This is a genomic window from Polaribacter reichenbachii, from assembly GCF_001975665.1.
In the GTDB taxonomy this organism is placed as follows: Bacteria; Bacteroidota; Bacteroidia; order Flavobacteriales; family Flavobacteriaceae; genus Polaribacter; species Polaribacter reichenbachii.
Genome location: NZ_CP019419.1, coordinates 922,300 through 979,970 on the forward strand (window position 1 = coordinate 922,300; position 57,671 = coordinate 979,970).

37 protein-coding genes and 1 pseudogene (2 of these 38 only partly in view) are annotated in these 57,671 nt (G+C 31.1%); 16 read left to right on the plus strand and 22 right to left on the minus strand.

The window, feature by feature from the left end; translation table 11 throughout:
• From BW723_RS03895 to BW723_RS03910, 4 genes are all read right to left on the minus strand, one after another.
• A protein-coding gene (locus tag BW723_RS03895; protein ID WP_226789256.1) for a VCBS repeat-containing protein crosses the window boundary here: on the minus strand, window positions 1-189 show its beginning. The gene continues 3,144 nt to the left of window position 1, outside the view; 189 of the gene's 3,333 nt are visible here — the first part of the coding sequence; its start codon is at window positions 187-189; the stop codon falls past the left edge of the window.
• A gap of 109 nt (window positions 190-298) precedes the next feature.
• Complete coding sequence (locus BW723_RS03900) at window positions 299-1,726, minus strand: SwmB domain-containing protein (protein ID WP_068362014.1); 1,428 nt, start codon at window positions 1,724-1,726, stop codon at window positions 299-301.
• A 21-nt stretch (window positions 1,727-1,747) separates the two neighbouring features.
• Window positions 1,748-3,304 (minus strand): RagB/SusD family nutrient uptake outer membrane protein, encoded by a 1,557-nt coding sequence (locus BW723_RS03905; RefSeq protein ID WP_068362011.1) that lies wholly within the window; start codon window positions 3,302-3,304, stop codon window positions 1,748-1,750.
• Between the two features lie 19 nt (window positions 3,305-3,323).
• Complete coding sequence (locus tag BW723_RS03910; protein WP_083139789.1) at window positions 3,324-6,590, minus strand: SusC/RagA family TonB-linked outer membrane protein; 3,267 nt, start codon at window positions 6,588-6,590, stop codon at window positions 3,324-3,326.
• A 287-nt stretch (window positions 6,591-6,877) separates the two neighbouring features.
• On the opposite strand from BW723_RS03910, the gene BW723_RS03915 reads away from it, so the two are divergent.
• From BW723_RS03915 to BW723_RS03935, 5 genes and pseudogenes are all read left to right on the plus strand, one after another.
• Window positions 6,878-7,318: a TonB-dependent receptor plug domain-containing protein gene (locus BW723_RS03915; RefSeq protein ID WP_068362005.1), complete on the plus strand. Its 441-nt coding sequence runs from the start codon at window positions 6,878-6,880 to the stop codon at window positions 7,316-7,318.
• Window positions 7,319-7,853: 535 nt separating this feature from the next.
• Complete coding sequence (locus BW723_RS03920) at window positions 7,854-8,156, plus strand: hypothetical protein (RefSeq protein ID WP_068362002.1); 303 nt, start codon at window positions 7,854-7,856, stop codon at window positions 8,154-8,156.
• Window positions 8,157-8,243: 87 nt separating this feature from the next.
• Window positions 8,244-8,696: pseudogene (locus tag BW723_RS18135) on the plus strand (Ig-like domain-containing protein); the annotation flags it as partial.
• Between the two features lie 54 nt (window positions 8,697-8,750).
• A complete protein-coding gene (locus BW723_RS03930; RefSeq protein ID WP_068361996.1) occupies window positions 8,751-9,134 on the plus strand; it encodes a hypothetical protein in 384 nt (127 codons plus the stop codon).
• 155 nt (window positions 9,135-9,289) lie between these two features.
• The gene (locus BW723_RS03935) at window positions 9,290-10,936 is read left to right on the plus strand and encodes a tetratricopeptide repeat protein (protein ID WP_068361993.1); all 1,647 of its coding nucleotides are present in this window, start codon (window positions 9,290-9,292) and stop codon (window positions 10,934-10,936) included.
• Between the two features lie 20 nt (window positions 10,937-10,956).
• Here BW723_RS03935 and BW723_RS03940 read toward each other — a convergent pair whose 3' ends face one another.
• The 4 genes from BW723_RS03940 to BW723_RS03955 form a co-directional block, all read right to left on the minus strand.
• Window positions 10,957-12,081: a glycerate kinase gene (locus BW723_RS03940; protein ID WP_068361990.1), complete on the minus strand. Its 1,125-nt coding sequence runs from the start codon at window positions 12,079-12,081 to the stop codon at window positions 10,957-10,959.
• 11 nt (window positions 12,082-12,092) lie between these two features.
• Window positions 12,093-13,700: a sodium:solute symporter family protein gene (locus tag BW723_RS03945; protein ID WP_068361987.1), complete on the minus strand. Its 1,608-nt coding sequence runs from the start codon at window positions 13,698-13,700 to the stop codon at window positions 12,093-12,095.
• A gap of 34 nt (window positions 13,701-13,734) precedes the next feature.
• Window positions 13,735-15,039: an MGH1-like glycoside hydrolase domain-containing protein gene (locus BW723_RS03950; RefSeq protein WP_068361984.1), complete on the minus strand. Its 1,305-nt coding sequence runs from the start codon at window positions 15,037-15,039 to the stop codon at window positions 13,735-13,737.
• 247 nt (window positions 15,040-15,286) lie between these two features.
• On the minus strand, window positions 15,287-17,959 hold the full coding sequence (locus BW723_RS03955) for a TonB-dependent receptor (protein WP_068361981.1): 2,673 nt from the start codon (window positions 17,957-17,959) through the stop codon (window positions 15,287-15,289).
• 138 nt (window positions 17,960-18,097) lie between these two features.
• Between BW723_RS03955 and BW723_RS03960 the strand changes: the two genes are divergently transcribed.
• The 4 genes from BW723_RS03960 to BW723_RS03980 all read left to right on the plus strand — a co-directional run bounded on the left by BW723_RS03960 (window position 18,098) and on the right by BW723_RS03980 (window position 24,729).
• Window positions 18,098-19,123 carry a LacI family DNA-binding transcriptional regulator gene (locus tag BW723_RS03960; RefSeq protein ID WP_068363532.1) on the plus strand — a complete coding sequence of 342 codons (1,026 nt, stop codon included), beginning with the start codon at window positions 18,098-18,100 and terminating at the stop codon, window positions 19,121-19,123.
• A gap of 160 nt (window positions 19,124-19,283) precedes the next feature.
• Window positions 19,284-21,485 (plus strand): glycoside hydrolase family 3 C-terminal domain-containing protein, encoded by a 2,202-nt coding sequence (locus tag BW723_RS03965; protein WP_068361978.1) that lies wholly within the window; start codon window positions 19,284-19,286, stop codon window positions 21,483-21,485.
• 19 nt (window positions 21,486-21,504) lie between these two features.
• Complete coding sequence (locus BW723_RS17935; protein ID WP_226789257.1) at window positions 21,505-23,073, plus strand: ThuA domain-containing protein; 1,569 nt, start codon at window positions 21,505-21,507, stop codon at window positions 23,071-23,073.
• A gap of 93 nt (window positions 23,074-23,166) precedes the next feature.
• The gene (locus tag BW723_RS03980) at window positions 23,167-24,729 is read left to right on the plus strand and encodes an alpha-L-fucosidase (RefSeq protein ID WP_068361975.1); all 1,563 of its coding nucleotides are present in this window, start codon (window positions 23,167-23,169) and stop codon (window positions 24,727-24,729) included.
• A 361-nt stretch (window positions 24,730-25,090) separates the two neighbouring features.
• On the opposite strand, the gene BW723_RS03985 is transcribed toward BW723_RS03980, so the two are convergent.
• The 12 genes from BW723_RS03985 to BW723_RS04040 form a co-directional block, all read right to left on the minus strand.
• A complete protein-coding gene (locus BW723_RS03985) occupies window positions 25,091-26,671 on the minus strand; it encodes a hypothetical protein (protein ID WP_068361972.1) in 1,581 nt (526 codons plus the stop codon).
• 38 nt (window positions 26,672-26,709) lie between these two features.
• Window positions 26,710-28,533 (minus strand): RagB/SusD family nutrient uptake outer membrane protein, encoded by a 1,824-nt coding sequence (locus tag BW723_RS03990; protein ID WP_068363528.1) that lies wholly within the window; start codon window positions 28,531-28,533, stop codon window positions 26,710-26,712.
• Between the two features lie 70 nt (window positions 28,534-28,603).
• On the minus strand, window positions 28,604-31,753 hold the full coding sequence (locus BW723_RS03995; protein WP_068361969.1) for a SusC/RagA family TonB-linked outer membrane protein: 3,150 nt from the start codon (window positions 31,751-31,753) through the stop codon (window positions 28,604-28,606).
• Between the two features lie 391 nt (window positions 31,754-32,144).
• Entirely contained in the window at window positions 32,145-33,368 is a 1,224-nt protein-coding gene (locus BW723_RS04000) for a glycoside hydrolase family 117 protein (RefSeq protein WP_068361966.1), read from the minus strand.
• A gap of 6 nt (window positions 33,369-33,374) precedes the next feature.
• Window positions 33,375-34,388, minus strand: coding sequence for an L-rhamnose/proton symporter RhaT (locus BW723_RS04005; protein WP_068361963.1), 1,014 nt, complete (start codon window positions 34,386-34,388; stop codon window positions 33,375-33,377).
• A gap of 35 nt (window positions 34,389-34,423) precedes the next feature.
• The gene (locus BW723_RS04010; protein WP_068361960.1) at window positions 34,424-35,458 is read right to left on the minus strand and encodes an aldose epimerase family protein; all 1,035 of its coding nucleotides are present in this window, start codon (window positions 35,456-35,458) and stop codon (window positions 34,424-34,426) included.
• A 29-nt stretch (window positions 35,459-35,487) separates the two neighbouring features.
• Complete coding sequence (locus tag BW723_RS04015) at window positions 35,488-36,582, minus strand: mandelate racemase/muconate lactonizing enzyme family protein (protein ID WP_068361957.1); 1,095 nt, start codon at window positions 36,580-36,582, stop codon at window positions 35,488-35,490.
• 4 nt (window positions 36,583-36,586) lie between these two features.
• Complete coding sequence (aldA, locus tag BW723_RS04020) at window positions 36,587-38,041, minus strand: aldehyde dehydrogenase (RefSeq protein WP_068361954.1); 1,455 nt, start codon at window positions 38,039-38,041, stop codon at window positions 36,587-36,589.
• Between the two features lie 27 nt (window positions 38,042-38,068).
• Window positions 38,069-38,833 (minus strand): SDR family oxidoreductase, encoded by a 765-nt coding sequence (locus BW723_RS04025; RefSeq protein WP_175335422.1) that lies wholly within the window; start codon window positions 38,831-38,833, stop codon window positions 38,069-38,071.
• Window positions 38,834-38,911: 78 nt separating this feature from the next.
• The gene (locus BW723_RS04030; RefSeq protein ID WP_068361948.1) at window positions 38,912-39,928 is read right to left on the minus strand and encodes a zinc-dependent alcohol dehydrogenase; all 1,017 of its coding nucleotides are present in this window, start codon (window positions 39,926-39,928) and stop codon (window positions 38,912-38,914) included.
• A 212-nt stretch (window positions 39,929-40,140) separates the two neighbouring features.
• Entirely contained in the window at window positions 40,141-41,004 is an 864-nt protein-coding gene (locus BW723_RS04035; protein WP_068361945.1) for a helix-turn-helix domain-containing protein, read from the minus strand.
• A 3-nt stretch (window positions 41,005-41,007) separates the two neighbouring features.
• Window positions 41,008-41,871 (minus strand): AraC family transcriptional regulator, encoded by an 864-nt coding sequence (locus tag BW723_RS04040; RefSeq protein ID WP_068361941.1) that lies wholly within the window; start codon window positions 41,869-41,871, stop codon window positions 41,008-41,010.
• A gap of 158 nt (window positions 41,872-42,029) precedes the next feature.
• On the opposite strand from BW723_RS04040, the gene BW723_RS04045 reads away from it, so the two are divergent.
• From BW723_RS04045 to BW723_RS04075, 7 genes are all read left to right on the plus strand, one after another.
• Window positions 42,030-45,269 carry a DUF1553 domain-containing protein gene (locus BW723_RS04045; RefSeq protein WP_068361938.1) on the plus strand — a complete coding sequence of 1,080 codons (3,240 nt, stop codon included), beginning with the start codon at window positions 42,030-42,032 and terminating at the stop codon, window positions 45,267-45,269.
• Window positions 45,270-45,291: 22 nt separating this feature from the next.
• A complete protein-coding gene (locus BW723_RS04050; RefSeq protein ID WP_068361935.1) occupies window positions 45,292-46,806 on the plus strand; it encodes a DUF1501 domain-containing protein in 1,515 nt (504 codons plus the stop codon).
• A 10-nt stretch (window positions 46,807-46,816) separates the two neighbouring features.
• The gene (locus BW723_RS04055; protein ID WP_068361932.1) at window positions 46,817-47,947 is read left to right on the plus strand and encodes a twin-arginine translocation signal domain-containing protein; all 1,131 of its coding nucleotides are present in this window, start codon (window positions 46,817-46,819) and stop codon (window positions 47,945-47,947) included.
• A 14-nt stretch (window positions 47,948-47,961) separates the two neighbouring features.
• Window positions 47,962-49,335, plus strand: coding sequence for a DUF2231 domain-containing protein (locus tag BW723_RS04060; RefSeq protein WP_068361929.1), 1,374 nt, complete (start codon window positions 47,962-47,964; stop codon window positions 49,333-49,335).
• 370 nt (window positions 49,336-49,705) lie between these two features.
• Entirely contained in the window at window positions 49,706-50,866 is a 1,161-nt protein-coding gene (locus BW723_RS04065; protein ID WP_083139770.1) for an HYR domain-containing protein, read from the plus strand.
• A gap of 11 nt (window positions 50,867-50,877) precedes the next feature.
• A complete protein-coding gene (locus BW723_RS04070; protein ID WP_068361926.1) occupies window positions 50,878-52,077 on the plus strand; it encodes an HYR domain-containing protein in 1,200 nt (399 codons plus the stop codon).
• A 7-nt stretch (window positions 52,078-52,084) separates the two neighbouring features.
• The gene (locus BW723_RS04075) at window positions 52,085-54,787 is read left to right on the plus strand and encodes a T9SS type A sorting domain-containing protein (RefSeq protein ID WP_068361923.1); all 2,703 of its coding nucleotides are present in this window, start codon (window positions 52,085-52,087) and stop codon (window positions 54,785-54,787) included.
• 122 nt (window positions 54,788-54,909) lie between these two features.
• Here BW723_RS04075 and BW723_RS04080 read toward each other — a convergent pair whose 3' ends face one another.
• Together BW723_RS04080 and BW723_RS04085 are read right to left on the minus strand one after the other, a co-directional pair.
• On the minus strand, window positions 54,910-56,010 hold the full coding sequence (locus BW723_RS04080) for a T9SS type A sorting domain-containing protein (RefSeq protein WP_068361920.1): 1,101 nt from the start codon (window positions 56,008-56,010) through the stop codon (window positions 54,910-54,912).
• Between the two features lie 122 nt (window positions 56,011-56,132).
• Window positions 56,133-57,671: the 3' portion of a glycoside hydrolase family 3 C-terminal domain-containing protein gene (locus BW723_RS04085; protein WP_139059120.1), read on the minus strand. The gene runs 657 nt beyond the window's last position; the window shows 1,539 of its 2,196 coding nt (coding positions 658-2,196); its start codon lies off the right edge, out of view; the stop codon is at window positions 56,133-56,135.

Genomic DNA, 57,671 nt, shown 5'->3' on the forward strand with positions numbered 1-57,671 from the left:
ATTATTAAAGTTTTCGTTGATATTATTCTTAAAATTGATATTACTCTCAGAGGATTCTATCAATGAAAATATTTGGGTGTTTTCTGTATTTTTTATTGGTGAGATTGATTTTTCTTCACTTCTATCATCATTTTTACACCCCATTAAAAGAAGCATTATACAGCATATTTTTAGAGAAATTTTCATCATAATTGATAAGGTTAATTTAAAAATTTAGGAAACAAAGCTTTTAATTTTAATCAAAAAAAAGCCTACTAGATATTCTAAGTAGGCTTTAATATTTAACAAAATAAACAAATTAATCAACTCTATATAAAGATACATCATCCATAAGAACAACTGTACCTGCAGCCTCTTCTAAGGGTCTTAAAACTTGCCAATAATTTCTTTCTAATGCAGTATCGCCTACTGTAGAAAAATCAAAAGAAAACTTAGTCCAAGTAGTTGTTATAACACCAGTACCTAAACTTGCATGTGCCCAACCAGCAGCAATAGATCTAAAATCTAAATTAATATCATCTACTGAACCTTTCATCCAAACACTTAATCTATAAGTACCTTCTTCTACAGGCACATAACCTCCAGTATTTAAGATGTAACCATCTTTTACACCATCTAAAGTAATTTGTAAACTATGAGCACCACTATGTTTATCTGTATCGATTACAGCATAATCTTCTGGATTGTTACCAAAACTATTTGCCCAGTTACCCCAACCAACAGCAGGGAAACCTCCAGGACCATCATCTTCGAAACCTGGGTTTTGAGAAGCCAATAAATTAACAACAGTATTTGTAATTGGAAACCCCACTAATGGGCCCAATAACTCGCCACTTGGTGCAAAGAAAGTTCCATCATAAGACAAAGTTACTACTTGATCATCTACAACTGGTGTAGCTAAATTTAAGATTAACGTATTTGCATCTGTTGCATCGATTTCTACGGATGAAACTGCAGTATCTGTACCATCTATTGAAACAGAATAACTACTTGCATCTGGTGTACTTACAGGTACCTCATAAGTTACTCTAATATTAGATCCTAAACCTGCTAGCCTTGTTGATGTTGGCGAAATTACTTGTGCATCTACAATAGTAATAAAATCATTTTTTACAGTTACAGCATCATTTGATGGAGATTCTCTGTGTACAGTTAATTTTACACTATAAGAACCCGTATTTGGATAAGCTACCACAGGATTTTCTGCTGTACTTGTTGCAGGAACTCCGCCTTCAAACTCCCACATAAAAGTATCAGAAGATTGTGCATCTTCCCATTTTGAAGCAGTATTTAGAGAAAGGTTTGTAAACTCAATTTCACTACCTAGAAGAGCAGCATTACTACTTGCACTAAATTCTGATGTTACTAAAGGATAAACCTCTACATTAAAATTATGGTCATTAACCTCACCATCTGTACTTACAACTTCTAAAAAAGTATTAAAAATACCTGCTGATGCATAATTAACATCTACTACTTCTTGATCTGAAGATGTAATATCTCCACCTTCAAATGTCCATTGTCTAGAAGAAACATATTTAGACGAATCTGTATAGGTTATTAATTGCCCTTCGTTTATTAACAAAGTACTTGCTGTTGGCTTTAAAGTAATTTCTTTAAGCCCATCTCTTAAATTTGAATCTTCTTCACAACTGTATGCAAACATCAATGCAACAATCGCTATAAAAGGAAAACTTAATTTTATTTTATTTTTATATTTTTTCATAATTTATATTGATTTATTGATTTAATAACCCGGATTTTGAACTAAATTAGGGTTCAATTGCATTTCAGAATCTGGAATAGGCCATCTAATTTCGTGATCTTCATAATTAACACCAGGGTTACCTGCATTCCACCAGCCAGCTTCGTTTATGTTAAGAATAGTTTCTTTATATTTACCATATCTTACTAAATCGAAACGTCTCCATCCTTCAAAACAAAGTTCTCTTCTTCTTTCTGCTAATAACTCATCAGCATTTTCTTGTTGTGATCCTAAAACCATATCTGCAACAGCACCATCTACAGCTCTTGCTCTTCCTCTTAATCTATTTACAGTCATATCTAAAACAGATTGTGTAAGTTTACCTTGCCCATTTAAAGCCTCTGCGTATAACAATAATACATCTGCATATCTAATATATGGGTTATCGAAAGGTGTATCGTTTGCATAAGAATTTGGTTTTTCTGCATGCCATTTCCAAGCTCTCCATGCACCTTCTGTTGCTGGCCAAGTACTTGGGTCTATTTCTACTGCTTCTTCAGGAGAAACATCATTTGCATTATGAACTGCTATATTGTTTCGTAATCTTAAATCATCAGTTTCGTAATCTTTTCTAAATTCGTGATTAATATAGCAAGTTCCCCAGCCTCCACCTTCGTTTACACTTCCATTTGGCCCGTAAAAAGTACTTAAGTTTCCTCCTTCACTTAATCCTGGTCCTTCCATAGAGAAAGATATAATCATTTCTACACTTTGCTCGTGTTCTAAATCGAACACTTCTGCATAATTTGGTAATAAATCATAAACGCCACTTGTAATTACTTTGTTTAAAGCTTTTTCAGCTAATGAAAACTTATCTGTTTGGTTTAAAGGAAAACCTGTCATTTGTAAATATACTTTACCTAACAAAGCATTTGCTGCACCTTTTGTTACTCTACCTCCACCTTGTTCGCTTGGTAAATGTGCTTCTGCTTCAATTAAATTTTGCACTATAAAATCGTACACTTCTGCAGGACTAGCTTGACTTACTTCTAAATTATTTAAATCTATTGTTTCGTTTGTAATTAAAGGCACATTTTCGAATGCATTTACTAAAGCAAAATACGTTGCAGCTCTTATCCATTTTGCTTGAGCAACAATGTATTCTTTATCTTCTGTTTCTATTTGATCTGGCGTCATTGCACCTACTCTATCTACTACACTATTTGCAATATTTACAGCTTTATACAACTGCCTCCACATACTAGAAATTGACCCCATTGAAGGAGAAACTTGCTGTAGATACATTTCTTTTCTACCTGCACCACCCCAACCAGGCACTACAACTTCATCTGTAGCAATTGTACCCCAATGAATTGCAAATGGCTCAACACCACTACCTCCAGAACCTAAAAGGTTATGAATAGCATCGTAAGCACCAACTAAATAAATTTCTGCACCAGCTTTATCTACCAAAAGAGCATCTGGATCTACGAATGTAGATGGGTTCTCTTTTAAGATAACATCACTACAGGAAGTAACAAGCGAAAATGTTACCAACAATAGGAAAATTGTTTTAAAATTTGTTTTTATTTTTATCATGTCTTTTTATTTTTATTTATTAAAACCCAACATTTAAACCTAACCTAAACGTTCTTGCTCTTGGATAAGAATCAGAATCTAAACCTGGCGTTAATTGATTGTTACCTACACTAACATCTGGATCGAAACCTGTATATTTTGTAAATAAGAAAGCGTTATCTACAGCTCCATAAAATCTGATTGATTTTATGCCCATTTTCTCTGTAGTCTTTTTAGGAAGATTGTAACCCAAAGTAATGTTTGCAATTCTTAAATAAGAACCATCTTCTATAAAGTGAGAATATGTATTACCACCAATACCTGCGTCTCCATAACCCCAAATACCAGCTACATCTGTGTCTGGATTTTCTGGTGTCCAACGATCTGCTTGTGTACCATATTTATTAAAGTAAGGAATTGCAGTAGCTTCTCCTTTATCTCTATTTTTGTTATAAACATCATTACCATAAGACCATTGTGCAATTACTGTTAAATCGAACTGCTTATATTTAAAGTTATTTGTTAAACCACCAAAGTGTTTTGGTGCAGTTCTACCAATAATTGTTCTGTCTTCTGCATCTACGTTTCCATCTCCATTTTGATCTACAAATTTTGGCATTCCTGGACGATAATTATCTAAATTACCAACACCAGAAGAAGTCACTGTACCATCTTTAAGTGTATACGTTAAATCGTAATAAGGTAAATTTTGATCTGCAGCATCTTGTCTCATTTTAGCAGCAGCTTCTGCATTACTTAAACCATCAAAAGCAGCAAAATCTGAATAATTATAAACTCCATCTACCTCAATACCAAATATAGATCCTAAAGATTCACCAACTCTTACTACGTAATCATTAGTGATTTGGTTAGAACCAGTTGCTGTTACAAAAAACTCATCTGCATCACCTAAATTAGTAATCTCGTTTTTATTAAAACTGATGTTAAAATTAGATGTCCAAGAGAAGTCTTCTGTTTCTATATTTACAGTGTTTAAAGAAAATTCAAAACCTTTATTAGTCATAGAACCAATATTTTGAAAAGAAGTCTCGAAACCAGAAGTTGTTGGTAATGGTCTTGCTAATAATAAATCTGTAGTTTCTTTTTCGTAATAATCGATTTCCATAGCTATTTTACTATCAAATAAACCTAAAGAAATACCTGCATCTAATTGAGAAGTAGTTTCCCAAGTTAAATCTGGATTTGATAATTGATTAATAGCAACCCCAGTTGTTAAAGAACTACCATTAAAAATTGCACTTGCTAAACTTGCTCTTGCTAAAGATCTGTAAGAACCAATTGAAGCATTACCTGTTTCACCATAACTTGCTTTTAATTTTAAGTTACTAATTACATTGTTTCCTTTTAAGAAATCTTCGTTAGATGTTTTCCAAGCAATACCTGCAGACGGAAAGAAACCCCATCTACCACCTTCTGCAAAACGAGAAGAACCATCATAACGTCCACTAACATTTAATGTCCATTTATCAGAAAAATCATATTGAATTCTTGCTAAATAAGATTTTAAAACACTGTCTGAATAATCAGATCGAGAAGGTAAAGTTACTTCTGCTGTTCCTAGATTATCAATATTAATATTTGGTAAATTAAATCCTGTTGATGCAGTTATAAGATTTTCATAAGAACCTTGCTGTTGTTCGTAAACTGCTGTAACATTAAACGTGTGTACACCAAAAGATTTTCGCCAATTTAAATTTTGCTCTACAGTTATACCTTTACCTAAACCTGTACCTACAAAAGCTCTACCATTTGCAGATTGACCCCAACCAAATTTTTCTGAAAAGTATCTTTTACCTTTATTACCAAACATATTTAATCTTATAGAAGATTTAAAAATTAAATCGTCTGTAAGCTTATATTGTATGTATGCATTACTATAGATGTTGTAACCTATTCTTTTGTTGATATCGTTCTCTAAAATTAAATTTGGGTTAGAAACATCTCCATTTCTTAAAGAAACAATTCTTCCATTTTCATCATAAACAGCATCATCATATTGTGTTAAACCTTGTGCAGGGCTAAATAAAACTGCTTGTGTAATAACACCAGATCTACCATTACCATTTTCTGTTGCAGCAGAAACAATACCTCCACTTTGGTTATAACCTACATTTAAACTGATACCTGTTTTTAGTTTATCAGAAATATTTTGATCTACTCTAAAATTTGCTGAATATCTTTCATAATCTGTAGTTTTAATAATACCTTCTTGATTTAAATAAGAGAAAGAAGCAGAATATGAAGTTTTATCTGTACCCCCACTTAAACCAATTTTATAGTTCGTAGTAATTGCAGTACGTGTAATTTCGTCTTGCCAATCTGTTAAAATTACTCTTGGATCGTTTAAATCTATTGGATTACCATATTGATCTCTATAAGCTCCCATAAATTGGTTACCTTCTACATTAGGATCCCAAGGAGTATACTCTAATCTATAATCTACAAATTCTTGAGCTGTTAATAAATCTAACTTATTAGAAATAGTTGAAAAACTAGTAAACGTTTCAAAACTTAAATTTGCTCTACCTTTTTTACCTCTTTTAGTGGTAATTAAAATTACACCGTTTGCTCCTCTAGAACCATAAATAGCTGTTGCAGATGCATCTTTTAAAATTTCTATAGACTGAATGTTACTAGGATCTATGTTTGCTAACGGACTTGTACTACTGTTACCGATACCAAGACCTGTACCTTGTGCTGTACCTTCTATTGCAAAACCATCAATTACATATAAAGGATCGCTACTTGCATTAATAGAAGTACCTCCACGAATACGAATTTTAGACCCAGCTCCTGGTCCACCTTCAGAAGATACAACTTGTACACCAGATGCTTTTGCAGCTAAAGTACCCTCAAAAGAAACAGGCTTTACTTTGTCTAAATCTTCTGTTTTAAGAGATACAACTGCACCCGTTAAATCTTTTCTTCTAACACTACCATAACCGATTACTACAATCTCATCTAATTTTGCAACGTCTTCAGAAAGCGAAACGTTCATTTTTTTAGATGTACCAACTGTAACTTCTTTTTTTACAAAACCGATATAAGTAAACACTAAAATATCTCCTGGTTTAGCAACAATGGTGTAGTTACCATCAAAATCTGCAGTAACTCCCACTTTGGTTCCTTTAACCACTACACTAGCCCCAGGGAGTGGTTCTCCTCCAGAAGAAACAGTACCCGTAATATTTTGTAATTGAGCATGGGCAACTCCAAATGTCATAAGGCAAATTAAACAAGAAAAGATTGTTTTTAACCGCCAGTAAGCACGTAAATTAAGCTTCATATTATTTTTATTTAAATTAGTAAAACAAAATTTCAAATTTGTTAACAAAATGCTAATGACATATGGATAATTTATTATGACATATGATTTTGATAAAAAAATCAACCTTTTTTTAGGATTTTTAACCAATTACTAGGAGAGTTTTGAGGTAATTGTAAAAAAAACTATAATTAAGAGCTCACTGTTATTGAGCTGTTTTGCATAACAGTCTACATATGTTTTAGTATAATAATCATTTGTATTATACTAAAACACATTAAGATTTTATCTTTGAGAAAAGCCAAAATTTGATACAATCTATCTCTTCTCACAAAAAAAAGCTGTATATTTTAACTTTATTTGTATGCTTAGGTTTACTATATAATTGCAGTTCTGTAAACAAGACAACAGCATCAAAAACTACACAAAAGATTGATAAAAAAACCGAAAATGAATCTTTAAACATAGATTTATCATTGGCAAATCAATTAAGAAAAGTGGCCGGTGTATCTGTTCAAGGAAATGGAATGGGTGCAATTATTTTTATCCGAGGAAAATCATCTATAAATATGAAATCTGATCCATTATTTTTGATTAACGATCAGATTATTAATGGTGGGTATTCTGCTGTATACAATATGCTAGACCCAAGAGATATTATAGAAATAGAAGTTTTAAAAAATGCAAATGAAACATCTCCTTTTGGTGTAAGAGGAGCAAATGGTGTAATAAAAATAACAACCAAATAAAACTTAAAATAACACAACTGTTTATTTAAACGAAGCTTGTATTATTCTAAAACAGATTACAGCAAAATAGCTAAACAGATGCTAAAAAACCTAAAAGCAAATCTTCTTAAATATCCTTCTAAGTATAGCAATTGGTTAAATTTAATAACCAATTATACCAAACCCTAATATGAGATTGTTATTACTGGTGATAAAAGTTTAGAATATCAAAAAGAATTATTCAATTATTACATTCTTAATACTATTTTTGCAGGATCTACTGTTTCTAAAACTAAATTACCATTTTTAGAAAATAAATTTATTGAAGGTAATTCTTACATTATACATCTGCAATTTCGGAAGCTGTAAATTGCCTCAAAAATAGATTGAAAATGCTTTAGCATTAATTGATAAACAAACTACTTTCTGTTACATCTAAATTAAAAGTTAAACGGCTCATATGAATTCATAATTAGAACATATGTCTTTCTTAAATACTTATTTTAAAGATATCTTTGATTATCTATTTAATAATTAATTAATAACAGTAAACAAAATGAAGAAATTAGTATTATTTATTTTCGCGTTAATACTTTCGATTTCTATCTCTGCACAAGAGAAAAAAACTTTTGAAGGTGCAATTGCTCAAGCTGGTTTAACAAAAGCTGAAACTGTAAAAGCTATGGAAATTCAGAAAGAAAAAATAGCTAAATTAAAGGTGATTAGAAAAAAAGACTTAACCAAAGAGGAAAAGAAAGAAAAGATAAAAGAAGTTAGAATAGCTTCTTCTGCAAAACTTAGAAAACTTCTTGGAAAAGAAAAAATGAAAGCGATAAATCAATACTGGAAAAAGAACTAAAACTAGAAATTCCAACGGCAAAATCTGCGTTCATTTTCAACCATTATGTTACAATTAATGGAAAAACCAGATGTAATGCTTAAAACGATGCCTTTTAAATTACTAAAAGCAAATTGGTGGAAAAGTAAGGAGTTTCCAAATGCAAAATACCCATATCGTTTATTTAGACAAAAAAAGGAATTAGAAGGTGAAACTGGTAATGAATGGGTTTTTACAGAATTGGTGAAATTTTATCAGCTTTGGAGCGATGTAAAAGGGACAAGAATTGATACCAAAACTACAGATATAGACATACAAGCTGATGCTTATGTAGATGGTAAAAAAATGTATTTGATTTTAAATAATATGGAAACTTCAGCACAAACACTAAATCTAAATATTTTAAATCTAGATAAAAACAATATTAAATCGATTACAGCCAAACATTTATATGAGGTGAATGAATTGCCTATTCTTGATTAAAGCAAGCTTGATAAAAACCTTAAAGAAATAAAAATAGGTAAAGAAGCAACTATCATTTTAACTTACGAATTTAAAAACAAGGTTAAGATTGATGAAATATCAAAAGAAACAAAAATTTATGCAGATACTTATTTGCAAAAAATAGAAGCTGACAAAGTAAATTCTTTTCAATTTAAAACTTCTGAACTTAAAAGAGGAAAATATGGTGAGTTAGTAATACGTTTAGGAATTGGGCGAGAGCATCCAAAAAATAATAGTGATTTTGTATACCCAGAAATATATTTTAATGGTACTAAAATTAATGTTCCAAAAGACTGGAGAGGTTATGACCAAAATACAAGAAAACGTTTCTTTGGTGTTTTAGAAATACCTGTTCCTTATCATTTAATCGATAACAATAAAACTTACAATAAAGTTGATATTACTTTCTCTAATAATGGTGGTTTTATAAGTAGTGTTGTTTTACAAAAGTTCGATTTTACAATAGATTTAAAAAGAACCAAAACTCCATTTTAGAATCTTAGTCATAAATAAAGTTACAAACAGACTGTATAAAATCTAAACATTTCTAATTATTTAAGCAATTGTAAAATCTAATTCTAAATTCGAACTTACCTTTTAGATTATTTTTAATAATTTGCTTTTTATTAAGATGATAACTAAAAAAATGTATGAAATTTAATGATATTAATAATAATCATTACTTAACAAATAAATACTTTCTTGGTTTTTTATTGCTTTTTCTGGGCTGTACTTTTAAACATTACAGTCAAGATAAAAAGGTGAAAGACCCTTTATATAATAAGGCATTATCATTAAAATTTAGCAATCAAGACAGTGCAATTTATTATTTTAAAAAAGGTTACAATCTAAGAATTGCTCAAAAAGACACTGTTGGTGCCATACAACAATTAATGGGCCTTTCTGATTTATATTCGCACAAACTCAATTACGAAAAGTCTTATGATGGCTATTGGAAAGCACTTTTATTAGCAGAAAAATCTAATGATTCTATCTCTAAATCTAAAATTTATATTGGTTTAGGTTGGTTATACAGCTTTTATAAAAGAGATAAAAAGGCGATTGAATATTTTAATAAATCATCTGCTATTAGAAAAGGGTTACATCAACTGAAAAAAATCCATAGAAGTTATTTATCTCAAAACTATTTTGCTTTTGTTTGTCATTATAGAACCAACAACAACTTTTCTAAAGCACGTTTGTACTTAGATAGTTTAAAGCAGGTAAAAGACTCTTACTTAAAATCTAGCAAGAGTTTTTATTATGAATCAGAATTTGGGTATTTGGCTTCTCTTGATGGCAATCATAAAACTGCATTAAAAAAATTATATCGTTCCAAAAAATATTTCGAGAACAGTAATCCATCATATTTAGTGGTTATTCATACGCTTATTGCAAAAGTATTTCTTAGAATGAATGATGATAAAAATGCTGAAAAACATTTTAGAAAATCATTAAAAATTTCTGAAACATATAACAGTCATTTAAATTATAAACTCGATGTTTACAATCAACTGTATCAATTAAGTTTAAAAACGAATAGATATAAAAAAGCGATAGATTACTTATTAAAAGCAAAAGATTTAGACCATAAAATATTCGGAATTAACAGTCTAGAAAACGCGCCTCTTTTCGAAATAAAAGATCAATATAGAATTGAAAAAGATAAGCAAACTCAGCTTTTTAATCAGCAAAAAATTAAAGAATTAGAACACGAAGATAAAATATGGTTTTTACAAAGTATTTTGTTAAGTATTACCATAATTTCTCTAATTCTCTTCGGATATTTTTACTTTCAAAAAATTAGAGAAAAGCATAAAAACGAAAAAAATCTTTTAAAAGAAAAGCAAAAATTAGAGCTTAAAAAACAGAAAGAAATTATTGAAATTAAGAACAAAGAATTAACAGAATCTGCACTCAGAATTATTGAAAAAGACGAATTTATAGACAGTATAAATAGAAAGTTAAAAAATGAGAGCGGTAAAATAGATGTTAATATTATTAAACGTATTATTAGAAATATACAAGGTAATTCTAAAAGCAATTGGTCTGAATTTGAAGCTAGATTTACCAGTATAAATCAGAGTTTTTATGAAGAATTAAAAACTAAATTCCCAAATTTAAGACAATCTGATTTAAAATTATGTGCGCTTGCAAAATTGAATTTCTCTAGTAAAGATATGTCTAAATTATTAGGGATTTCTGTAGAAAGTGTGCATACTTCTAGAAGTAGATTACGTAAAAAATTAGGCTTAAATAGAAACGATAATTTAGAAGAATTTATAAATAACCTTTAATTTATTGCATCAGAAAAAAACTAAATTTCTTTGTCTAAAAAATTGTTAACTAATTGTTTTAAATAGATTTTTGTATTGGTTACAGCATCATTAAAATCTTTGGCAACACTCATAATATCATCAGCATAAAGAATACCAATACTATCTAATTCTTTCTGATTCATTTCTACTTTTCCACAAAAAGCGGCTACTTTTACAGCATCCTTTTTGGCAGATTCTAATACGCCTTGTATCGTTTTACCAGACAACGTTTGGTTATCTAATTTACCTTCTCCAGTAATAATCCAATCTGCATTTTTTATTTTTTTATCGAAAATAGCAAGGTTTTTTATCAACTGAATTCCGGGTTCTAAAGAGCCGTTCAAAAATAATTTCGAGGCAATTCCCATTCCACCTGCAGCACCTGCTCCTTTTACAGCTTGTACATCTGTAGTAAAAACATCATTTAAAACTTTAGCAAAATCTTCTAACCCTTTATTTAGTAAAATAATTTCTTTTTCTGATGCTCCTTTTTGCGCACCATAAACAAAAGCAGCTCCGTTTTTACCATATAAAGGATTGGTAACATCGCAAGCAATTTTAAAATCTACATTGCTAATTCCTTGTTCAATTTCTGAGGCGTTTATCGATTTAATTTTAGATAAATTTGCACCTACTGGCTTTACTAGATTATTATTTTCATCTAAAAATTGATAACCCAAAGCAGCAGCCATTCCTATTCCACAATCGTTAGTTGCACTGCCTCCAATACCTAAAATAATAGTTTTTGCGCCTTTATTTATAGCATCAGCAATCATTTCTCCTGTACCAAAAGTAGTGGCATTTATACAATCGAATTCAGATTCATCTAACAGCTTAACCCCAGAAGCTTCTGCCATTTCTATAAATGCAGTTTTAGAATTTTCTGAATATAAATACGAAGCTTTTACAGGTTTAAAAAAAGGATTGTTTACAGTTATTTCTATCACTTTTCCTTTTAAATAGAAGTTGACAACTTCAATTGTACCATCTCCACCATCTGCCAGCGGAAGTTGTACAACCTCTATGTTAGAATTTTTTGTTAGAATTTCTTTTTCTATTATTTCGCAAAAGTCTAAACCTGTTAGCGAATTTTTAAACTTATCTGGTGCTATAACAATTTTCAAAACTGAATATTTTAACTTAGAAAATTAACTAAAAACATTGCTAAAATTACAATGATGATAAAGTAACCTAATAATAGTGCAACTTCTTTTTTACCTCCTTTATAAAACACCACTTCTAAGCCTTCTTTTGTTTCTCTTTTTATAAGTAAACTAACTGTATACGCTACAAAAATTGTTACAAAACAGCCAATTGCATTCCACCAAAACCAAAATACATCTGGCACATACAACCATAAATACATATTAAAAGCAACACCTGCAACTATACCAATATTGGCACCTAATGCGTGTGTTTTTTTGGTTAAAATTGCCAAGATAAAAGCAGCTAAAATTGGTCCATAAAAAATAGAACTTATTTTATTAATAACTTCAATTACAGTACCTTCTATACTACCCGCAAAAAAGGCGAAAAACAAACAAACTAATCCCCAGAAAACAGATAATAATCTTGAATAAGACACATATTGTTTGTCTGACATATTAGGTTTAAATCTTTTGATAAAATCTTCTAAAGAAACTGCAGACAAAGAGTTTACAGTAGAACTTAAAGAAGACATTGCAGCAGACATTATTGCTACTATTAAAATACCAATAATACCATTTGGCAAATATTTAATGATAAAAACTGGCACCATTAAATCTGCTTTTTTACCTTCTAAACTACCAATATTAGACTGGTAAACGCTATCCATTAAAGATTGAAAACTTGCATCTTGCAACAATAAAGTACCTAAAACTAACCCCATAATACAGTAAGTTAAAGTAATAGGAAAACGTAATAAACCATTGGCTAATAATAGTTTTTTAATGGTTGGTAAACCTTTGGCAGACAATAATCTTTGAGATTGTGTTTGGTCTGTACCATAATAAGAAGCGTACAAAAAGAAACCACCAATTACCATTGGCCAGAAACCAAATTCATCGTTTTTATCAGCATTATTAAAACCCCATTTAGAAAAATCTACTGCTGTTAATCTTTCTTGGTCTACGTTGGTTAAGAAATTTTCGAAACCACCAAGCTCGCTAATTCCGTAAATTAAACAAACTACAATACCAAAAAACAGAATACACATTTGTATTACATCTCCCCAAATAACAGCTTTCATACCACCTTGAAAAGAATAAATCATTGTAATAATCCCGATAATTAATACAGAAATCCAAAAATCGATACCTACAGTTGCTTGCAGAATTAGTGCCATTGTATACACCATAACTCCTGTTGCAACAGATCTACTAATTTGAAAAACAAAACTGATTAATAATCTTGATGAAGCATCAAAACGTTTTTCTAAATACTCATAAACACTTACAATACCTGAATTATATAACGTAGGAATTATAGCAATTAATAAAAAAGCCATTGCTAAAGGCACACCAAATTCGTACGTTAACCATTGTAAACCTCCACCTTCTTTTAAACCTACAAAAGCAGGCGCAGAAATAAAACTTATGGCAGAAAGTTGAGTTGCCATTGTTGATAAACTCAGTGGAAACCACCCCATGGACTGTCCTCCTAAAAAGTAATCTTTAGAGTTTTTATTTTCTTTAAAGAAGTACCCAATTCCTAAAAAACCTAAGAGGTAAACTACAATAATTATGTAATCTATATAATTCATAATTCTATTTTTTGTGCTTGGTTAAAAGTATCGTTTAATTATTTAACATATCTAACAATAAAGCTGCACTCCACGAAAAATCTCCACCACCATAACCAGCTTTACCATTGGTATGCATTTCTTTTCTAGAATCGAAATACTCATAAAACCCATTTTTTTCTACAATACTAATGGTGTCTTGTTTCACTCGTTCTGAAACATCATTGTAACCATAATTTTTTAATCCGTAGAAAAGCATCCAATTTAAATTTACCCAAACTGGTCCTCTCCAATATTTTTTAGGATTAAAACGATCGCTATCAGGATCGAAAGAAGCACATAAATATTGATGTTCTCCTCCAAATTTCTCTAACATTACTTTTACCATTTTATCTGCTCTTTCTTGCGATGGAATGTTTGCAAAAAGTGGCGAAAATGAAGATGATGTTAAATGTCTTAATGGTTTTTCGTTTCTTAAATCATAATGAATATATGCTCCTAATTCATCATCAAATAATTTATCTTTAAAAGATTTTATACTTTGTTCTTGCCATTTTTTAAGTTGATCAATTTTATCAGCATTACCTCCAATTTCTTCGTATAAATTAATTAAACTTTCGTTAGATTTTATCAGCATTGCATTAAACAAAGGATCTTGCACTAAAAAAGGCGATAATTCCGCTATTTTTTCATCACTATAATTATTGGCTTTTGCAATTTCTATAATGTGTAAATAATGGTCATATTCTCTTTTAGATGGTCTTTCTGAAGCATCTACGTGTGTAGTATCTCTTCTTTCAAAAGTATATTCTGGCGGATTCATAGTTGCCCAAATATCATCCCAAATTGGAGAATTATCTGTACCAGATTCCCAGTTATGATAAATATACACTAAACCTTCGTTTTTAGGATCTCTGTTGTTGTAAAAATACTCGTGATTAAAATATACTTTATCAATTACAGTTTTTAAATATTGTAAAGTTTGTGATTTATCCTTGCTAATTTTATACATATCTTCTAACACAAAACCTGTTACTGGAGGCTGTGTCATTCCTGTTGATTTATATTTTTTTGATGATAATGGGTGCAACTCTGAACGATGAAAATTTGCACCAGGAAAATAACTATCATTCTCGGTATGAAAAATTATGTGAGGAATAAATCCGTTGTCCCATTGCGCATCTAACAAAGTTTCGATTTCTTTTTCTGCGTTTTGCATATTAAAATGCGCTAAACCAATGGCTATAAAACCAGAATCCCATTTCCATTGAAAAGGATATAAATTTGCACAAGGTATACTAAAACTACCTTTCCAGTTGTTATTTAAAATTTCTTTGGCTTTTTCTTGTAAGTTTTCCATTTTTTAAACTGTATTGAATTCTTTTTTTTGAATTAAAACTCACTAATTAACAACAATATTAAGCAGTGAGAAACCTAATAAATAATGATATTGAATAATTGATGTACTATTGAATTGTATTACTCTTCAGTAATTTTCTTTTTATAAAATTGCAATTTTTAAAATATGTTTTGTAAAAACTCACTACTCAAAAACTACTTTTAAGCAGTGAGAAAAACTAATAAATAATAAAAATTGTGTGGGGGAATTAAAAGTTAAAAGTTGCTGTTAAAAACATTCTTCTTGGTAAAATTGGTCTACCAAAGAAAAACTCTGCATCTCCTGCTTGGTTTACATTTCTTGGATCTCCTTCTGTAACACCAGAATCATCAAATAAATTAAATACAGAGAAACCAATTCTTAAGTTTTCATTACGATCCTCGTCATTATTTAAATTAAAAGTGTAACCTGCCCCTATTCTAAATATGTTTATAGCTTCTAATTCCACATTATTGTTATCTGCTGTAAATTTGCTTCCTGTATGGTTTAAAGTAAACTGCCCATCAAAATTACTATTGTCATAATGTAAACCCATACTTGTTAAAAAGTTTGGTTGTCTCGCCAACTCATTTCCCACATTTACTTCTGATGAACCACCAGTAACTAAATCTTCGTCTGTGTTTTTAGTAATTTCGTGATCTTGATAAGTTGCAGAACCTCTAAAATCGAAATTCTTAGTTAATTTATAAGACCAATTTGCTTCTAATCCTAAAGTAGATGTACTTTGCTCTGATCTTGTTAAATCTACTAAAGTACCATTTACAAAACCTTGAGTGATTTTTATTCTGTCTTTTAAGTTTACATAATAAGCAGCTAAAGAACCAGATAATCTTTCTGTACCTAATTTTGCTCCAACTTCAAATTGTGTAATTTTTTCTGAATCGTAGTTTGTATTTGGTATCCCAGCAACTGGTGCAAAACCTCTAATTTGTGGAAAGAAAAACCCTCTAGAAAAGTTTGCATATAAGTTTACATTATCTGTTAAATTATGCAATGCTGCTAATGATAATGCCCAATCTGTAGCTTCTACATCTGCTCTTACAAAACTACCATCTGCATATTGTACGTTTGCTAAATCTGCTGTTAAAGTAGCATCATCATACACTGTACTGCTTACAATATTACCTTTGCTAAAAGTACCTTTTGTACTTTCTATTCTTATACCAGCATCAAAACGCCATTTATCAAAAACCATTTCATCCGTTAAATAAAATGCAGTTTTAGATTGCGATAAGAAGTTGTTAGAAGTCATACCAATTCTGTTATATAAACCACCCTCTGAATAAGTTACATTATTACCACTAGCATTTACATAACTTAAATTTACCAAACGAGGATTATTATTAAATTCTGATAAAACTCTGTATTGATAATTTACATCTTCTGCTTCTGTTCTTGCTAAATAAACACCTGCAGTTATGTTATGACTACCAGCATCTGTTTCTACTGTTTTTGTTAAAGATGCTTCACCAGAATAATCTGTCATTGGTCTTAAACGATCTATATGTAAATTTTCTACCACTAAATCATTTGCATTTACAGCACCAATTCCTCCTTGATATTGTGCTGTATAACCTAAGTTACCTGGAGCCACATTGTTAATATAATCACCTAAAGTTAAAGGATTATTGTAAGTTCCATTTCCACCAACATACAATGCAAAATTATGTTTATAGCTTGCATATTTTACTTTGGATTTAAACTTTAAATCATCAGCAAAATTATAGTTAAAATCTGCCATTACATATCCGCCTTGGGTAGAAACACCATCTTCAATTGGACTTTCGTAAGCACCACCTGCAGTTAAAAAAGAAGTATTTGCTAACTGACCAGATAATAATTGAGAAACAGCTTCACCATCATTACCTGCAATTCTATTTCTGTTACCATCTAAAGGTAAAGGCATAAAAAATTGCGCATTATCATTAATCATTTGTCCATGAACTGTAAAAGAACCATTTTCGAATTTCTTTTTAATATTTGCTCTAAACTGTACCCCTTTTGTTGGCATACCAGTTTCAATTGGTCCATCATCTTTTCTTACAAAACCTGTAAATGCATAGTAAGTATTAGAATCTTCGCCACCTAATTTACCACCTGTGTAAAAATCAGTTTTTAATCTTCCTTTGTCTGCCCATTCAACATTTATTAGGTTTTCGTCATTAGAATCACCGGTTTTACTTGTGTAGTTAATGATACCTGCTACAGAACCTGCACCATATAAAACAGCTGCTCCACCTCTTACAAATTCAACTCCTTTAAAACCAACATCTGGTCTTGCATACACATCGTGTGCAGAAGAGTTTAATCCGAAAGTACTCATTAACGGCATTCCATCATATTGTAAAGGGTTAAATACATACTGACCACCAGAGGGTAAACCTCTTACAAAAACGTTAGAAGCTGTTTCACCTCCACCACCTTCTGCAGTAATACCAGGAATACTTCTAATGATGTCTGCTTGTGAATTTGCAGATAGTTTAGTAATCTCTTTTTGTTTTACAGAACTAATAGACATTGGTGTTTCTTTTTGAGATCTAAAAGTTGCAGATGCTGTTAAAACTACTTCATCTAATTGAGCTCCTCCTTCTTCTAAAACAACATTTACAGTTAAAGAAGATCCATCTAAATTTACTGCTTTTTCAAAAGTCTTATACCCAATATAAGATACTTGTAAAGTTTGATTTCCAGTACTTGTTGTTGTAAAGTTAAAATTCCCATCAAAATCAGAAGATCCACCAGAAGTGGTTCCTTTAATTATAACACTTGCACTAGGTATTGGATTACCAGAAGTGTCTTTTATTGAACCTTTAACAACAGTCTGCGCTTGCATTGCAGAAAAGCCAATAATGCAAATTAATGTTAGTAATATTTTTTTCATGTTTTAAGAATTAGTTAATTATGAAGTAAATTTATTGACAAATACATTATTTTTTTACTGTTTTATTACGAAAATACAACGCAAACGTTTGCGGGAACGTTTGTTTTATTTACTTTTATGAAATTAATATTATTTTTTATGAAAAAAGAGGTTACAACACTAAAAAAAATAGCCCAACTACTTGAAGTTTCCACATCTACAGTTTCTAGAGCTTTAAATAATCATCCAGATATTAGTGAAGAAACAGCTATCAAAGTAAAAAAATTAGCAAAAAAACTGAACTATATGCCAAATATTTTTGCAAAAGGATTTAGGCAACATAGAACAAATATTATTGGTGTAATTGTACCTAATATACTTTCTTATTTTACATCATCTATATTAAAAGAAATACTACTACAAGCAGAAACAAAAGGCTATAGGGTTATTATTTCTGAATCTAATAATGATATTAAAAAAGAAAAAGAAATGTTACATACTATGCTTCAATTTGGGGTAGATGGAATTTTAATGTCTTTAACAAAACACACTGTTGATGTTGAACCCATTTTATATGCATTAAATCAAAAACCATTAATTCTGTTTGATAAAGTTTCTAGAAAAGTGCCTTGCACTCAAATAATTATTAATGGTGAAGAAGCTGCTTTTAACGCTGTAGAACATTTAATTAATATTGGTAAAAAACGAATTGCAATTCTTAAAGAGTTTGAACAATCTTACAATTCTGAAAAACGTTTTCAAGGTTATTTAAGAGCTTTAAAAACAAATAATATTCCTGTGGATGAAAAACTAATCTTAAGTACAGATGATATTTCTTTAAAAAAAGGAAGAAGATTAACAAGCCAATTAATTAGTTTAAAAGATAAACCAGATGCCATTTTTTCTATTACAGATGCTGCAGCAATTGGTGCTATACAAACCTTAAAAAAATTCAATTTTAAAATTCCTGATGAAATTGCTGTAATTGGTTTTAGTAACTCACTAAGCTCAACAATTGTAGAGCCTAAACTTACAACTATAGATCAGCCAGGTAATAGAATTGGAGAAATGGCAGTAAAATACATCATCGAAGAAATTGAAGAACCAAAAGAAAATTCGACAAGTAAAACCATAGAAATTAAGACCAATTTAATTATTAGAGACTCTACTTTACTGTCTATTTAAAGGATTTTTTCTATAACATAAATCTCTAAACTTCTAAAGCAGTTTTATTTAACTGTTTTAGAAATCAATTTAATAACAAATAAGTTACCCTAATTAAACCATTTGTATTACTTACTATCAAAATAAAACTTGACCTTTAAAGTTTAAAACAAACTTTAAAATGAAAAAATTATATTTATTCGTTTCAATAATTTTATTGAGTTTATTTATCAGCTGTAAAAAAGAAGCACCAAATAACACAACAGATAAAGAAATTCAAGAACCAAAATTTGCTTGGAATAATACTTCTTTTACCATTAATGAAAGAGTAAATAAGTTAATTGCAGAAATGACATTAGAGGAAAAAGTTTCTCAAATGTTAGATGTTTGTCCTTCTATTGAACGCTTAGGAATTCCTGAATACAATTGGTGGAATGAAGCTTTACATGGAGTTGCAAGAAATGGTAGAGCAACCGTTTTTCCGCAAGCAATAGGTTTAGGGGCTACTTTTGATCCGGATTTAATTTTAAAAGTTGGTACTGTAATTTCTGATGAAGCTAGAGCAAAGTATAATGAAGCCATTAAAATTAATAACAGAAGTAGATATGCTGGTTTAACTTTTTGGTCGCCAAACGTAAATATTTTTAGAGATCCAAGATGGGGTCGTGGACAAGAAACTTATGGAGAAGACCCTTTTTTAACCAGTAAAATTGGAGTTTCTTTTGTAAAAGGTTTACAAGGCGATGATCCTAATTATATAAAAGCTGCAGCCTGTGCAAAACATTATGCTGTACATTCTGGACCAGAAGAATTTAGACACAGTTTTAATGCTGTTGTTAATAAAAAAGATTTATTCGAAACTTATTTGCCTGCTTTTGAAGCTTTAGTAAAAGAAGGAAATGTAGAAGGTGTTATGGGTGCATACAACAGAACTTTAGGAGAACCTTGTTGTGGAAGTCCCTATTTATTGCAAGATATTTTAAGAGAAGATTGGGGTTTTAAAGGTTACATCGTTTCAGATTGTGGTGCAATTGCAGATTTTCATAGATTTCATAAAGTAACTCAAACTCCAGAAGAATCTGCTGCTTTAGCCTTAAAAAGCGGAACAAATATTAACTGTGGTAATGTGTATAAAGTTTTAGAAAACGCATTAAATCAAGGTTTAATTACTTTAGAACTATTAGATACAAGATTAAAAGAAAACTTAATAACACGCTTTAAATTAGGAATGTTCGATCCTATAGGTACAAATCCTTATGATCATATAACTGCGGATGTTGTTGACTCTAAAGAACACAGAAAAATTGCTTTAGAAGCGGCTCAAAAATCGATTGTTTTACTAAAAAACAAGAACAATATTTTACCTTTAAAAAAGGACATTAGAACCTTATATGTTGTTGGCCCAAATGCTTCTAACGAAGAAGTTTTATTGGGTAATTACTACGGATTAACAAGTAATACACAAACTATTTTAGACGGAATTGTGGGTAAAGTTAGTCCAGGAACAAGTATCAATTACAAATCTGGAGTGTTGCCTTTTAGAGAAAATGTAAATCCTATTGATTGGTCTACAGGAGAAGCAGGAGAATCTGATGTTTGTATTGCAGTTATGGGAATTTCTGCACTTTTAGAAGGTGAAGAAGGTGAAGCAATTGCCTCTAGCGAAAAAGGTGACAGAACAGGAATTAAACTTCCAGAAAATCAAATTAATTACATTAAAAAAATTAGAAGTAAAACCAAAAAACCAATTGTTTTGGTGTTAACTGGTGGTAGCCCAATTGCAATTCCTGAATTGTATGATTTAGTAGATGCAGTTTTATTTGTTTGGTATCCAGGAGAAGAAGGTGGTACTGCTGTTGCAGATGTTATTTTTGGTGATGTTTCTCCTTCTGGAAAACTACCCATTACTTTTCCTAAATCTGTAAGTCAATTACCTGCTTACGAAGATTATAATATGAAAGGTAGAACATACAAGTATATGAAAGAAGAACCTTTATTTCCTTTCGGATTTGGTTTAACTTATACCAATTTTGAATATAAAGATTTACAAATAAATGATAATTATAAAACCACAGTTACTATTTCTAACACAGGTAAAGCTGATGCAGAAGAAGTGGTGCAATTGTATATCAGTTCTCCTTTGGCTGGCGAGAAAGATCCTATTTACGATTTAAAAGCATTTAAACGTGTATTTGTAAAAGCAGGAACATCAAAAACCATCACTTTTAATTTATCTAAAGATAGTTTTCATCAATTTAATGAAGGTGGTAGTAAAGTTATCAGAAAAGGAGCTTATCAACTTTATGTAAATGGCGCTTTACCATCAGAAAGAAGTGAACTTCTAGGAAGTTCTAAAGCCATAAAAACAACAATAAACTTTTAAAAATCAACATTAAATCATTATGAAAAAAATACTATTTGCTGTTTTAGCATTTTCTTTAATTATTACAAGTTGTAAGGCAAAACAAGAAGTTAAAATTATAAAAAAAGAAAAAAAGAAAGTTTTAATTTTTTCTAAAACCAATGGCTGGCGACATAAATCTATAGAAGCAGGAATTGCAGCTATTAAAAAATTAGGTATAGAAAATAATTTTTTAGTAGAAGCAACAGAAGATTCATTGCAATTCAATTATCAGAATTTAAAAAAATACAAAAGCATTATTTTTTTAAATACTACAGGTAATATTTTAAACACAGTACAAGAAAAAGATTTTGAAAAATATATACATGAAGGTGGTGGTTTTGTAGGTATTCACTCAGCTTCAGACACTGAATACAAATGGCCTTTTTACGCAGAAATGATTGGCGCTCAATTTAAATCGCATCCAAAACAGCAAAAGGCTAAATTAATTGTTCATAAAGAAACAAATCATCCTGCAATAGCACATTATGGTGATTCTTTTGAACATTTTGATGAATGGTACAACTTTAAAAAACCAGTAGCTAAACACGTAAATGTGTTATTAGAATTAGATGAAAGTTCGTATTCTGGCGAAAGAATGGGAACAAAACATGCTATTGCTTGGTATCATCATTATGAAGGTGGTCGTGTTTTTTATACAGGAATGGGACATGGAAAAGGTACTTTTTTAGATGCAAAATTTATACAACATTTAAAAGAAGGAATTTTATGGTCTATGGATAAAACAGATGTTGCAATCAACAAAAACGGAGAAGATTTACTAGATTCAGATTTATCTAAATGGGATGTTTGGATGGGAGCTGTACACCCAAGTGTTGATATTGATTTCGAAAAATCTAAAAATGTAAATACAGGAAAACCAATGGGATTAAACAATGATCCTAAAAAAGTTTTTTCTGTAATTAAAGAAAATGGCGAAAATGTTTTAAAAATTACGGGTGAAATTTACGGTGGTTTAACTACCAAAAACGTCTATGGAAATTATCATTTTACTACTCAATTTAAATGGGGAGAAAAAAAGTGGGAACCTCGATTAAAAAGTAAAAGAGATAGTGGAATTTTATACCACGCCCAAGGTGTTCATGGTGCTTTTTGGAACGTTTGGATGGCTAGTTTAGAATACCAAGTGCAAGAAAGTGATTGTGGCGATTTTATAGCTCTAGGTAATGTTTATGGTGATACTCCTGTTGAAGAAAAAACTCGTAAAAATGGTAAAAAATATTTTGTGTACCATCCAAAAGGTAAAGTAACTCCTTTAAAATGGGGTAAAAATTTTAAAGCAGGCCAAGCTAGTAAATCTTCTTTACACGAAAACCCAAATGGAGAATGGAATACCTTAGAAATTTACTGCTTAGGCACAGAAAGTATTCACTTGGTAAATGGTCATGTCGTAAACCGAGTTAAGAATGCAAAATATGATATTGGAGGCCAAACAATTGCTATTGATAAAGGTAAAATTCAGATACAATCTGAAGCTGCTGAAGTTTATTATAAGAACATAAAAATTACACCTATAACTAAATTTCCAACAATATTAAATGGCCTATAATTATCTGATAAATAAATTTTTACATTATGATAAAAATCATACTAAACCCTGTTTATTTTAAATAATTTTAGCTTTAAACTAAAAAAAATAATAATGAAATTTTTAAAAACGACTACGCTAATACTAATTATTTCTCTATCATTATTTTCTTGTAAAACAAGCAAAAAAGAAGCAGAAACTGCAACAAAAAAGTATACTGCAGATTGGGAATCGTTAAAACAACACGAAACACCTGAATGGTTTTTAGACGCCAAATTTGGTATTTATTGTCATTGGGGACCTTATTCTGTACCAGAATATGAAAACGAATGGTATGCACACTGGATGTATGTTAACAAAGATAATCCTGAAGCTAAAAATGGTGAAGCTAGTAGATTTTACAAATATCATACAGAAAAATATGGATCGCTAGACAAATTTGGTTACAAAGATTTTATACCAATGTTTAAAGCAGAAAAATTTGATGCTGCAGAATGGGCAGATTTATTTCAAAAAGCAGGAGCTAAATTTGCGGGGCCAGTTTCTGAACACGCAGATGGTTTTGCAATGTGGGACAGTGATTTAACAAAATGGGATGCAAAAGAAATGGGACCAAAACGTGATGTTATGGGTGAATTATCTGCAGAAATTCGTAAACGTGATATGAAGTTTATTGCAACTTTTCATAGACAATGGTTGTATGGATGGTTCCCAACTTGGGATGAAACTACGGATGCTTCAGATCCAAAATATGCTGGCTTATATGGTCCAAAAGTAAAAAAAGGTGATTTTCAATATCCATATAATCCACACGAAATTGATGAAGGCGTTGAAAGATATTATCCGCTTGCTGATAAAGCATTCAATGACGAATGGCTAAACAGATTAAAAGAAATTATTAATAAATACAACCCAGATTTGGTTTGGTTTGATAATAAAATGGATGTTGTAAGTGAAGAACATAGAAAAGAATTTCTAGAGTTCTACTATAATCACGCAGAAAAAAATAATCAAGAAGTAGTATCAACCTATAAATTTTATGATTTTGCAAAAGGAACCGCTGTTTTAGATTTAGAACGTTCTAGAATGAAAGAAAAACAACCTTTCCCTTGGTTAACTGATGATTCTATAGACTGGAAGTCTTGGTCTCATATTAGCAATCCTAGGTATAAATCTACAAATAGATTAATCGACTTTTTAGTTGATGTTGTAAGTAAAAACGGTGCAGTTTTATTAAATATTACTCCAAGAGCAGATGGTACAATTCCTGAACCTGTTAAAGAACGCCTATTAGAAATGGGACAATGGTTAAAAATAAATGGTGAAGCCATTTACGGTACCAGAACTTTTGATATTTATGGAGAAGGTGATGCAGCAATTGTAGAAGGCCATTTAAGCGAAGAAAAAAATGCAGATAATACATCAAAAGACATTCGTTTTACAACTAAAGGAGACATATTATATGCAACTGTTTTAGACTGGCCAAAAGATGGTGAATTAAAAATAAGATCACTTAAAGAAGGAAGTGAATTGTACCAAAACGAAATTTCTTCAATAGAAATGTTAGGTAATAAAGGTGAATTAGAATTTAATAGAAATCAACAAAATTTAGTAATTAAATTACCAAATAAAGTAGGTAATTTTGCTTATTCTTTTAAAATAACACCTAAAAAATAGATTTAAATAACCGATTATTATTAGATAGTAAGCGAAGCTTAAAAAATTAATAAGATTCTTACTTATTATAAGTATCATAAACAAAAAAAGAGGCTTCTAGCAAAGTCTCTTTTTTTGTCTTTAAATATTTAATATGTTTATTAAAACTGCATAAAACTGTAGTTTTATAGCTAAAAAAAAGCCTAGAAATACTAAGGTCATATATACCTAACAATGTAATGTAGTAGAATGATAAACATAAGTAAATAAAAGCTTCTAAGACTAAATTAGCTCAAAAAATTAAGTAAAATGTAGGCATAAAAAAACTTGTGAAGTTACCCTCACAAGTTTCTAAATACATATTAATTAAAACAATAAACTTCTATCTCTCGTCTACTTCCATAATACGAATATCATCTATGTATAAGGTACCAGTACCATTATGTCTTAAATAAAATTCATAATCATTTGCAGTAGCTCCTGCTGTATATCTACCACCTGGACTAACTGTTACCCAAGTATCAGCTGCAGCACCTGCAACTACATTATTCCAAAATTGGTTTTTGGTTGATCCATCTTGAGCTATCCATGGACCATTCATATTTATAACTGAACCAGGTGTTTTGTAAATTTTATATTCAATTTGATAAACTCTTCCTGAAACAAGAGAATATTGATCAATTAAATTTGTAAAACCAGACCAATTTCCAGATGCAGTAACTTCGAATTTTAAACTTGTAGTTCCACTCGCAGCAACATCTGTAGATGGTGACACACTTGTTGTAGACATATCTTTACCATCTGTAGTTACAGCAACCCAATTTGTACCTCCGTCTTCAAAGTCATATAAAACAGCTTCATGTTGAAACATTTTTACTGTAGTTGTACCAAAAGCAACAGGGCTTCTTGTATCTGTAGACTCAAGAGTTCCATTCCCATCATAAGCTACAGTAATAACGTCATTTCTATAAATAGGTTCGTTGAAGTTTAAATCAAGGAATGTAGCATCATCACTATTAATAGTTAAACTAAAATTAGTTGTAGCTGTACCGTTTAAAGTAACTGCAAAGTACTGTTCTTGATTTGCAAACGGACTAAATTCACCATTAAATGGTATTTGAATGGTTTGGTCTTCTAATTCATTAATATCACCAGTTAACACAAATGGTTGACTTGATGGAATTACTTTAATTGGAGCCGTAATTTTTAAAGTTGCAGAACTAGAAGGTATGTTATTCGCTTGTCTTCTAATAATTACATTATTATCTGTAAAAGTTCCTAATTTCTTTAAAATAATTGATGGATTCTGCTCTAAGCTCACAGAACCTGCAACATTCCATTGCCAAGCATCTGGTCTACCAATTGTTGTTTCATCAAAAAAGTCTAAAGAATCTCCTGCCTCAACATAAATTGTATCTTGCCCAACGTGATTTAAAACCACACCTTTCTGTTCAATTCTAATTTCTGGAACAATTTTATCGTAAACATCTACAATAAAAGTAGTATCAATAACCCATAAATTACCTTCTTGTTTAGAACCATATCTTAATCCATCTGGTCCTCGAAAAGTAACACTATCTGGAAAAGTATTGTACAATCTTACAGACTGTAAGCCTGATTCTTTAAACCAAACACTTATTGTTTTATCTTCTGTAGAACCAGAACCAGCAATAAATTCGTTTGTAATTGAATCTAAACGCCCTATTGGGTGTTTTAAAAAGTAATTCCCAGCACCAATTTCCCATTTATGACTTAATGAACTCTGTGATAAGTCAGAAAAAGTAATATAATCATTTATTCTAGCATCTAACACACCTTCAGTATCATTAATATACCAAGCTACGTCAGAAAATGAATTAGGCGCTTCATACTCTTCATTGTTATTTGTACAAGCCACAAAAAGCAAGCCCATAACAATAAGAAAAGTGGCAAAAAATTTAATTTTAATATTTGTTTTTTTCATCTCTTTAATTTTAATATTTATAACAAGTTATTGTTAAATTACTGACCTTCATAAAGTCTTGGGTTAGCAGTTTCTTCACTGTTTGGTATTGGCCAATACGCATGAAGCGCTTCTACATAGTTACCTGAAGCTTCTACAAACTCTTTCCAAACTGTATGTGGTCCACCAGCATCTAAAGTTGTAGGCACATCACTTAAAATAGAACTCCATCTTGTAGAAGGTTCACCTTTTTCTGTTTCATAATAGTAATGATCTCTATAATAAACCCTTGTAGATAAATCTTGGAAACGTTCTTTAGTGATTCCCCATCTACGTAAATCTAAAGTTCTAATTGCATGTCCTTCTGCAGATAATTCTAATGGTCTTTCTACATACATTAAATGCTCCATCAAAGAATTAGCATCGTAAGTAATATTATCATGATCGTTACCTGGGTATTCTCCAGTACCATCTAAACCTAATAAACGCACTCCAGAACGTCTTCTAACTCTATTAATATAGACTAATGCTTCATCTACTCCTGCTCCATTATTACCTCCTTCAATTAAACATTCAGCATACATTAAATAAACATCAGCTAAACGAATTAAACGCACGTTAACACCAGATCTTGGTGTAGTAGTAAAAAATGTAGCGTCTTGCTCCGTTTCTACAACATCCCAGTTTGTATATTTTCTCCAGTAAGAATGTTCATTATTATTAAAAGCGGTTGCTTGTGCTGTTGTTTTTTGATAATATTCTGCATCTTCATCATTAACTAAAGCAATAGAAGCAGAAGTACGTAAAGAAAAAATTCTTGGTCCTGTTTCATAAACTACATCTCCATTTGTATCAGTTTCTGGTAAACCATTAGCTAAACGTTTAACTCTTGTAACTGTGTTTCTTGGATCTTGCATATCTAAAGGATCTTTTTGATACTCGATATTTAACCAAAGTGCTGGATATGCACTTCTATAACCACCAACTGGGCTAAAAGAAAAGTTTAAGTTATTAGAGGTTTGCTCATCATCATTTATACCAATATCATCTTTATGATTAATAGAATAAGGCACCTCTAAAATAGACTCTTCATTAAACTCATCTCTAGTTGTAAAGTTACTTCCAATATCTGGTGTTAAACTATAATTATAATCTTCTATAACAGATTTAAAATATTCTGCAGCCATAGCGTAATCTCCATCATATAAATAACTTTTACCCATTAAAGCTGTTGCTGCACCTGCAGTAAAACCTCCTAAACTAGTAACGTTTTTTGGTAAATTTTCTTCTGCAAATTTAAGATCTGCTAAGTAAAATTGTTGAATTTGATCTTCTGGTGCTACTGGTTGATAAAAATCTTCTTCAGATTGTGGCACATAATCGAAAAGTGGTACAGAACCATTATTAAAACTACTATGCAAATAGAAGTAAAACAAACCTCTTAAACCTCTTGCTTGTGCTAATATTAATGTTGCTGTTTCAGTATCAGTTTCACCAAAACCTGACATCAACTTTTCTGTATTTACGATTACTTGGTTTGCTCTAAAAATACCTTCATACAAAGCTTCCCATTTTCCGTTTGGTGCTCCAGAAGAATTGTTAAAAGTTTGCAACCAATATACATTACTTGTATTTGGTCTTCCCCAACCTGGAAAAGTCATATCACTTCTATTTAACTCATCTACTGCTCTAACTATGTTTATGTTTTTATAAGAATTGTAAACGGCAACTAAACCCGTTTGTAAATCATTAATGTTTTTCCAAAAACTAGCCGTTGATAATTCATTAGGATTTACCTCATCAAGAAAATCATCACTACATGAAGTTCCTGTAACAGCAAAAACTAACAAAAGTATAATACTATTGTAAATATTTTTTTTCATGTCTTTAACTTTTTGTTTATCTCTATTTAATATTTTTTTATTTCTCATCGTGTAAAAGTTTAAATTTTAATTAAAATGAGAATTGTGCTCCTACTCTAAAACTAGAACTTACAGGATAATTACCCCTATCTAAACCTCTTGTTGCTAATGAGCTTGTACCTACCTCAGGATCATAACCAGTATAATTAGTTATAGTTAATGGATTTTGAGCAGATACGTATAAACGTATTTTACTTAATCCTGAAGGTTCTATATACTTTTTGTTAATAGTATAACCTAAAGTAATATTCTTAAGTCTTACAAATGTTGCATCTTCTAACCAATAGTCTGTATACCCTCTTGCATTTGCATGATCTCTACCTCTAAATGTTGGAATATTAGAATCTGGATTTGCAGGAGACCACATATGTACTAAATCTTGGTGATTACCCATTTTGTAAGCATATGCTTTACTACCATTCATAATCTCGCCATTAAAAGCGCCATACCATTGCATTGCCAAATCGAAACCTTTATAACGAGCTCCAAAGTTAAAACCTACTGTAAAAGCTGGGTTACCACTACCTGCAAATTGACGGTCGTTTAAATCAATAACACCATCACCTGCATCTGCAACTCCATCTCCATCAGTATCTTCTGTTAAAGCATCTACATATCTTAAATCTCCTAAATTAGCATTACCACCAACCATTGGGTTATAAGCATCTAATTCTTCTTGAGTTTTAATAATACCATCCGTTTTAATTAAAAAGAAAGACCCTGCTTCATAACCTTCTGCTACAACAGAAACTAAATCTTCATTTGGTACACCTTGTACAACTGTACTATTAGAAAGATATAATACTTTGTTAGCACCAGCCATTTTTGTTACTTCATTTTTATTTTTAGTAAACGTTGCTCCAGCATTCCAAGAGAATTTTCCTTTATGTCTGTAATTTGCAGACCACTCCATACCTCTGTTTGTTAAATCACCAACATTTAAAATTACAGTTTGATTTAAACCTGCACCTGTTGTAGGTGGTAATAAAAGAGGTAATAATAAATCTTCTTTATTCGTTTCATAAACGTCTCCACTTATGGTTAATTTATTTTTGAACATCCCTAAATCAAAGCCGACATTTCTTGTAACTTGAGTTTCCCATTTTACTTCACTATTAGCAAAACTTGTTTGTGTTGCTCCAGATGAAACTACATCTCCTGTTTCAGGACCAGTAACATAATCTTTAGTTAAAGAAATTGTTGCTGCATTACTGTATGGTGTAAATCTATCATTACCCACAGTACCAATACTTGCTCTTAATTTTAAAGAATTTGCTACACTTTTAATAGGGCTCCAGAAATTTTCATCAGAAATATTCCAACCAAGAGAAACAGAAGGGAAAGTTCCATATCTGTATTTTTCACTAAACTGAGAAGAACCATCATATCTAACACTACCACTTAATAAATATTTTCCTTTGTAATTGTACTGTACTCTTCCTAAAAGACCTAAAAGAGTTTGTGTATTATTATTCCAAACGCTACCAGAACCAGAATCTCCATTACTAATAGCTCCTCCTAAATCTGTAACTGCGTTATTAAAAATATCATATCTTAAAGCGTAGAAATAAGAACGTTCAGCTTTTTGAGCTGAATAAGCTGCTGTTGCTTGTACATTATGGCTACCCCAGCTTTTCTTAAAGTTTAAAATGTGTTCTAAAGTAAACCTAGAATATCTACCACTTTCGTTACGAACATAAGATCTTGTATACGTGTTTGGCTGTACTAATTCTCCTTCAAAGTTATAAACCACAATAGATGGTCTAATTTTTTCTCTGGTATTATTAGTGTATGATGCACCACCTCTTAATGTGTAAGAAAGGTTTTTATTAAAGTTAAAACGGGCAGAAATGTTACCATTTAAATTTTCTATATAATCGATATCTGTTTGTAAAAAAGTAGCTAAGTTTCTTGCAGTATCACTTGCATCATTATCTTGACCATCGTTTTGAACACCAGACTCATTAAGTTCTAATTCAATTTGATTACTATAAGGATTGTTTTTAATAGCTCTTAAGGCTAAATCGTAAGGCGATCTTTCTCTTTCTTCTATTCTAAACCCTATACCTGTAGAAACATTCCATTTTCCTTTACGATATTGAGTATTTGCTCTTACGTTAAATCTATCGTAACCAGAGTTAATTAACATACCTTCTTGATTAAAAAATGAAGCATTAATATTGTATGTTAAACCTTCTTTTCCCCCAGAAATGCTAAGATTATGGTTTTGGATAGGCGCGAAATCGTTTTCTACTACGTTTACTAAATTAGAGTTGTTAGTTAATTGATGAGGCCCATTTACAATAGATGTCCAAGTTTCACCAAAATATGTACCATTTAATGCTGCTTTAGATAAGTGTAAAGCATATAAATAATCTTCAGTTTCCATTAATGGAACACCAGATGTAATTTGTTGCATACCATAATACGTATTTGCACTCATTTTCATTACACCTTCTTTACCTTGTTTGGTTGTAATTAAAATTACACCACCTGCACCTCTTGTACCATAAATAGCTGCAGAAGCTGCATCTTTTAAAACATCGATTGTTTCAATTTCATCTATACTTAGTTTAGGGTCTGTATCAAAAGGAATACCATCTACAACATAAAGTGGCGAACTAGAACCTACAATAGAACTAACCCCACGAATTACTACATTAGATTCTGCACCAGGAGAACCATCTTGTGCTGTAACTGTAACCCCAGCAATTTGTCCTTGTAAAGCTGTACCTAAATCCGCAGTTGCATTTAATGCTAATTCTTCGTTTTTAATTTGCCCAACTGCACCTGTTACTTCTTTTCTCTTTTGCGTACCATAACCAACAACTACAATTTCATCTAAAGTAGAAGCGTCTTCTGCTAATACTACATCTACTGTTGTTTTGTTTGCAACTATAACTTCTTTAGAAGCATACCCTAGAAAAGAAAAAACTAATGTTTTACCTTTATCTACTTCAAGAATATAATTACCATCGAAATCTGTAATTGTACCTGTTCTAGTACCTTTAATGTTTACAGTTGCTCCTGGTAATGGTTCTCCACCTCCAGTAACTACACCACGAACTGTAACTTTTTGAGCATAGATTGCACTAACACTCATAAAAAATGTAAACATTAAAAGAATCGATTTTAATCGCAATTCCTTGAATTTCTTTTTTTCAAGTAAATTAATCTTCATTTTATTTATTTTTTGGTTTATTCAAACAAATATTGAATTATTCTTGTTTTTTAAGGGCGTTAAATGTTCTATTTAAGAAAACAAATTGACAAACAATAAAAATTGACAAATTTTAAAAAAAAACATAAATCATTGAAAAACTGAAACATACAACAAATTTCATTGTTTTTATATTAGAAAAAAGGGTCAATATAACACATATTACGATTAATTTTATAAACATTTACTCTATAAAATTAATTTAACTCTCAAACTAACCTACGCTATAAAATTTAGTTAAAGTTTAATGTAAAATCAATAAAAAATCCTATCAAAAGATAATTTTGACAGGATTTAAACAAAAAACCACTAATAATATTTTAATGATTTACATCAATAAAATAGACTTTAATTACTGTTTCTTTTTGGCTCCTTCTTTATAAGATCCGTGATTCTTTTTAGTTTGGGTAGTAAAACCTCTTATATATTGGTAATCCCAAGTTTTGTATTCATGAGTTAATCCCCAACGTAAAATTTCTGTTGGTTCTTTTTCATTATCTGCAGTTCTATTTAAACCTATTGCATGAGGTGCATCTTTTACAGCTCCTTTAATTTCAAAATTAATTCCATCAGGAGACCATTGTACAGTGTTTCTCTCTGGGCCGTCAGTAGTAATTAATGATGTAATTCCGCCATTATAAGGCCAAACACAAATTTCGTGACCACTATTAGAAATAGGATTATAAGGCGATTTTACATAAGGCCCTTTAGGATTGTCTGCAATAGCAACTCCATGTCTTATTTGACGACCACCAAAAGTTACTTGCTCTCCCATTTGCTCTCCTTTATAATACAAATAGAATTTACCTTTAAATGGTAAAATACAAGGATCGTGTACTTTATGACTATCAAAATCTCCTTTTTTAACTACAGATCTACGATCTTGTAAATCATCTCCTAACCATTCTCCATTATCAGCAGGGCTTAAGATTGGTTCTTTGCTCTTAGTCCAAGGTCCATTTGGCGAATTAGACCAAGATAAACCTACCTGATTTTTTACTCTTTTGTTATATGGAGATTTTACAGTTTGGTAGCATAAATAATACATTCCTTCGAACTCCATAATTTCTACAGTAAATACAGAACGATCATCATAACTCCCTTTTTCGCCACGCTTTACTGCAACACCTTCTTCTTTCCAAGTTATTCCGTCTTTTGATGTAGCATACCAAATATCACATCTATCCCAAGGAAAAACTTTAACTTTTTCTATATCACCAATAAAACCATCGGTTTTACCTGTGCTTTTAGAATACCAAACATAATATAAACCATTGTGTTTTATTATTGCACTTGGGTCTCTTCTTACAACTCCTTCTTCGTAAGCCAAATCTCCTTTTAAATCGTGAATTTTATGTTCAAAATACCAATCGTTTGTAGCATCTTTTGGCCAATTTAAGGCTCTTTTAGATGCTGCACTTAACTTGTCTTTATTGGTGATTCCTAAAAAATCTTGTTCTTCATCAGAAATTACTATTTTTTCTTTTTGAATTTTACTATCAGTTTTACTTTGTTTATCACAAGAAAAAAATGAAACAAACAAACACAAGAATAATAATTGACCAAATCTTTTCATTATCTATTATTTTAAACTGTTACTATATGCTACAATTACAATACCCACAACCATACAAATTAAACCAAAGTATAAGAAACTTTTGGCTTTGTTAGATGCTTTTACCCACTCTTTGGTTATTAAACCACTTACAATTGCAGTTACAACACAAGCTGTATTAAAAATTGCATAACCTACTGTGTTACCACTTTCGCCTAATTTATAAGCTGCGTAAGCAAATAATGCAGATGCTGCATAATGAAAAACTGCCATTACTAAAATTAAGACAAAGTTTTTACCAAAAGCTGGTGTTTTAAAAGAACCCCACGCTTTTTTCTGAGACAATTGCCACAAGAAATAAGCTGTCATTACAATACCACCACTTAAAAATATTGGAAACATTACTGCAACTGCTGTTACCCATTCTGGATTACCAGCTGCTTGAGAAGCTTCATGTAAATAAGGTCTACCTGCTGCATTAGCATAACTAAAACCTGTTGCTAATAAACCACCAATTACTGCAATTAAAATACCAGTAACCATAGAACCTTTTCCGTCTTTTTGCTCACCAGATGCAGCTTCGTCTTTTTCTCTAATTAATCCTGCTTTTCCGTTTGCAAAAACACCAATAAGTACTACAAATAAACCTACTAAAATTGTTGTAAATATGTTAGTTGCAGGTAAATCTTCTTCTAAATAAGGTAATAAAGAACCTACTAAAAGAATGGTACCTATAAACAATGAAAAACCTAAAGAAAGCCCTATATGATTGATGGCTTTACCCCACATCATCACTCCAATTCCCCAAAGAAAACTGGTTAAACCCATTTTAATCCAAATATCTGATGGCATATTGCCAAAAATGTCTCCAAAACCACTAATTAATGATACTGAAGCTACAATAGGAACCACAAACATAGTTAACAAGAAAAATAAACTCCACGTATTTTCATACTTAAAATCTTTAGTAAATTTTTCTGGAAGCGCATATAAGCCCAACATTAATCCTGCAAAAATTGCCAGCAATACTCCTTCAATCATAATTATTAGTTTTTAGTTAATTTTAGTTAGTTAAATTACCATCCGAATTTAAAGATGGTTGTGCTTTTAAATTCTTCACCAGCTTTGGTAATCGATTTTGGTGAGTTTTCTATATTTGGTCCATTTTGATATCTGTGCGTTTCGCAACAAAAACCTCTATATTTTCCATATTGTTCGCCATTTTCTCTTTTAATTTCATCGGATGTATATTTACCTGTATATAAAAGCATACAAGGCTCTGTTGATAAAACCGTTAAAGAACGACCAGATTCTGCTGATGTAATTTGTGCAACTTCTTGTAATTTAAAATCAGGATTATCGAACACATAAAAATGCTCAAAACCATCGCCTAATGCTTCATGAACATCGCCAATAATTTTGCCTTTAGTTAAATCATCTGCTTCTCCTGCAATATTTGCAATTTCGCCTGTGGCTGCTCCAGTTTCATCGATTACATGTCTTTTATCAGTATTTACTTTAGCCGTAAAACTTTCTACTGTTGATGAAAATGCGTTTAAATTAAAATAAGTATGATTTGTTAAAGACAAAGGCGTGTCTTGATCTGGAGTAGCACTATAATCTATCTTTAATTCGTTATTATTATTTAATGTAAACGTAACTAAAACCTCTACATTACCAGGAAAACCCTCTTCTAAATCTTTACTAAAAAAAGACATTTTAACTCCGTTTTCGATTACGTCTGCTCTCCAAAACTTTTTATCGAAACCAGTAACACCTCCATGTAAATTATTTTCGCCACAGTTTTTAGCCAACTGATATTCTTTACCATTTAAAGTAAATTTAGAGTCTTTAATTTGAGAGCAATATCGACCAATTGTTCCGCCAAAATATGGTGAATTCTCAAGATAAGTTTTATCAAAATAACTTTGCAACGCATCAAAACCACAGGCTATATTTTGGATATTTCCTTTACTATCTGGAACTTTAATGGTAGTTATTGTTGCACCATAATTAGTGATTTTTACCTCAACTCCATTTTCGTTTTTTAAGGAATATTCTTTTACTTTTATTCCTTGGCAACTTCCAAAATCTGTAGTTTCTATTTGCATTTTAATTCATTTTAAATTTTGATATTTTTTTATTTCTCTTGATAAGGGCTTAATTTTTCCCAATCAAAAATTACACCAACTCCTGGATAATCTGGAGCAACAGCTCTATAATTTTCTACTACTAAAGGTCTTGTTGTATATTCATCAATAGGAAAACTATGCACTTCTAACCAACCCGAGTTTGGTTGAGACGACACTAAACTTACGTGTAATTCTTGCATTCCATGAGAACAAGCAGGTATGTTGTGTTTTGCAGCTAATTTTGCAGCTGCTAACCAACCTGTAATTCCACCGCAATTGGATGCATCTGGTTGTGCAAATGATAATTTAGATTGCTCCATTGCATATTCAAACTCGTGAATGGTATGCAAATTTTCTCCCATTGCTAACGGAAAACCTGTTTTATCAACAATTTCTCCATAACCTTTAAAATCTTCGGGTATAATTGGCTCTTCGAACCAAGTAATATCATATTGTTTAAAACCTTCTATAGCTTTAATGGCTTTATCAACTGTCATTGAATAATTAGCATCTACCATAAAAGTGATATCTGGGCCAATAAATTCTCTAACTGCTTTAATTCTATCTAAATCTTCTTGTAGATTTTCTCTACCAATCTTAATTTTTACAGCACTAAAACCTCTTTCTAAATAATTTTTCATATTATTTAGCAGTTTCTCTATTGGAAACATTAAATCGATTCCACCACAATACGCTTTACAAGTATTATTTGCTCCACCTGCAACTTGCCATAAAGGTTGATTTAGTTTCTTACAACGAATGTCCCAAAGTGCAATATCTACTGCAGAAATTGCAAAAGAATCTATACCACCTCTACCAACATAATGAATATGCCAACGCAATTCTTCATTGATTTCTTCAACATTTGTAGCGTCTAAACCAATTAAAAAATCTTTAAAATCATAATCGATCATTGCTTTAATTGAATGACCACCTTTACCACCTGTGTAGGTATAACCTGTTCCTTTACTTCCATCTTCTAAAGTAATTGTGGTTGTAACCAATTCGAAATGAAAATGGTCTCCATGTTTTGCATCAGAAAGTACTTCTGGCAAAGGAACTTTAAATAATTTGGTATCTACTTTTACTATTTTTGTGCTCATTAAATTAAGCTTTGTGTCTGATGTAAAAAGTTTTCTTTTCTAAATACTGCTCAAATCCGTATTTACCATCTTCACCTCCAGAACCTGATAATTTATATCCATTATGGAAACCTTGATGCTGCTCTCCATGACCTCTATTTACATAGATTTCGCCATATTCTAACTCATCATTACATTTCATAATGGTACTCATATCATTAGTAAAAACCATTGCAGCTAAACCATATTCACAATCATTGGCATAACCAATTACCTCTTCAAAGGTTTTGAATTTTAAAACTGGTAAAATTGGCCCAAAAGATTCTTCATGTACAATTGTCATATCTTGAGTAACATCTGTTAAAACAGTTGGCTCAAACCAAAATCCTTTTTCGAATGCTGCACCTTCTGGTCTTTTACCACCTGTAGCTAAAGTTGCACCTTCTTCTAAAGAAACTTTTACTAAATGCTCCATATGTTTTAATTCTGATGCATTTACTTTTGGCCCCATATCAGTTTCTTCTAACATTGGGTCGCCAACCTTAATTGCTTTTGTAGCCGCAATAAATTTTTCCATAAAAACATCGTAAATACCTTCATGAACATACATACGTTCGTTACAAGTACAAACTTGACCACAATTATCAAAACGAGAATGTAAAGCAGACTCTACAGCTGCATCTATATCTGCATCTTCGAATACAATAAATGGTGCTTTACCTCCTAATTCTAACTGAACATGCGTTAAATTATCTGCTGCATTTCTTGCAATTTGCTGACCAACAGGTGTAGAACCTGTCATAGTTACCATTTTAGTTATTGGGTTCTCTACTAATGCATTACCCATTGCTCTACCTGGCCCTGTAAGAATATTAATAACTCCTTTTGGTATCCCAACTTTGTTGGCAATATTACCTAACTCAAGTGTAGATATTGGTGTTTCTGAAGTTGGTTTAATTACAATTGTATTTCCCGCAACCAAAGCAGGTCCTAATTTACGACCTGCTAATGCCAATGGAAAATTCCATGCTGTAATTGCAACTACAACTCCTCTTGGTACTTTTTGAATCCAGATTTGTTCGTTCGGATTATCAGAAGGAATAATATCACCCTCTATTCTTCTTGCACCTTCTGCTGCATATCTTATAAATGATGCAGTTACAGCAACCTCAAAACGTGCTACTTTTAAAAGTTTACCTTGCTCTTTTGTTAAAATTTCGGCTAAATATTCTGTATTTGCTTCAATTTCATCTGCAAAAGCATATAGATATTCTGCTCTTTTTCTAGCAGGTAATTTTTTCCATTCTTTTTGAGCCACATCAGCAGCATTTAAAGCTTCTGTTGCTTCTTCTGCTGTTCCGTTTTGAACTTTTGCAACAACTTCTTCTGTTGATGGACTAATGATATCTATAGTTTCTCCTGATGTAGAAGTTTTCCATTCTCCATCAATAAATAATTGGTATTCTTTAATTTCTGCCATTTTGATTTTATTTTTTTAGTTGATTGATTATCTACCCATCCATCCACCATCTACAAGGATGATTGATCCATTCATATAAGCTGCAGCATCTGATGCTAAAAACACAGTTGGCCCAGCAAAATCTTCTGGATTACCCCATCTGCCTGCAGGTATTCTAGATAAAATTGATTCTGCTCTTTCTGGATTATTTCTTAATGCTTCTGTATTATCTGTAGCAATATAACCTGGTGCTATTGCGTTTACATTTACGCCTTTACCTGCCCACTCATTAGCAAATGCCATTGTCATTTGACCTATAGCTCCCTTACTTGCTGCATAACCTGGTACTGTAATTCCCCCTTGAAAAGTTAATAGAGATGCTGTAAAAATAATTTTACCAGATTCTCTTGCTACCATTTCTTTACCAATTTCTCTGGTTAAAATAAATTGTGCATTTTGGTTTACTTCTATTACTTTATCCCACATTTCATCTGGATGCTCTGCTGCTGGAGCTCTTAAAATAGTACCTGCATTATTTACCAAAATATCTATCTGTGGATGATCTGCTTTTACATCAGCTATAAATTTATATAGTGCTTTTCTATCAGAAAAATCACATTGATAAGCGCTAAAGTTTTTACCTCTAGAGGTTACTTCTTTTTCTACATCAGAACCTGACGATTCTAATGAAGCAGAAACACCAATAATATTAGCACCAGCTTCTGCTAAACCTATTGCCATTGCTTTTCCTATTCCTCTTTTACAACCTGTTACTAAAGCTGTTTTACCTTCTAAACTAAATGTATTTAAAATACTCATTTTTAATATGTTTATTTATTAAGCATTAAAGCGAGTAACTCTTAAAACAATTACACGCTTTAACAATATTTTTTATAATTGACAATCCATTAATACTTTTAATCCGTCAGGATTATTATCTATATTTTCAAAAACTTGTTGAATGTTACTTAATGGTTGCACATCTGTAATCATTTCTTCGAAAGGCAATTCGTTTGCCGTAATTAATTGAATTGATTTTTCATAGTCTTCTTTTTCATACACTCTGGCTCCTATCAATTTTAATTCTTTCCAGAAAAATTTAAATAAATCTACTGGCTTTTTTTCTCCATGAATAGCCACCATTACAATTCTACCTCTTATACCAGCAAGCTCTGTCATAACATCTAAAGCAGGTTGTACACCAGCAACTTCAAAAACCACATCTGCTAAGCGACCATCTGTTTTTTCTTTTACATAAGCTATTAAATCTATATCAATAGGGCTTACAGCATCGAAACCTAATTCTTTTGCTTTTGCAATTCTTTTTGGGTTTACTTCAGAAATTATTACTTGAGCACCAGTTTCTTTAGCAACCATAGCTACTAATAAACCAATTGGTCCGCCACCTAAAACTACAGCAGTTTCTCCTTCTACTAATCCGCTTAAACGTACATCATGCGCTGCTACTGATAAAGGCTCTATTAAAGCTGCTAATTTTAAATCTGTAGTTTCTTTTAATTTGTGAAGTGTAAATGCAGGAACATTCCAATACTGTTGCATTGCTCCTGGACTATCTATACCAATAAATTTTAATTCTTCGCAAATATGATTAAATCCTTTGTCTGATGCTTTCACTTTTCTATCATCTAAAGGTCTAACAACTACTTTTTCGCCAACAGAAAAATCGGTTACACCTGCACCAACTGCATCTATAACTCCAGACATTTCATGACCAATTGTTTCTGGCATAGAAACTCTCTTATCCATCATACCATGATAAATATGCACATCTGTACCACAAACACCAACATAAGCTACTTTTATTCTAACTTCACTTGGTTGTGGTTCAGTAATTTCTTTTTCTAAGACACTAAAGGTTTTATTACCCTCATATTGTGTTGCTCTCATTTTATTCGAATTTAAATTTCCTATTTTATTTTGAAGTCATACAAGATGACAAACAAATTTCGTTTTTATTCATTTTAATACAAATAACAAATAGCCTTTAATCTATAATAGATGAACAATTCAAAATAAATTTTGCTGTCTTATTGTATTAAAGTTTAAATGTAAATAAAGAAGATTATTTATTAAGAAAAAGCAACTTGACAAAAACTGTACTAAATTGTAACATGCTCTTTTCTAAATTCTTTGGGTGTTTTTTTTACATGTAATTTAAAAAATCGAATAAAATAATTGTAGTTTTCGAAACCCAATTTTGTAGCAATCTCCTCAAAAGAATACCTTGTTGTTATTAATAATAACATCGCTCTTTCTGTTAGCATATTTTGAATATACTTACTTGGCCTTATATGATATTGTTTTTTAAAAACTCGAGAAAAATGATCTTTACTCAAATTGCAATAATCTGCCAAAACAGATACATTTAAGTTATGATGCAAGTTTTTTGAAATATAAGTTAATACATCATCTAAATTTGTGTTCTTGGTATTTTCTAAAGACTCTTGAGAATCTACAAACCTAGAAAGTAAAATTTTTAAAATTGCGTGGGTTTCTAAATAATTACTAATGCTCAATTCTTCATTTCGTTCTTCAAACTCCATAAGCATTTGGTATTTATCATAATATTCTGGATTATTATTTACCAAAGCTCTATTTGGGTTTAATTCTAATAGTTTTCTAAAATAAAGTTCATCTGTTCTAGTGGCCTTAACTCGATAATTAAAACTTACAAAATTAAAAATTGATAAACCTGTACCAAACTCTTCAAAAAAACTGATGTAGTATTGTTCATGACTTAAATTACATTTATAACTACTGTAGGTATAACTTGGTATTAAATACAAATAACCAGGCAAGAGCTGTATTTTAGTATGATGATGATACACATAAGCGCTCCCTTTTGTAATATAATACAACCTTGTAAACGGACTAATTACATTGTTAAAATCCCACCTATGATCTAATTTATCATAGCCAAAATTTAATAATTTTAATTTTAAAGATTGATAAGGGTTTAACATCTGCTATAATTTAAGTTGTTCTTTTCTAAATTTTGCCGGACTTAATCCTACTTTTTCTTTAAATTTTTTCGAAAAATAAGACAAGCTTTTTAAACCCACATTTTCGGCTATTTGCAACAAAGAATCATTGGTAGTTAAAAGTAAAAATTGAGCCCTTTCGATTCTTTTTAGCTGAATATATTTGTTGGGTTTCATATTAAATTTTAGAAAAAAAGATTTTGAAAAATGATCTGTACTTAAATTACAATAACTTGCCAAATCTGCTACAGTTAACTCTTCTTCTAAATGCTTGGCTATATAAATAAGCACTCTATTTAAATCGCCTTTAAAAGAACTTTTATCAGCAATAATATCTGTGTTTTCTATAAATCTAGAAAACAATATTGTTAAGATTGCTTCTGTTTCTATAATGTGCTGTATACTTCTTTTTTTAGAGTTTTTATACCCTTGTAAATCTCTATTAATATGTATTACAGGATTACTATCTTTTATAGATTTACTAGGATTAATTGAAACCAACCTTTTAAACAAGTCGTAATCTGTATCATTTGCTTTTACTACATATTTTGTTTTTTTTTGATTAAACACAGACATCCCTAATTTAATTTCTTCAAAAAAACCAGTATAATACTGCTCATGATAATCATTGCACCTATAATCATTATACATAAAACTAGGTATTAAATACATAAAACCGGGCTTTAACTCAAAAGATTTACCTGCATACTCTGCATACGCACTTCCCTTAGTAACAAGGAATAAACGCACAAAAGGACTTATTACATTTTTAAAACCCCATCTATGATCTAGCTTAGCATACCCCACATGTAGCATACTTAATTTTAAAAAAGAAAACAGCTCATTCATTAAAAACATTTTTTATTAAAACAAGATAAATTTAAGATTAAAATTAACATAAAAAACACAAATATCGGAAATGAGCATTTTTTAGTCTGATTTGAATAGCTTTTTTATTTAACTGAAGAATTACATTTGTACGCTATCACTTTTTAAGGAAATAAAAAATGAGATTATTTTTAGTACTTGTTGGAATATTATTATTCAGCTCTTGTGGACCAGATTTACCTGAAGCTGTTGCTGTAGAATATGAAAAACTACCCAAAAAAATAGACTTTAATCAAAGTGTAAAACCTATTTTATCTGATAAATGTTTTTTATGTCATGGCCCAGATAAAGGAAATATTAAAGGAGGTTTACAATTACATTCTGCAGAAGTTGCGTATGCAGAATTATCAGAAACACCAGGTAAATTTGCTATTGTTCCTAAAAATCTTAAAAAAAGCGAATTTTATCATCGTATTGTAACAGACGATCCTAAATTAATAATGCCAGAGCCAGGTTCTCACCTAACTTTAAGCAATTATGAAAAAGCTGTTTTAGTAAAATGGATAGAAGAAGGTGCAGAATACAAAGAACATTGGGCATTTATTAAACCCGAAAAAAGCGAAGTACCTGAAGTTGAAAAAGAAGAATTAGTAGCAAATGCTATCGATAATTTTGTATTAGAAGAATTAGAAAACAATGGTTTAGAACCTTCAAAAAAAGCAGATAAAGAACTTTTATTAAGAAGAGCTTCTTTAGATTTAACAGGGTTACCACCTACAAGCGAAGAAATTGACGCATTTTTAAAAGACAATTCAACAAACGCTTACGAAAAACAAATAGACAGATTAATTGCAACCAGTGCTTATGGTGAGCAACGTACTTTAGATTGGATGGATTTATCTCGTTATGCAGATACTCATGGTTATAGTGTAGATAAATTTAGAGATGTTTCTCCTTGGCGAGATTGGGTTATAAAATCCTTCAATAACAATATGCCTTATGATGAATTTGTGTTGTGGCAATTGGCTGGAGATATGTTGCCAAATGCAACTCGTGAGCAAAAATTAGCAACTACTTTTAACAGATTACATCCGCAGAATTTAGAAGGTGGTATTATTGATGAAGAATTTAGATCTGAATACGTTTCAGACAGAACTGCAACTGTGGGGCAAGCGTTTTTAGGCTTAACTGTAGCTTGTGCAAAATGCCATGATCATAAATACGATCCTATTTCTCAAAAAGATCATTTCGAAATGTACAGTTTCTTTAATAATGTTGATGAAACCGGACTTATACCTTGGGATTTAGCAACTCCTGTACCAGCAATGATGTTGCCTACAAAAGAGCAAGAAGAAGTTTTAAATTATTTAGAAACTTTAGTTGATGACTCTGAAAATGAACTAAAGGTAACTAAAGTTAAAGAAAATACAAGCGCAGAAAAATGGATGGCTAACCAAGGTTATAAAAACATTTCTAGCAATCAAAAACCTAAAGGATTAATTGCTGCTTTTAATTTTGATAATAAAAAACTGATAAACAAAGTTGGCGGAAATGGAAAAAACAAAATAAGAATGCGTCAGCAATTTGTTGACAATGAAAAACCTATTTTCAAAAAAGGCTCTCAAGGAAAAGGTCTTTATATGGATGGTGATACTTGGCTAGATTTAGACAAAATAGGTATTTATAAAAGAAGTGAATCTTTTTCTATTGGTATAGATGTTTTTATACCAAAGGATTTAGAAACAGGTGTAATTTTTCATAAAATGAATAGCCCAGAATTACATAATTTTAGAGGTTATCATTTAAAAATTAAAGACAATAAAATAGAAGCTTTATTAGCACATGTTTGGCCAGATAATGCTATTGTTGTAGAATCCATTAAAGAGATTCCTAAAGAAAAATGGGTGCAATTAACTATGACTTATGATGGTTCTAGTAAAGCAAACGGAATTAAAATATTCTTAGATGGAGAAAGGTTAGAAACAAAAACTCATTACGACAACTTATACAAAGACATCATCTTTCACGGTTTTCAAATGTATGGTAGAAATAGCCCTAAAATTGAGCCGGGTTTAAGAATTGGTGCTGTTTGGAGGGGTAAAGGAATAAATGGTGCAACTATAGATAATTTATTGGTTTTTGATAAAGAATTGAGTGATATTGAAGTTTTACAAATTGCTGATAAAGAGAAATTACAGACCATTAAACATACACCTTATAATAATTTAACTGCATCAGAAAAAACACAATTAAATCAATACTATTTGTCTAATTTTTCTTCGGATTATAAAAAGGTGCTTAAAAACTTAGAAGAAAAAAGAATTGCATTAACAGATAGTACAGAACCTGTAAAACAAATTATGGTGATGAAAGAAATGGAAACACCAAGACAAGCCTATGTTTTAGACAGAGGTCAATATGATTCGCCTACAGATTCTGTTTTTCCAAATGTGCCAGAACGTATTTTTCCTTTTCCAGATAATTTACCTAAAAACAGAATTGGTTTAGCAAAATGGATTATGCACAAAGACAACCCTTTAACAGCAAGAGTTACTGTAAACAGATATTGGCAAAATATTTTTGGTAGAGGTTTGGTAAAAACATCCGAAGATTTTGGTAATCAAGGAGAATTACCAAGTCATCCAAAATTATTAGACTGGTTAGCTCTAAAATTTATGGAATCTGGTTGGGATGTAAAAGCATTGCACAAATTAATATTGATGTCTAACACCTACCAACAATCTAGTATTGCCAGCAAAGAATTATTGGCAATGGATAAAGAGAATAAATTTTTAGCAAGAGGACCAGCAAAACGTTTATCTGGAGAAATGTTAAGAGATAACGCATTATTTGCATCTGGTTTATTAAATCGTAAAATTGGAGGAGAAAGCGTAAGCCCATACCAACCACCAGGTTTATGGAAAGTAAATGGAGATACGTACTTACCAAGTTCTGGTGATGAGTTATACAGAAGAAGTATGTACACCATATGGAAAAGAACGGTGCCACACCCAACCATTGCAACTTTTGATGCACCAACAAGAGATTTATGTACCACAAGAAGACAAGAAACCAACACACCTTTACAAGCATTGGTATTATTAAACGACCCAACATTTGTGGAAGCTGCACGTGTTTTAGGTAAAAAAATGATCAATTATAAAGATATTGATGAAGGTATCTCTGTAACTTTTAAAAAACTAACAGGTAGAACTATAAAGCCTTTAGAATTAAACATTCTAGTAAACTTACAGAAAACAGAACTAGAAAAATTTCAAAAAAACAAAGGTAAAGCAGAAGGTTGGATTAGCTTAGGAGAATACAAAATTAATCCTGAAGATGATAAGGCTTTAGTTGCTGCAAATGCAGTAGTAGCATCAACAATTATTAATTCTGATGCTTTTATAACAAAACGATAATTTAGAACTAAAAAATAGATTTATGTGCGATCATCATGATATTTTAAAATCTAATAATAAAGATTTACAAAGTGTTGAAAAACAAATTGACAGAAGAAACTTCTTAAAGAAAACATCTTTAGGTTTAGGTGCATTAGCATTAGGTAGTCTTTTAAATACAGAAAAAGCTTGGAGTACTATTGGTAATCCTGCTGCTAGTCCAGAAGATATTTTAAATAATTACAATAAAAACAGATTAGGTTTACCTCATCATTTACCAAAGGCAAAACGAATTATTTATTTGTTTCAAAGTGGTGGACCTTCTCAAATGGATTTATTTGATTACAAACCCAAATTGGTTGATATGTTTGGGCAAGATTTACCTAAATCTGTAATTGGTAAAACGCGTTTAACTGGTATGAGCGGTAGCCAATCTACCTTACCAATTGCACCTTCTTTATTCAACTTTAAACAATATGGAGAATCTAGAGCTTGGGTAAGTGAATTAATGCCACATACAGCAGAAATTGTAGATGATTTGTGTTTTATTAAGGGGATGCAAACTGATCAAATTAACCATACACCTGCCATTAACTTTTTTCAAACTGGGCATCAATTACCTGGTAGACCATCTATTGGATCTTGGTTAAGTTATGGTTTGGGTTCTGATAATGAAAATTTACCAACGTTTATCACTTTAGTATCAAAAAACGGAAAAGGACAACCTTTAAACGCAAGTTTATGGGGTAATGGATTTTTACCAACAGAACACCAAGGAGTACAATTTAGATCTGGTAAAGACCCAGTTTTATACTTAAATAATCCTGATAATTACGATGGTAATGATCGTAAAAAAATGTTAGAATATTTAGGAGATTTAAATTCAATACAGCATGATGCATATGGTGATCCAGAAATCCAAGCTAGAATGAAACAATACGAAATGGCTTACAAAATGCAAACCTCTGTACCAGAAGTTACAGATACATCAGATGAGCCAGATCATATTTTTGAAATGTATGGTAAAGACAGTAGAAATTCTGGTACTTATGCAGCCAACTGTTTAATGGCAAGAAAGTTATTAGAAAAAGGCGTAAAATTTGTACAAATTTATCACCAAGGATGGGATCAACACGTAGCTTGTCCTGGAGGTTTAAGAAATCAATGTAAAAAAACAGATCAAGGTACAGCCGCTTTAATTAAAGATTTAAAACAACGTGGTATGTTAGATGATACACTTGTGGTTTGGGGTGGCGAATTTGGTAGAACAGTTTACTCTCAAGGTCAATTAACAGATAAGAATTATGGTAGAGATCATCATCCAAAAGCCTTTACAATGTGGATGGCAGGTGCTGGTGTTAAACCCGGTTTTACTTACGGAGAAACTGATGATTTTAGTTACAATGTAACCAAAGACCCAGTACATGTACATGATTTTCACGCCACACTTTTACACCTCTTTGGTATAGATCATGAAAGATTAACTTTTAAACATCAAGGAAGGCGTTTTAGATTAACAGATGTGCATGGTCATGTTGTAAAAGACCTATTAACTTAAAAAGAAATTTATGTCATCTAGAAGAAATTTTATAAAAAAGGCAGGTTTAGCAAGTGCGGCTTTGGTTACTTCTTCGTCTGCTATTGGACCATCAATTATAACAAAAAAAGAAGATTCAAATCATTTATTAAATGAAACAGATACTATTTTAGGCCATGGAGATTATCAATATAAATTGGTTAAAAATTGGGCTCAAATAAGTTCTACTAGAATTCCATTACTCAATTGCCATGAAATGGTTATGGACAGTAAAGGAAGATTGATTATGATTGGAGATCACCCACAAAATAATGTTTTAATTTTTGACAAATCTGGTAAGCTATTAGATTACTGGGGCACTGCGTATCAAGGTGGTCATGGACTAACACTTCATAATGAAGGTGGGGAAGATATGCTTTACATTACAGATTCTGGCTGGGCACAAGGCAAGAATAATAAAATGGTAAAACACAATGGTCGTGTTGCAAAAACCACTGTTGATGGAAGAGTAATTTTTGATATTGGCCACCCACAAACAATTGGTGTTTACAAACCTGGAGACCCATTTTGCCCAACAGAAACTGCTATAGGTCCTAATGGCGATATTTATGTTGCTGATGGTTATGGTATGGATTATATTATTCAATATGATGCCAATGGAAAATATATTCGTCATTGGGGTGGTAAAAATAATACTGACGAAAGATATAAACTTTCTAATGCACATGGTGTAGCAATAGATTATAGAGACAAAAACAATCCGCTAGTGGTATGTACTTCTAGAAATGAACAATCTTTTAAATGGTACACTTTAGATGGTAAATATGTTAAGACATTACATTTGCCAAATATGCAAGTATGTAGACCTGTTATAGATGACAACAACCTTTATGCAGGTGTTTGCTGGTCTCAACCCAAGGTTGGCAAAACAAACTGGAAAGATCACACTGGTTTTGTAACTATTATGGAAGGTGATAAAGTAGTTTCTAATCCTGGAGGAACTGAACCAATCTATAAAGATGGTACTTTACAAAAATCTTATCAATTAAAAGAAAAACCAATTTTACATGGTCATGATGTTTGTGTAGATGAAGATAAAAATCTATACATCTGTCAATGGAATGCAAATCATTCTACACCTTATAAATTAGAAAGAATATAATCTAGTATTTTATTATGAATGAAGCATCAGACTTTGTCTTATTTTTAGGAAGATTTCATCCACTTGTGGTGCACTTACCTATTGGTTTTTTATTTTTTGCATTTGTTTTAGAAATCTATAGTAAAATTAAAAAGGATACAACTTTTACAAAAGGTATTCCTTTGGCTTTATTTTGTGGAGCAATGAGTGCTGTGGTTGCCTGTGTTTTAGGGTATATGTTATCTTTAAGTGGAGATTATAGTGAGGCTGCTTTAGACACACATTTTTGGTTTGGTATTGCCACAACTATTATTGCTTTTGTTGCTTGGTTAATTAGAATCGATAAAATAAAATTTAATAGTTCTAAAGCCATTAAAACTAACATTTCTAGCTTAGCTTTAATTGTTATTTTATTGAGTGTTACAGGTCATTATGGAGGAAATTTAACACATGGAAGTGACTATTTAACCAAATACGCACCTTTTGGCCAAAAAGAAGAACAAGTTGCTGAAAAAATCACCAAAATAGAAGATGCAGTTATTTATACAAACTTGGTAGATCCTATTTTAGAAAATAAATGTACTAGCTGTCATAATTCTGATAAAAGAAAAGGAGGCTTAATGCTACATGATAGTATTTCGATTATTAATGGTGGTAAAAATGGGGCTGTTTTAGTAGCTGGTGATGCAACTAAATCTGAATTAATTCGCCGTGTTTTATTAAAACCACATCATGATGATTTTATGCCTCCAGAAGGTAAAACACCTTTAACAGAAGAAGAAATTGCCATTCTTACGTTTTGGATCAATCAAACAGATGCTAATTTTAGTACAAAAATGGGTGCCATAGAATCACCAGAAAACATTTTAAAAACAGCTTCTAATATTTTAGGTTTAAGCGAAGATTCTAAAACTACATTAGCAAAATTAAGTGCAGTTGATGCTACAATTTTAAACGATTTAAAATCAGAAGGTTTCCAAATAAGAGAGCTCGTTTTTGAATCTAATTTATATGATGTTGTATTACCTTCAAAAACTATTAAAGAAGCAAATAAAACCGAAATTGATAAAAAATTACAAAAATTAGCTCAAATAAAAGAGCATATATTGTGGTTATCTTTAGAAGACAATTTCATCAATAATAATCATCTAAATACATTAAGTTCTTTTAACAATCTTCAAAAATTAGTTTTAAGTAACAACCCAATTACGGATGAAGGTATAAAAGAGATTACAAAGCTCACCAAACTTAATAGCATTAACCTATACAATAGTAAAGTTACAAAAGCGAGCTTAAAAAGTTTATCAGAAATGAAAAGCTTGGAAAAGATTTATGTTTGGAAAACGGAAATAAAACCAAATGATTTAATCGATTTTAAAGAAAATAAAAAAATAAAAATCGTTTTATAATTCTTAAAAAACTCTATTGATAATAACCCTAATTTTAAATAATTAGGGTTTCTTTTTATACGCTAATTTCTAATTTTTCAACAAACTGAATTCTTTAATTATGTAATAGATCAAAGTCAAATTACTATAAATCAATAAATAATTTATAAAAAGACAATATGATTTCCTAAAATAAACATCTGTTATATACCATAAACTATTCTAATTTTAAATTTGATAGATACTAAATTGAGTTATAATAATAAAAAAACTTTTAACTATTACTTACAAACAGTTTAGCGAAATTTAAAAAGAGGTTTTTCTGTTTCATTATAGAGAAATCTCCCTTTTGTTTCACATCAAACATCAACCTTAATCAATTATAAAACAAATGAATACAAAAAAATATACCTATCTATTTTTATCCTTTTTTATGTTAATTATTCATTTTGGTTGCAGTAAAGACGAACCTGAAGAAATTGATACAGAGAGTCCTGTTTTAAATTGCCCAGATGATGTTGTATTAACTATAGAAAGTTACGAAAACAGTATTGTTGTAACTTACGAAACTCCAAAAGGTGTAGATAATTTTGGTTCTAACACCACACAAATTGAGGGTTTAGCTTCTGGCGAAAGTTTTCCAGAAGGTACAACTACCAATACTTTTAAAGCCACAGATATTGCTGGCAATTCTACTATTTGTAGTTTTAATGTAATAATTACCAAAAATGCTGCAAACGACAATGTTCCATATTTTATTGATGAAAACCCAACGCCTGCCAACAAAAAATGGACAAAAGTTGAAAATTTATCAGATGAATTTAACACAGATGAATTAGATGAAACCAAATGGAAAAACACAGATCCTAATAAATGGATTGGAAGAGCACCAGGTTTATTCAAAAAAAATACAGTTTCACAAAGTGAAGGAAGTTTAAAACTAACAGCAGATATTTTACCAAGTCCAGAAGTTGTAAACGGAAACACATTTACACACGCAGGTTCTAATATTACATCTATCAATTCTATTAGAGTTGGTCATTATTTTGAAGCTAGAATGAAATCTAGTAAAACTTTTATGTCTTCTACTTTTTGGTTGATAAACGATAGAAATGATGCTAGTGGTTGCGATAAAAGAACCACAGAATTAGACATACAAGAATGTGTGGGCCAAATTACATCCACAGAAAGTTGGACAGCTGATAAAGATGAAGAAATGGGTTCTAATACACATAGCAGAAATACTTCTTGCACCACAACTCCAGAAGGTTCTGTAGGTGACCACGTAAATATTGGTGGCAAAGCTTACGACGATTATCACGTTTACGCTGCTTGGTGGAAAAGCGCCACAGAAATAGACTTTTATTTAGATGGTAAAAAAGTATATACAGTTACACCAAAAGCAGAATTTAATTTGCAAATGTATTTACGATTGGTGGTAGAAACTTACGATTGGAACCCTGTGCCTTCTGATGGTGGAATGACAGGTTCTTTCGAAGACAGAAGCACTTCTTACGATTGGGTTAGAACTTGGAAATTAGAGGATAATTAAATTATAAAAAAATGAACCTAAAAACTAAAACTATGTATTTTATTTTATCGTTAATAATCTTATTATCTGCTTGCAGCAAAGCAGAAGATACAGAAATGATAGACAATATAAAACCAGTTTTAAACTGTAATGCAGACATCACTCAAAATATAAGCGCAACAGAAAATGTTGCAATCGTTAATTTTGATATTCCAATTGGCACTGATAATATTTCTAATGTTACTGTAACACAAATTGAAGGGCTTTCTTCTGGTGATGAATTTCCTGTTGGAACAACTGTAAATACTTTTAAAGCCTCAGATGCTTCTGGTAATACCACAACTTGTAGTTTTAATGTTACCGTTATTAGAGATGAACCTGCAGAAGATAAACCTTATTTTATTGGTTCAGACCCAACTCCTGATGGTAAAACTTGGGTTTTTGTTGATACTTTAACTGATGAATTTGAAGGCGATTCAGAAAATATTGATACAAACAAATGGAATCCTGATCCTTATAACGAACCTCGTTTTAGTTGGATTGGTAGATTCCCTGGTCTTTTTGAAACTGATAATATTAGGATTAAAAACGGCGAACTTTGGATGGAAGGTGAAAAGTTTGAAAGCCCAAAAACAGTACAAGGAGAAAATTGGACGCATGGAGGAGCAATAATTAGATCTGAAGCGCTATTAATGCCAGGCACTTTTTGCGAAACCAAAATGAAAACCACAGAAACTATTATGTCTGGTACTTTTTGGATGTCTACACCAAATGCAGATTGTAATACTGTTATTAAAAAAGAATTAGATGTTACAGAAAGTATTGGTACAAGATCTTATGTTACCAAATTACCTGTAGAAGGTTGGTTCGAAAATACTGCTGTAAATTTTAGATCAGGAATTAATGCAACTGCAAGACAACGTTCTTCTTCTTGTTTACCTGCAATAAACAAAGGTAAAACTGCTAGTGAGGCTGAACCTCAAGCCGATTTTCATACTTATGGTTTCTTTTGGGAATCGCCTACAGAATTGCATTTTTATTTTGATGGTGTTAAGGTTTTTTCAATAGATCCTCCTACTCCTTTTAATGATGGAATGGCAATTACATTAGCCATAGAAACTTACGATTTTAACCTACCAAGTAATGCAGAAGATGATGGTTTTAACAAAACACTAGAGGAAAGATCTACCAGGTATAAATACATTAGAACTTGGAGTTTAGAAGACAAATAAGATAATTTTGAAATACTCTAAAATACTTTTTTGCTTAGCTTTAATTCTTGCTTTTTCAACAACTATACAATGTCAAGAAACACATCACGTATATGCTTTAGAAATCCCTTGGAGGTCTGTTACAAAATCTCCAGATGCTAATAAAATACATTCTATAAATGATGCTATTGCTAATGCCAATTCTGGCGATGAAATTATTATACACGAAGGTATTTATAGAGAAACAATTAACATCAACAAAAACAATATTAAAATTTCTAATTACGAAAACGAGTATGTTTTAATTTCTGGTGCAGAAGTAATTAATGGTTTTTCTGATGCTCTAACAATGCCAAATGGAGTTAAAGTTGCAGATGTTTCGCACCTAAATTTTCAAACAGATTTTAGTCAGGTTTTTGCAAATGGTAAAGAGCAATTTATGGGCAGGCATCCTAATAACACCACTGGTAAAAGAATGCGCCCTTTAGAAGCTAATAGTGGTTATGCACTTTTATCTAACGTGTATAAAGATACAGGCACTTCTGCAAACGGATACGCAACTTTAGAAGATGTTGCTAACTTTCCATCTACAGATTTATCTGAAGGGATTTTTAGAGGATTAACAGGTAAAATGAGGCGTTATGCAATAGGTACAGTTACATCTGCAACAGCAAATTCTGTTACTTTTAAAGGAATCACAAATAACCAATGGACAGATAATGCATCCATCGCAAATGGAAATCATAAGTTTAGTTGGGGTTATGTTTTGCATAAAAATTTAATAGATGTTCCTGGTGAATGGTTTATAGAAAATAACAAGCTCTATTTTATGATAGATGCCAACAAAACCATAGCCGATTATTATATAGAAGCACAAGTTCGAGAACAAGTTTTAGTAGCCAATAATATTATAAATCTTACTATTGATGGTATTCATTTTGTTGCTGGTAATGCAGAAATAAAAAATTCATCTTCCATAACAATTGTAAATAGTAGTTTTCGATATTTACATCCTTTTTGGACACCTACAGGTTATGGAGATAATACAACCACAGACAAAGGATTGTATTTCGAAAATCAAAATAGCCTAATTTTCGAGAATAATTACGTAGCAAATACTTGGGCAACTGCCATTACTTTTGATGAAGGTAATGATGTTACTGTAAAAAATAACATCATAGAAAATATTGGTTATTTAGGAGTTTTTACATCGAGTATTTATTGTACATCAGACAATACTTTAATTAAAGAAAACACGTTTGGAGATCAAGGTCGTTTTCATTTAAGAATGAGGAATGATGCTAAAATAGATATTCTAGACAACGACTTTTATGGTGCAATGCAAATGGGTGAAGATGCAGGCCCAATAGAGGCTACAAGTACAGGTAAAATAGGTGCTTTAGATATGAAAGGCAGCGAAATTGCTTACAATAAAATTCACGATTTTTCTGGAATTCCTGTTTCTGATGGTAATTATAATAAACAAAAAGCAACTGCTTTTTATATGGAAGATACAGAGAATTACACTGCACATCACAACTTAATTTATAATGTAAAAGCAGAGAATTACACAGGCCCACATACCATACAAAAAGTTGGCGAATTTTTATACTTAGGCCCAAGATACAATGCAATGTACAAATCCGTAAATTATTACAACAATACCATTTGGAATGTAGATAAACACATTGGTATTTGGAATATTGAGATTGATAATTGGGAAGCACTTGGCATTGCTGAAGCTTATAATACTGGTAGAATGGAAAATGGTCATTTTGCAAATAACATATTTTTACAAGGCCCTGAATTTGGCTTAAGCTATGTAAGACAAATTCTTTCTGCTACAGGAGGCTCTCAAGGATATGTAACTTTAAATCCAAGTCCGAGTTTTGATACTAGCGACTTTACAACGTACACAAACACTTGTGCAAATTACAATTACAACTTTAATCCAGAGAATAACTTGCAATTACCATTAAGTACAGAACAAGATCATTTTATTGATGCTGCAAATGGAGATTTTACCCTAAAAAGTGCATCATCAGCAAAAAATGCAGGTGTTGTAATATCAGGAATTACAAGTTCTTCTAATCCTGATGTTGGTGCTTTAGAAGGTGGTAATCGAGTTTTAAATGCTGGCGCAAAATTAGTTGTTCCATCATTTTTAGAAAAAGAGGAGGTTAATGAAATTACCGCTTTTAATACTTTTACTGATGAAGTTGGTCAAGACGATACACAATCGCTTACTTTTAACGTAGATTATACTGCTTATGCCAATAGAGATATTGTTGTTGCAATCTATTCTGCCACAAATGATTTTATTAAAAACAACAAAACAAAAGTAACTACAGGCAGTGGAACTGTTTCAATTACCATTAATTTAGACAGTCCTTTAGCTATTACTGAATATAGAATTGATGCCATTATAAGATCTGTAAATGGCAACTATGCTGATAATATTTTTAAAACTTCTAAAACTTTAAATGTACTTACTGGCTCTTTATCTGTTGATGAAAATACAATTACAAAAGATGATTTTAAAGTATATCCAAATCCGTCAAAAAATATATTTCACATTAAGACAAATCAAGAATTAAACTATATTATTTATGATGTTTTTGGTAGAACCATTTTAAAGTCTAATAAAACTTCTTTTAATTTGAATGATTATGCTAGTGGAGTTTACTTTCTTAAAAACGAGAATATCACCTTAAAAATCATCAAAGAATAATATTTGGTTTTTACTTTTCATCCGAAGAAAAACGAACAAATTTTAAAACAAAAAAATGGTCGAAATTACTTTCCGACCATTAAAATATATAGTATTTTTTTGTAAGTTATAATCTAGGATAATTATTTTACAAACTTAATAGAACCTCTTTCTGTTGATAAAATATATAAGCCAGATTGTAAAGAACTTACATTTATTTCTTGAGTAAGTTCACCTTTTAATACAGCTTGCCCTAATACATTAAATATAGCAAAATCTCCTTCAAACTGATCACTAACTACAACTGCACTTTTAGCAGCGCTATAAAAAGCTTTTAATTTAGGTTTACTAACATCTTTTGTTGATAATACTGGTGCAACTATTACAATTGGTATATGAGCTCCTGTAGAATAACTAGACCAAGAATCATTTGAGTTCTGAAAACTAACTCTTAATACATAAGATTGTCCATCAGGTAATTCAGCAGAAGTAAGTATTGGTGTTACTCCATCTCCTTTTACTGTACCAACTGTAAAATCTACTGAAGCAGTACCAGAATGAGTACCTCCAGTAGTATCATCATTTTGACCAGCTATCCATACATTATTTTCTGCTATACCAAGTGAAAATTGTAATTGAAGTGAATTTGTTCCTCCAACTAAATACTCTTCTAAAGGACTAGCATTATTGTCTCCAGCATCATAACTTGCAGAAAAAGTATATGCTTTTCCTTGCTCCATAGTACTTCCACTTTCAGGATGCGAAATCCAAGTTACTGTTGGTGGGTTTGGAATAGCTGCAGGTGCTACAACTGTAACAGGTATATCATTACCTTCTGTATAACTAGCCCAAGAACCATTTGAGTTTTGATAACCTATTCTTATATAATATTGATCTCCATCAGGTAAATCAGCAGAAGTATCTAAAGTAGTAGCTATGGTCATAGAAACAGCAGAAGATCCAGAATGTGTTGTTTTTGCAGCAGCATCAGAAACACCACTTTTCCATACCCATTTACCATCTGACGCTTGTAATATTTGAAGTGAATATTGGTAATTCGATGAAACAGTGTAATCTGTACCTGCACCATCATCACCAGCATCATAGGTTGAGGCCATATCAAAAGCTTCTGTTTGGGTAATGGTTGTTGGTGGCTCAGTAACCCAAGTTTTTGTTGGTCCTGTTTGTGCATTCGTAATAAGAACACAGCTAAATAAAGCAATTAATAATGTAATTTTTTTCATAAGATTAATATTTTTAGTTAATTATGATAGCAAGATAGCATACTAACTCCTGATATTCTTTACATTATAAAACCTTAAAAACAATAAATGTTCTTTTTTGGGCAACAAAACTTCATTTTAAACTAACGAAGCTGAATAACAGCTTCTTGTGGCTCTGCAGCTCCTAATTTTACACTTAATTTACTTGGTGATGAGTTACCAACAATAATTTTATACGCTCCTTTTCTCCAAACTTTTTCTCCATTTTTATTAATTACTTTTAAGTCTTCTGCACTTAAAGAAAAGTTTAAGTTTTTAGAAGTACCTTTTGGCAAATCAACTCTTTTAAAGGCTTTTAAACTTTGTAATGGTAAATTCTCTTGGTTATCTACAGGACTTATATACAACTGAACAACATCTTCTATATCATAATTTCCGGTATTAGAAACATCCACAGAAATATTTAAAGTTTGGTTCTTTTTTAATTTGGTATCGCTTATTTTTAAATTATTAATTTCTGTTTTAGAATAGGTTAACCCAAATCCGAAAGGAAACATTGGTTCTTTGGTCATGTATTTATACGTACGTTCTTTCATAGAATAATCTTCGTAAGCTGGCAATTGTGCTACATTTTTAGGAAAAGTAATTGGTAAATGACCTGAAGGAGAAACATCTCCAAATAAAATATCTGCAACTGCATTACCACCTTGCTCTCCTGGATACCAAATTTGTAAAATTGCATCACAATGTTCTTCTATACCTTCTAAAGAAACTGGGCTACCACTTGCAATTATCAAAACCAAAGGCTTATCTTTTTTAACCTTTGCCATTTGTTTTATATAATTTACTTGGTTTTCTGGCAATTTTAAATCGACTTTATCACCAACATTTTCTGCAGCAATGGCATCTACTTCTTCACCTTCTCTATCTGCAGTTAAACCAACTACACAAATAGTAACATCAGATTCTGCTGCAACATTTGGTGCCCAATTTTTTGGGTTGATATTCTTATGAAATGGCAATGCACCACTTCTATAATTTAAAGAAGAGCTTAACGAAATTGCATCTGTAATACCTGCTAAAATAGTTACGATTCCTGGGCTTACACCATAATAACTACCCATTAACATATCAGAAGAATTTGCGAAAGGCCCAGTTACGTAAGGTACTTTTATATCTTTAGCCAAAGGCAAAGTATTGTTTTTGTTTTTTAACAATACAATTGATTTTTGTGCAGCTTCTCTTGCCAACTCAATATGTGCTTTACTATGAATATTTTCTGGACCTAATTTCGAATACGGATTGTCATCAACCTTATCAAACATACCTAATCTAAAACGAGTTTTGAATAATTGCTTGGTACGTTCGTGAATTAATTTTTCAGTAATTAAACCTTCTTCGACTGCTTTTTTTAGGAATTTAAACGTACCTCCACAATTTAAATTCATACCTGCATCTAATGCAAAAGCAGCTGCTTCTTCAGGCGATTTTGCATATTTCATTTTATACACAATTCCGCCAACTGCGCCACAATCTGAAGTTACATAACCATCAAAATTCCATTTTTCTTTTAAAACATCTTGCAATAAAAATTTACTTGCACCAGCAGGAACTCCGTAAACTGCGTTGTAAGCTGTCATTACTCCTTCTACTTTTGCTTCTGTAACTAGAGCCTCAAAAGC

Bases quoted from the DNA above. Each gene is read 5' to 3' on its own strand.
- BW723_RS03945 (WP_068361987.1), bottom strand. From the start codon at position 13,700: ATGAATTATATAGATTACATAATTATTGTAGTTTACCTCTTAGGTTTT.
- BW723_RS04080 (WP_068361920.1), bottom strand. From the start codon at position 56,010: ATGAAAAAAATTACATTATTAATTGCTTTATTTAGCTGTGTTCTTATT.
- BW723_RS03990 (WP_068363528.1), bottom strand. From the start codon at position 28,533: ATGAAAAAAAATATTTACAATAGTATTATACTTTTGTTAGTTTTTGCT.
- BW723_RS03905 (WP_068362011.1), bottom strand. From the start codon at position 3,304: ATGATAAAAATAAAAACAAATTTTAAAACAATTTTCCTATTGTTGGTA.
- BW723_RS04040 (WP_068361941.1), bottom strand. From the start codon at position 41,871: ATGAATGAGCTGTTTTCTTTTTTAAAATTAAGTATGCTACATGTGGGG.
- BW723_RS03980 (WP_068361975.1), top strand. From the start codon at position 23,167: ATGAAATTTTTAAAAACGACTACGCTAATACTAATTATTTCTCTATCA.
- BW723_RS03965 (WP_068361978.1), top strand. From the start codon at position 19,284: ATGAAAAAATTATATTTATTCGTTTCAATAATTTTATTGAGTTTATTT.
- aldA (WP_068361954.1), bottom strand. From the start codon at position 38,041: ATGGCAGAAATTAAAGAATACCAATTATTTATTGATGGAGAATGGAAA.
- BW723_RS04060 (WP_068361929.1), top strand. From the start codon at position 47,962: ATGAATGAAGCATCAGACTTTGTCTTATTTTTAGGAAGATTTCATCCA.
- BW723_RS03960 (WP_068363532.1), top strand. From the start codon at position 18,098: ATGAAAAAAGAGGTTACAACACTAAAAAAAATAGCCCAACTACTTGAA.
- BW723_RS04000 (WP_068361966.1), bottom strand. From the start codon at position 33,368: ATGAAAAGATTTGGTCAATTATTATTCTTGTGTTTGTTTGTTTCATTT.
- BW723_RS04055 (WP_068361932.1), top strand. From the start codon at position 46,817: ATGTCATCTAGAAGAAATTTTATAAAAAAGGCAGGTTTAGCAAGTGCG.
- BW723_RS03950 (WP_068361984.1), bottom strand. From the start codon at position 15,039: ATGGAAAACTTACAAGAAAAAGCCAAAGAAATTTTAAATAACAACTGG.
- BW723_RS04010 (WP_068361960.1), bottom strand. From the start codon at position 35,458: ATGCAAATAGAAACTACAGATTTTGGAAGTTGCCAAGGAATAAAAGTA.
- BW723_RS03995 (WP_068361969.1), bottom strand. From the start codon at position 31,753: ATGAAGATTAATTTACTTGAAAAAAAGAAATTCAAGGAATTGCGATTA.
- BW723_RS04005 (WP_068361963.1), bottom strand. From the start codon at position 34,388: ATGATTGAAGGAGTATTGCTGGCAATTTTTGCAGGATTAATGTTGGGC.
- BW723_RS17935 (WP_226789257.1), top strand. From the start codon at position 21,505: ATGAAAAAAATACTATTTGCTGTTTTAGCATTTTCTTTAATTATTACA.
- BW723_RS03920 (WP_068362002.1), top strand. From the start codon at position 7,854: ATGAAGAAATTAGTATTATTTATTTTCGCGTTAATACTTTCGATTTCT.
- BW723_RS03985 (WP_068361972.1), bottom strand. From the start codon at position 26,671: ATGAAAAAAACAAATATTAAAATTAAATTTTTTGCCACTTTTCTTATT.
- BW723_RS03935 (WP_068361993.1), top strand. From the start codon at position 9,290: ATGAAATTTAATGATATTAATAATAATCATTACTTAACAAATAAATAC.
- BW723_RS04070 (WP_068361926.1), top strand. From the start codon at position 50,878: ATGAACCTAAAAACTAAAACTATGTATTTTATTTTATCGTTAATAATC.
- BW723_RS04015 (WP_068361957.1), bottom strand. From the start codon at position 36,582: ATGAGCACAAAAATAGTAAAAGTAGATACCAAATTATTTAAAGTTCCT.
- BW723_RS04035 (WP_068361945.1), bottom strand. From the start codon at position 41,004: ATGTTAAACCCTTATCAATCTTTAAAATTAAAATTATTAAATTTTGGC.
- BW723_RS04045 (WP_068361938.1), top strand. From the start codon at position 42,030: ATGAGATTATTTTTAGTACTTGTTGGAATATTATTATTCAGCTCTTGT.
- BW723_RS04050 (WP_068361935.1), top strand. From the start codon at position 45,292: ATGTGCGATCATCATGATATTTTAAAATCTAATAATAAAGATTTACAA.
- BW723_RS03955 (WP_068361981.1), bottom strand. From the start codon at position 17,959: ATGAAAAAAATATTACTAACATTAATTTGCATTATTGGCTTTTCTGCA.
- BW723_RS03900 (WP_068362014.1), bottom strand. From the start codon at position 1,726: ATGAAAAAATATAAAAATAAAATAAAATTAAGTTTTCCTTTTATAGCG.
- BW723_RS04065 (WP_083139770.1), top strand. From the start codon at position 49,706: ATGAATACAAAAAAATATACCTATCTATTTTTATCCTTTTTTATGTTA.
- BW723_RS04030 (WP_068361948.1), bottom strand. From the start codon at position 39,928: ATGAGAGCAACACAATATGAGGGTAATAAAACCTTTAGTGTCTTAGAA.
- BW723_RS03910 (WP_083139789.1), bottom strand. From the start codon at position 6,590: ATGAAGCTTAATTTACGTGCTTACTGGCGGTTAAAAACAATCTTTTCT.